This is a genomic window from Salinarimonas soli (genome assembly GCF_008386575.1).
Lineage (GTDB): Bacteria > Pseudomonadota > Alphaproteobacteria > Rhizobiales > Beijerinckiaceae > Salinarimonas_A > Salinarimonas_A soli.
Genome location: NZ_VUOA01000029.1, coordinates 1 through 53,183 on the forward strand (window position 1 = coordinate 1; position 53,183 = coordinate 53,183).

Annotated in this window: 57 protein-coding genes and 1 tRNA gene (1 of these 58 running past the window's edge); 33 read left to right on the top strand and 25 right to left on the bottom strand. The window is 72.7% G+C overall.

From position 1 onward, the window contains the following. Positions 1 to 34 precede the first annotated feature (34 nt). From F0L46_RS16635 to F0L46_RS16645, 3 genes are all read right to left on the bottom strand, one after another. Positions 35 to 907: a branched-chain amino acid ABC transporter permease gene (locus F0L46_RS16635; protein ID WP_149819578.1), complete on the bottom strand. Its 873-nt coding sequence runs from the start codon at positions 905 to 907 to the stop codon at positions 35 to 37. 77 nt (positions 908 to 984) lie between these two features. Further along, positions 985 to 2,205, bottom strand: coding sequence for an ABC transporter substrate-binding protein (locus F0L46_RS16640; protein WP_149819580.1), 1,221 nt, complete (start codon positions 2,203 to 2,205; stop codon positions 985 to 987). Next, positions 2,202 to 3,029: a GntR family transcriptional regulator gene (locus F0L46_RS16645; RefSeq protein WP_149819582.1), complete on the bottom strand. Its 828-nt coding sequence runs from the start codon at positions 3,027 to 3,029 to the stop codon at positions 2,202 to 2,204. Before F0L46_RS16645 ends, F0L46_RS16640 begins: the two co-directional genes overlap by 4 nt. Positions 3,030 to 3,408: 379 nt before the next feature. Between F0L46_RS16645 and leuC the strand changes: the two genes are divergently transcribed. Then, entirely contained in the window at positions 3,409 to 4,812 is a 1,404-nt protein-coding gene (gene leuC / locus F0L46_RS16650) for a 3-isopropylmalate dehydratase large subunit (protein WP_149819584.1), read from the top strand. Beyond that, positions 4,812 to 5,429 (top strand): 3-isopropylmalate dehydratase small subunit, encoded by a 618-nt coding sequence (gene leuD, locus F0L46_RS16655; RefSeq protein WP_149819586.1) that lies wholly within the window; start codon positions 4,812 to 4,814, stop codon positions 5,427 to 5,429. Before leuC ends, leuD begins: the two co-directional genes overlap by 1 nt. A gap of 153 nt (positions 5,430 to 5,582) precedes the next feature. On the opposite strand, the gene F0L46_RS16660 is transcribed toward leuD, so the two are convergent. From F0L46_RS16660 to F0L46_RS16670, 3 genes are read right to left on the bottom strand one after another with little or no spacing between them, the layout of a single operon-like run. Beyond that, complete coding sequence (locus tag F0L46_RS16660; RefSeq protein WP_149819588.1) at positions 5,583 to 5,948, bottom strand: response regulator; 366 nt, start codon at positions 5,946 to 5,948, stop codon at positions 5,583 to 5,585. Between the two features lie 4 nt (positions 5,949 to 5,952). Further along, entirely contained in the window at positions 5,953 to 6,516 is a 564-nt protein-coding gene (gene hpt, locus F0L46_RS16665) for a hypoxanthine phosphoribosyltransferase (protein WP_149819590.1), read from the bottom strand. Positions 6,517 to 6,535: 19 nt separating this feature from the next. Beyond that, a complete protein-coding gene (locus tag F0L46_RS16670) occupies positions 6,536 to 7,291 on the bottom strand; it encodes a zinc-ribbon domain-containing protein (RefSeq protein ID WP_149819591.1) in 756 nt (251 codons plus the stop codon). Between the two features lie 76 nt (positions 7,292 to 7,367). Here F0L46_RS16670 and ftsE point away from each other — a divergent pair, with 76 nt between their 5' ends. From ftsE to F0L46_RS16690, 4 genes are all read left to right on the top strand, one after another. After that, on the top strand, positions 7,368 to 8,069 hold the full coding sequence (ftsE, locus tag F0L46_RS16675) for a cell division ATP-binding protein FtsE (protein WP_240540031.1): 702 nt from the start codon (positions 7,368 to 7,370) through the stop codon (positions 8,067 to 8,069). Further along, a complete protein-coding gene (locus tag F0L46_RS16680) occupies positions 8,062 to 9,030 on the top strand; it encodes a cell division protein FtsX (RefSeq protein ID WP_149819593.1) in 969 nt (322 codons plus the stop codon). Before ftsE ends, F0L46_RS16680 begins: the two co-directional genes overlap by 8 nt. Positions 9,031 to 9,129: 99 nt before the next feature. After that, positions 9,130 to 10,275, top strand: a complete 1,146-nt coding sequence (locus F0L46_RS16685; protein ID WP_149819595.1) for a phosphatase PAP2 family protein — start codon at positions 9,130 to 9,132, stop codon at positions 10,273 to 10,275. Positions 10,276 to 10,484: 209 nt separating this feature from the next. Beyond that, on the top strand, positions 10,485 to 11,150 hold the full coding sequence (locus F0L46_RS16690) for a YdcF family protein (RefSeq protein ID WP_240540032.1): 666 nt from the start codon (positions 10,485 to 10,487) through the stop codon (positions 11,148 to 11,150). Here the strand turns inward: F0L46_RS16690 and F0L46_RS16695 are convergent. Further along, positions 11,147 to 11,971: a class I SAM-dependent methyltransferase gene (locus F0L46_RS16695; protein ID WP_210247651.1), complete on the bottom strand. Its 825-nt coding sequence runs from the start codon at positions 11,969 to 11,971 to the stop codon at positions 11,147 to 11,149. The two genes, F0L46_RS16690 and F0L46_RS16695, sit on opposite strands and share 4 nt — an antisense overlap. Before the next feature lie 102 nt (positions 11,972 to 12,073). Between F0L46_RS16695 and F0L46_RS16700 the strand changes: the two genes are divergently transcribed. The 9 genes from F0L46_RS16700 (at position 12,074) to F0L46_RS16740 (ending at position 17,671) form a co-directional block, all read left to right on the top strand. Next, positions 12,074 to 12,817, top strand: a complete 744-nt coding sequence (locus F0L46_RS16700) for a lysophospholipid acyltransferase family protein (protein ID WP_149819599.1) — start codon at positions 12,074 to 12,076, stop codon at positions 12,815 to 12,817. A gap of 55 nt (positions 12,818 to 12,872) precedes the next feature. Then, a complete protein-coding gene (locus F0L46_RS16705) occupies positions 12,873 to 13,295 on the top strand; it encodes a hypothetical protein (protein WP_240540033.1) in 423 nt (140 codons plus the stop codon). Between the two features lie 231 nt (positions 13,296 to 13,526). Then, positions 13,527 to 14,498, top strand: coding sequence for a transaldolase (gene tal, locus F0L46_RS16710; RefSeq protein WP_149819601.1), 972 nt, complete (start codon positions 13,527 to 13,529; stop codon positions 14,496 to 14,498). A gap of 288 nt (positions 14,499 to 14,786) precedes the next feature. Beyond that, complete coding sequence (locus F0L46_RS16715; RefSeq protein ID WP_149819603.1) at positions 14,787 to 15,131, top strand: hypothetical protein; 345 nt, start codon at positions 14,787 to 14,789, stop codon at positions 15,129 to 15,131. Positions 15,132 to 15,201: 70 nt separating this feature from the next. After that, positions 15,202 to 15,873: a DsbA family protein gene (locus F0L46_RS16720; protein WP_149819605.1), complete on the top strand. Its 672-nt coding sequence runs from the start codon at positions 15,202 to 15,204 to the stop codon at positions 15,871 to 15,873. A 62-nt stretch (positions 15,874 to 15,935) separates the two neighbouring features. Then, positions 15,936 to 16,011: transfer RNA gene (locus F0L46_RS16725), tRNA-Ala, on the top strand. A 259-nt stretch (positions 16,012 to 16,270) separates the two neighbouring features. After that, a complete protein-coding gene (locus F0L46_RS16730) occupies positions 16,271 to 16,492 on the top strand; it encodes a hypothetical protein (RefSeq protein ID WP_149819607.1) in 222 nt (73 codons plus the stop codon). After that, a complete protein-coding gene (locus F0L46_RS16735) occupies positions 16,489 to 17,067 on the top strand; it encodes a Crp/Fnr family transcriptional regulator (protein ID WP_149819608.1) in 579 nt (192 codons plus the stop codon). The genes F0L46_RS16730 and F0L46_RS16735 overlap by 4 nt, the downstream gene beginning before the upstream one ends. Positions 17,068 to 17,125: 58 nt before the next feature. Then, positions 17,126 to 17,671, top strand: a complete 546-nt coding sequence (locus tag F0L46_RS16740; protein WP_149819610.1) for a periplasmic heavy metal sensor — start codon at positions 17,126 to 17,128, stop codon at positions 17,669 to 17,671. On the opposite strand, the gene F0L46_RS16745 is transcribed toward F0L46_RS16740, so the two are convergent. Then, a complete protein-coding gene (locus tag F0L46_RS16745) occupies positions 17,668 to 18,111 on the bottom strand; it encodes a MarR family winged helix-turn-helix transcriptional regulator (RefSeq protein ID WP_149819612.1) in 444 nt (147 codons plus the stop codon). The genes F0L46_RS16740 and F0L46_RS16745 overlap by 4 nt on opposite strands. Positions 18,112 to 18,251: 140 nt before the next feature. Between F0L46_RS16745 and F0L46_RS16750 the strand changes: the two genes are divergently transcribed. Further along, on the top strand, positions 18,252 to 18,941 hold the full coding sequence (locus tag F0L46_RS16750; protein WP_149819614.1) for a glutathione S-transferase family protein: 690 nt from the start codon (positions 18,252 to 18,254) through the stop codon (positions 18,939 to 18,941). Between the two features lie 46 nt (positions 18,942 to 18,987). Here F0L46_RS16750 and F0L46_RS16755 read toward each other — a convergent pair whose 3' ends face one another. The 4 genes from F0L46_RS16755 to F0L46_RS16770 all read right to left on the bottom strand — a co-directional run bounded on the left by F0L46_RS16755 (position 18,988) and on the right by F0L46_RS16770 (position 22,557). Next, positions 18,988 to 19,992, bottom strand: coding sequence for a coiled-coil domain-containing protein (locus F0L46_RS16755; RefSeq protein WP_149819616.1), 1,005 nt, complete (start codon positions 19,990 to 19,992; stop codon positions 18,988 to 18,990). A 309-nt stretch (positions 19,993 to 20,301) separates the two neighbouring features. Continuing rightward, the gene (locus tag F0L46_RS16760) at positions 20,302 to 21,249 is read right to left on the bottom strand and encodes an aldo/keto reductase (RefSeq protein ID WP_149819618.1); all 948 of its coding nucleotides are present in this window, start codon (positions 21,247 to 21,249) and stop codon (positions 20,302 to 20,304) included. An 80-nt stretch (positions 21,250 to 21,329) separates the two neighbouring features. Further along, the gene (locus F0L46_RS16765; RefSeq protein WP_149819620.1) at positions 21,330 to 21,539 is read right to left on the bottom strand and encodes a hypervirulence associated TUDOR domain-containing protein; all 210 of its coding nucleotides are present in this window, start codon (positions 21,537 to 21,539) and stop codon (positions 21,330 to 21,332) included. Positions 21,540 to 21,744: 205 nt separating this feature from the next. After that, entirely contained in the window at positions 21,745 to 22,557 is an 813-nt protein-coding gene (locus F0L46_RS16770; protein ID WP_149819622.1) for a hypothetical protein, read from the bottom strand. 507 nt (positions 22,558 to 23,064) lie between these two features. Here F0L46_RS16770 and F0L46_RS16775 point away from each other — a divergent pair. The 5 genes from F0L46_RS16775 (at position 23,065) to F0L46_RS16795 (ending at position 25,664) form a co-directional block, all read left to right on the top strand. Then, positions 23,065 to 23,460: a VOC family protein gene (locus F0L46_RS16775; RefSeq protein WP_149819624.1), complete on the top strand. Its 396-nt coding sequence runs from the start codon at positions 23,065 to 23,067 to the stop codon at positions 23,458 to 23,460. A gap of 79 nt (positions 23,461 to 23,539) precedes the next feature. Continuing rightward, positions 23,540 to 23,815, top strand: a complete 276-nt coding sequence (locus F0L46_RS16780) for a hypothetical protein (RefSeq protein ID WP_149819626.1) — start codon at positions 23,540 to 23,542, stop codon at positions 23,813 to 23,815. Between the two features lie 7 nt (positions 23,816 to 23,822). Next, complete coding sequence (locus F0L46_RS16785; RefSeq protein ID WP_149819628.1) at positions 23,823 to 24,227, top strand: dihydrofolate reductase family protein; 405 nt, start codon at positions 23,823 to 23,825, stop codon at positions 24,225 to 24,227. A gap of 25 nt (positions 24,228 to 24,252) precedes the next feature. Further along, entirely contained in the window at positions 24,253 to 24,879 is a 627-nt protein-coding gene (locus tag F0L46_RS16790; RefSeq protein WP_149819630.1) for an LbetaH domain-containing protein, read from the top strand. Further along, positions 24,876 to 25,664 (top strand): aldo/keto reductase, encoded by a 789-nt coding sequence (locus tag F0L46_RS16795; RefSeq protein WP_149819632.1) that lies wholly within the window; start codon positions 24,876 to 24,878, stop codon positions 25,662 to 25,664. Before F0L46_RS16790 ends, F0L46_RS16795 begins: the two co-directional genes overlap by 4 nt. Before the next feature lie 138 nt (positions 25,665 to 25,802). Here the strand turns inward: F0L46_RS16795 and F0L46_RS16800 are convergent, their stop codons facing one another. Then, a complete protein-coding gene (locus tag F0L46_RS16800; RefSeq protein ID WP_149819634.1) occupies positions 25,803 to 27,551 on the bottom strand; it encodes a putative bifunctional diguanylate cyclase/phosphodiesterase in 1,749 nt (582 codons plus the stop codon). Between the two features lie 180 nt (positions 27,552 to 27,731). Here F0L46_RS16800 and F0L46_RS27160 point away from each other — a divergent pair, with 180 nt between their 5' ends. The 3 genes from F0L46_RS27160 (at position 27,732) to F0L46_RS16815 (ending at position 28,799) form a co-directional block, all read left to right on the top strand. Next, complete coding sequence (locus tag F0L46_RS27160; RefSeq protein WP_306461777.1) at positions 27,732 to 28,103, top strand: hypothetical protein; 372 nt, start codon at positions 27,732 to 27,734, stop codon at positions 28,101 to 28,103. A 106-nt stretch (positions 28,104 to 28,209) separates the two neighbouring features. Further along, positions 28,210 to 28,443, top strand: a complete 234-nt coding sequence (locus F0L46_RS16810; RefSeq protein ID WP_149819636.1) for a CsbD family protein — start codon at positions 28,210 to 28,212, stop codon at positions 28,441 to 28,443. Between the two features lie 29 nt (positions 28,444 to 28,472). Beyond that, positions 28,473 to 28,799, top strand: coding sequence for a hypothetical protein (locus F0L46_RS16815; RefSeq protein ID WP_149819638.1), 327 nt, complete (start codon positions 28,473 to 28,475; stop codon positions 28,797 to 28,799). A 155-nt stretch (positions 28,800 to 28,954) separates the two neighbouring features. On the opposite strand, the gene F0L46_RS16820 is transcribed toward F0L46_RS16815, so the two are convergent. The 3 genes from F0L46_RS16820 to F0L46_RS16830 form a co-directional block, all read right to left on the bottom strand. Then, the gene (locus F0L46_RS16820; RefSeq protein ID WP_149819640.1) at positions 28,955 to 29,389 is read right to left on the bottom strand and encodes a hypothetical protein; all 435 of its coding nucleotides are present in this window, start codon (positions 29,387 to 29,389) and stop codon (positions 28,955 to 28,957) included. Between the two features lie 273 nt (positions 29,390 to 29,662). Further along, the gene (locus F0L46_RS16825; RefSeq protein ID WP_149819642.1) at positions 29,663 to 33,967 is read right to left on the bottom strand and encodes a translocation/assembly module TamB domain-containing protein; all 4,305 of its coding nucleotides are present in this window, start codon (positions 33,965 to 33,967) and stop codon (positions 29,663 to 29,665) included. After that, positions 33,967 to 35,964 carry an autotransporter assembly complex protein TamA gene (locus F0L46_RS16830; protein ID WP_149819644.1) on the bottom strand — a complete coding sequence of 666 codons (1,998 nt, stop codon included), beginning with the start codon at positions 35,962 to 35,964 and terminating at the stop codon, positions 33,967 to 33,969. Before F0L46_RS16830 ends, F0L46_RS16825 begins: the two co-directional genes overlap by 1 nt. A gap of 183 nt (positions 35,965 to 36,147) precedes the next feature. Between F0L46_RS16830 and F0L46_RS16835 the strand changes: the two genes are divergently transcribed. The 3 genes from F0L46_RS16835 to F0L46_RS16845 all read left to right on the top strand — a co-directional run bounded on the left by F0L46_RS16835 (position 36,148) and on the right by F0L46_RS16845 (position 38,191). Further along, positions 36,148 to 36,717 carry a helix-turn-helix domain-containing protein gene (locus tag F0L46_RS16835; protein WP_149819646.1) on the top strand — a complete coding sequence of 190 codons (570 nt, stop codon included), beginning with the start codon at positions 36,148 to 36,150 and terminating at the stop codon, positions 36,715 to 36,717. Positions 36,718 to 36,726: 9 nt separating this feature from the next. Beyond that, on the top strand, positions 36,727 to 37,254 hold the full coding sequence (locus F0L46_RS16840; RefSeq protein WP_149819648.1) for a GNAT family N-acetyltransferase: 528 nt from the start codon (positions 36,727 to 36,729) through the stop codon (positions 37,252 to 37,254). A gap of 232 nt (positions 37,255 to 37,486) precedes the next feature. Next, the gene (locus F0L46_RS16845) at positions 37,487 to 38,191 is read left to right on the top strand and encodes a spermidine synthase (protein ID WP_149819650.1); all 705 of its coding nucleotides are present in this window, start codon (positions 37,487 to 37,489) and stop codon (positions 38,189 to 38,191) included. A gap of 171 nt (positions 38,192 to 38,362) precedes the next feature. Here the strand turns inward: F0L46_RS16845 and F0L46_RS16850 are convergent, their stop codons facing one another. The 4 genes from F0L46_RS16850 to F0L46_RS16865 all read right to left on the bottom strand — a co-directional run bounded on the left by F0L46_RS16850 (position 38,363) and on the right by F0L46_RS16865 (position 43,281). Continuing rightward, complete coding sequence (locus F0L46_RS16850) at positions 38,363 to 39,322, bottom strand: ABC transporter permease (protein ID WP_149819652.1); 960 nt, start codon at positions 39,320 to 39,322, stop codon at positions 38,363 to 38,365. After that, entirely contained in the window at positions 39,319 to 40,419 is a 1,101-nt protein-coding gene (locus tag F0L46_RS16855) for an ABC transporter permease (RefSeq protein WP_149819654.1), read from the bottom strand. Before F0L46_RS16855 ends, F0L46_RS16850 begins: the two co-directional genes overlap by 4 nt. Then, on the bottom strand, positions 40,412 to 41,926 hold the full coding sequence (locus tag F0L46_RS16860) for a sugar ABC transporter ATP-binding protein (protein ID WP_149819656.1): 1,515 nt from the start codon (positions 41,924 to 41,926) through the stop codon (positions 40,412 to 40,414). Before F0L46_RS16860 ends, F0L46_RS16855 begins: the two co-directional genes overlap by 8 nt. Before the next feature lie 221 nt (positions 41,927 to 42,147). Further along, positions 42,148 to 43,281: a sugar ABC transporter substrate-binding protein gene (locus F0L46_RS16865; protein ID WP_149819658.1), complete on the bottom strand. Its 1,134-nt coding sequence runs from the start codon at positions 43,279 to 43,281 to the stop codon at positions 42,148 to 42,150. Between the two features lie 218 nt (positions 43,282 to 43,499). Here F0L46_RS16865 and F0L46_RS16870 point away from each other — a divergent pair, with 218 nt between their 5' ends. From F0L46_RS16870 to F0L46_RS16880, 3 genes are read left to right on the top strand one after another with little or no spacing between them, the layout of a single operon-like run. Then, on the top strand, positions 43,500 to 44,411 hold the full coding sequence (locus F0L46_RS16870; protein WP_149819660.1) for an SMP-30/gluconolactonase/LRE family protein: 912 nt from the start codon (positions 43,500 to 43,502) through the stop codon (positions 44,409 to 44,411). A gap of 58 nt (positions 44,412 to 44,469) precedes the next feature. After that, on the top strand, positions 44,470 to 44,718 hold the full coding sequence (locus F0L46_RS16875; protein ID WP_149819662.1) for a DUF6894 family protein: 249 nt from the start codon (positions 44,470 to 44,472) through the stop codon (positions 44,716 to 44,718). 46 nt (positions 44,719 to 44,764) lie between these two features. Further along, a complete protein-coding gene (locus F0L46_RS16880; protein WP_149819664.1) occupies positions 44,765 to 45,256 on the top strand; it encodes a cupin domain-containing protein in 492 nt (163 codons plus the stop codon). Between the two features lie 232 nt (positions 45,257 to 45,488). Here the strand turns inward: F0L46_RS16880 and F0L46_RS16885 are convergent, their stop codons facing one another. Continuing rightward, the gene (locus tag F0L46_RS16885; RefSeq protein WP_149819666.1) at positions 45,489 to 46,175 is read right to left on the bottom strand and encodes a glutathione S-transferase family protein; all 687 of its coding nucleotides are present in this window, start codon (positions 46,173 to 46,175) and stop codon (positions 45,489 to 45,491) included. 92 nt (positions 46,176 to 46,267) lie between these two features. Between F0L46_RS16885 and F0L46_RS16890 the strand changes: the two genes are divergently transcribed. Further along, a complete protein-coding gene (locus tag F0L46_RS16890; RefSeq protein WP_149819668.1) occupies positions 46,268 to 47,137 on the top strand; it encodes an inositol monophosphatase family protein in 870 nt (289 codons plus the stop codon). Positions 47,138 to 47,146: 9 nt separating this feature from the next. Here the strand turns inward: F0L46_RS16890 and F0L46_RS16895 are convergent, their stop codons facing one another. The 4 genes from F0L46_RS16895 to F0L46_RS16905 form a co-directional block, all read right to left on the bottom strand. Beyond that, positions 47,147 to 47,764, bottom strand: coding sequence for a LysE family translocator (locus F0L46_RS16895; RefSeq protein ID WP_188312012.1), 618 nt, complete (start codon positions 47,762 to 47,764; stop codon positions 47,147 to 47,149). 104 nt (positions 47,765 to 47,868) lie between these two features. Beyond that, positions 47,869 to 48,147: a hypothetical protein gene (locus F0L46_RS26245; protein WP_188312013.1), complete on the bottom strand. Its 279-nt coding sequence runs from the start codon at positions 48,145 to 48,147 to the stop codon at positions 47,869 to 47,871. A gap of 310 nt (positions 48,148 to 48,457) precedes the next feature. Continuing rightward, positions 48,458 to 49,558: a helix-turn-helix transcriptional regulator gene (locus F0L46_RS16900; protein ID WP_149819671.1), complete on the bottom strand. Its 1,101-nt coding sequence runs from the start codon at positions 49,556 to 49,558 to the stop codon at positions 48,458 to 48,460. A gap of 187 nt (positions 49,559 to 49,745) precedes the next feature. Then, a complete protein-coding gene (locus tag F0L46_RS16905; protein WP_149819673.1) occupies positions 49,746 to 51,458 on the bottom strand; it encodes an L-lactate permease in 1,713 nt (570 codons plus the stop codon). Positions 51,459 to 51,688: 230 nt separating this feature from the next. On the opposite strand from F0L46_RS16905, the gene F0L46_RS16910 reads away from it, so the two are divergent. Both F0L46_RS16910 and F0L46_RS16915 read left to right on the top strand, forming a co-directional pair. Next, a complete protein-coding gene (locus F0L46_RS16910; RefSeq protein WP_149819675.1) occupies positions 51,689 to 52,135 on the top strand; it encodes a hypothetical protein in 447 nt (148 codons plus the stop codon). An 86-nt stretch (positions 52,136 to 52,221) separates the two neighbouring features. Further along, on the top strand, positions 52,222 to 53,183 hold the 5' portion of the coding sequence (locus F0L46_RS16915; RefSeq protein WP_149819677.1) for a hydrolase. 418 nt of this gene lie beyond the right edge of the window; only the first 962 of its 1,380 coding nucleotides appear in the window; the start codon lies at positions 52,222 to 52,224; its stop codon lies off the right edge, out of view.

A 53,183-nucleotide genomic window follows, 5' to 3' on the forward strand; every position in this document is an offset into this window, starting at 1 on the left:
CTCCCATCCGGGAGAGGGGGGATTTCCGCGCCCCTCATGCCTTGGCTCCGAACAGGCCCGTGGGCCGCACGAGCAGCACCAGGATGAAGATGAGGAAGATGCCGATCTGGCCGAGGCTTTCGCCCAGATACAGGCCCGACAGGCTCTCGACGACGCCGATGAACAACCCGCCGACGAGCGCGCCGGGGATCGAGCCCATGCCGCCGAGCACCACGATGGTGAAGGCGACGAGCACGAAGGCGCCGCCGACCCGGGGGTTGACGTAGAAGCTCGGCATGAGGAGGCAGGCTGCCACCGCGAGGCAGGCGGCGCCGAGCCCGAAGGTGACGGCGTAGACGTGGGGCACGTCGATGCCGACGAGCGCCGCCCCGGTCTTCTCCTTCGCCACCGCCCGGATCGCCCGGCCCGTGTCGGTGCGCGACAGGACGAGCCAGAGGAGGGCCGTGACGAGCAGCGCGCCGGCGAGCGCGATGACCTTCGCGGTGGGGAGGAAGAGCGGCCCCACCTCGATCACGGAGAAGCCGTAGGGGGTGTCGATGGAGCGGGTGTCGGAGCGAAAGCCCGCTAGCAGCGCGTTCTCGATGACGATGGACAGGCCGAGCGTCACGAGGAGGATGTTGGAATCGTCGCCATGGCTCGCCGGGCCGATGACGAAGCGCTGGAGCGCATAGCCCAAGCCGAAGAACACGGGCGTGAGGATCGGGATCGCGAGATAGGGGTCGACGCCCCCGTGCACGTTGAGCACGAGAACCGCGAACATGGCGGCGGTGAGCATGGCGCCGTGGGCGAAGTTGATGATGTGCAGCACCCCGTAGACGAGGGTGAGCCCCAGCGCGATCAGCGCGTAGACGGCCCCCGTCATGAGGCCGTTGGCGATCGCGGTGAGGAGGATCTCGGGGGAGAGCATGGGCTAATCCGTCGCCGGCACGGGCGAACCCCTCTCCCCGCGGGCGGGGAGAGGGGACGCGCGCAAGGCGTTCCCCGTCACGACTGCACCGGGAACACGGGCTTGGCGTCGGCGAAGGCGTCGGGGAAGATCACCTTGATGTCGCCGCCCTGGACCTGGGTGTTGACCGGGGCCGCGCCCTGGTTCTGGCCGTTCTCGAAGCGGGTCGGGCCGTAGGGCATGATGTGGCCCGAGAAGGTGGAGCCCGCGATGGCCTCCGTGACCTTGCCCCGGTCGGCGGAGCCGGCGCGCTCGAGGGCGTCGGCGAGCAGCTTCACGCAGGAATAGTTGAGCGCCACGTTGTAGGTGAAGAAGCGCCCCTGGGCCTCCACCACCTTGCGCAGGGCCAGCGCCTCCTCCTTGCGCGGATCGTACCAGTGGTTGCAGTCCATGATGTTGGCGGCGGCGTCCGGGAATTCCTTCACGAAGCGGAAGTTCGAGGCGGCGCCGTTGAGGACCGAGTAGATGCCCTTCGGCCGGATGCGCTGCTGCTGCATGGTGCGGGCGAGCAGGACGAACTCGTTGTAATAGTCCGAGGGGATGACGAGGTCGGGGTTCTTGGCCCGGATCTGGAGCGCCACGTTCGACATGTCGCGGGCGGGGGTGGGGTGGGCGATGGTGTCGAGCACCTCGAAGCCGCGCTTCGGCAGCTCCGTCTGCATGAGCTTGGCGAGGCCCGACCCGAACAGGCCGTCCTCGTGGACGAGCACCACGGTCTTGGCGGGCTTGCCGGCGGCGTCGTTGAGGCGGACCAGGTTGTCGAGGGCGCTCGCCGTGACGATGCCGAAGCCCGGGGCGAAGCGGAACGTGTTCTTGAGGCCGCGGGTCACGATCTGGTCCGTGACGCCCACGTCCACGATGTAGGGCAGCTCGTAGCGGGAGGCGGCCTGGGAGGCGGCAAGGCAGATCGGCGAGGCGAAGCCGCCGACGATGGCGGCGACGCCCTCGGCCTGCATGCGCTCCACCTCCTGGGTGCCGCCCTCGGGCGTCGAGCGCGCGTCGCCGAACACCATCTGGAGCCGCGCCCCGCCCATGGACTTGATGCCGCCCGCGTCGTTGATCGCCTTGATGGCGAGCTCGGCGCCGAGCTGGCCGAGCTGGCCGTCCTGGGCGAGCGCGCCCGTCACGGGCTGGAGGATGCCGATCTTCACGGCGGGCGCGCCTTGGGCCCGCAGCATGGCGGGCGCGGAGACGAGGGCGGCGCCCGCGGCGGCGCCTTGCAGGAGGGTGCGGCGGGTGGGGTGGAGAAGATCGGTCATGCGCGTGGGCTCCCTGGCGACGATGACGGCCTTGAACGCCGGCCGTTGGCTTTGAAGGCGGTGGGGGCGACCGGGCTCCAGCGGCGCTCGGGGCCACGCCCGATGCGCATGAGCTCCATCTGGAAGGCGTAGCGGTCGGGGCGGTAGAGCGCCTCGAGATGTTCCACGCCGCGGTCCTCGGCGTCGAACACCGTGCGGGTGATGGAGAGGAGCGCGGAGCCCACCTCCACGGCGAGATGCTCCGCCACCTCGGGTCCCGCGAGGGTGGCGCCGATCGTCTGGCTCGCCCGCTCGGCCTTGACCCCTGAGCGCTCCAGGAGCGAAAGCAGCGGCGTCGAGGCGAGGTCCTCGTCGGAATAGGTGGCGCCGATGCCTTCGGGCACGAAGGTGACGAGGTACGAGAGGGGCACGTCGTCGATGGTGCGCACCCGGACCGAGCGCTGCACCCGCTCGCCGGGGGAGAGCCGCAGGGCCTCGGCCACGGCGGGGAGCGGCGCCTCGTAGCCGAAGGCGATGAGCCGCACCCGGGTGCGCCGCCCCATCTCGACGAGATGGGCGAGCATGTTGGCGAAATCCGCCACGATGGTCTTGGCGCCGTCGGCCCCCGTCACGAAGGTGCCCGCGCCGGGCTGGCGGCGGATCAGCCCCTCGCGCTCCAGCCCGTCGAGGGCCCGGCGCACGGTCACCCGCGAGACCCCGTGGAGCGCGGCGAGCTCCGGCTCGCTCGACAGCCGCGCCCCCGCCGGCAGGGCGCCGCCGACGATGCGCTCGCGCAGCAGGAGATAGAGCCTGCGCGTCTTCGAGGGCTCGACGCCAGCATGCACGGGGCGACCACCTCCTGGATGGGGGCGAGCTGCATCAGAAGTGATACAGCTTGCTGTGCGAAGCTAGCGGCCGTGGACGTTGCGTCAAGAGCGTCCGAGGGGTGAGCGCCTTCGGCGCGGCTCCTTGCGCTGGATCCCGGATCTGCACCTCGCTTACGCGAGGCTTGTCCGGGAAAGTGGGCGTTGGAGGGTCGGGAGAGCTCTTCTGATACCCTCCACCACTTTCCCGGACAAGAGGAGCGCAGCCGAAGGCGGAGCGGATCGCAGATCCGGGACCCAGCGCAAGAACCGGCCGCGCCAGCGGCGCCGCATCCCCGTGCAAACCTGCTATCGAAGGTCTCCCCTTGCGCTCACGGCCCGGCTGACCAAGATCACGTCCATGCCCCGCACCCTCGTCGACAAGCTCTGGGACCAGCACGCCATCCTCACCCGGGAGGACGGGGAGACGCTGATCTGGATCGACCGACATTTCGTGCACGAGGGCTCGCACCATGCCTTCGCGAAGCTGAAAAGCCGTGGCGCCCGGGTGGCGCGGCCCGATCTCACCTTCGGGGTCGCCGACCATTACGTGCCGACCCGCGGGCGGGCGGGGCCGATCCCCGACGAGGGCGTGCGCCGGATGGTGGAGCAACTCACCGAGAACACGGGCCTGCACGGCGTCCACCTCTTCGGTCTCGACGATCCGCGCCAGGGCATCGTCCACGTGGTGGGGCCGGAGCAGGGGCTGACCCTGCCGGGGCTCACGGTGGTGTGCGGCGACAGCCATACCTCCACCCACGGCGCCTTCGGGGCGCTCGCCTTCGGCATCGGAGCCTCCGAGGTGGCGCACGTGCTCACCACGCAGACCCTGTGGCAGCGCAAGCCTAAGCGCATGCGCATCTCGGTCGAGGGCCCCCTCACCCCGGGCGTGGGAGCCAAGGACATCGCGCTCACCTGGATCGCCCGCCTCGGCGCCGACGGGGCGCAGGGGCATGCGATCGAATATGCGGGCTCCGCCGTGCGGGCGCTCTCCATGGAGGGACGCCTCACCCTGTGCAACCTGTCCATCGAGGGCGGCGGGCGCTGCGGGATGGTGGCGCCCGACGAGACCACGCTCGCCTATCTGCGCGGGCGCCCCTACGCTCCCGCCGGCGAGGCCTTCGAGCGGGCGGCCGGCGACTGGCTCGCGCTCGCCGGCGACGCGGACGCCGCCTTCGACCGCGAGGTGTCCTTCCGGGGCGACGAGATCGCCCCCACGGTCACCTGGGGCACGAACCCCGGGGACGCGCTGCCCATCGACGCCGCCGTGCCCGACCCCGAGCGCATCGCCGATCCCGGCCGCGCGGCCCATGCCCGCGACGCGCTGGCCTATATGGACCTCAGGCCCGGCCAGCCCCTCACGGGGATCCGCATCGACCGGGTGTTCATCGGCTCGTGCACGAACGCGCGCATCGAGGACCTGCGGGCGGCGGCGGCCGTGCTCGCGGGGCGGACGGCGCGGGTGCCGGGGCTCGTCTCGCCGGGCTCCTCCCTCGTGAAGCGCCAGGCCGAGGAGGAGGGGCTCGACCGGATCTTCGTCGAGGCCGGCCTCGACTGGGTCGAATCCGGCTGCTCGATGTGCGTCGGCATGAACGGCGACCTCCTGAAGCCCGGCGAGCGCTCCGCCTCGACGACGAACCGCAACTTCAAGGGCCGCCAGGGGCCGGGCTCGCGCACCCACCTCATGAGCCCCGCCATGGCGGCGGCCGCCGCCGTCGCGGGCCATCTCGCGGATGCCCGCCCGATGCTCGCCGGGAGGCTGTGATGGAGCCGCTTCGCCGCCTCGACCGCGCGGTCGCCTGCCCCCTGCCGCTCGCCAACGTGGACACGGACCAGATCATCCCGGCCCGCTTCATGAAGCAGCCGCGCCAGGCGGGCTATGGCGGCTTCCTGCTGCACGACCTGCGCTTCGGCCCCGACGGCGCCGCCCTGGGCCTGTCCCTCGACGATCCCGCCCGGGCGGGGGCGGGCGTCCTCGTGGCGCGGCGCAATTTCGGCGGGGGCTCGTCGCGGGAGGCCGCCGTCTATGCGCTCGTGGATTTCGGCGTCCGCTGCGTGGTGGCGCCGAGCTTCGGCGACATCTTCGCCTCGAACGCGGTCAATAACGGGCTCCTGCCCGCCGTGGTGAGCGAGGCGGACGCCGAGCGCCTGATCGCGGCGCTGGAGGGCGGCCTCGACCGCCTGAGCGTCGACCTGGAGGCGTGCCGGATCGAGGGCCTGCCCGAGCCGGTCTCCTTCTCCGTCGACCCGGTCTGGCGCACGAAGCTCCTCAACGGCTGGGACGACCTCGACCTCACCTTGAGCCACGCCGACGCGATCCGCGCCTGGGCCGAGGCGGACGCGGAGCGCCGCCGCTGGGCGCGCCCCTCCTCGTCATGCTGAGGTGCGGAGCGTAGCGGAGCCTCGAAGCACGCAAGACGCTGCCACAGCCGTCAGGAGATCCCTGGAGCGCCCTTCGAGGTCCGCCTTCGGCGGGCGCCTCAGGACGAGGGTGAGGCGTGTGAGAGGCGGCCCATACCGGCCCGCACCCCAAACTCAAGCCGCGATCGCCTCGCGCACCTTGGAGCGCAGGTCGGCGAGGGAGAAGGGCTTGGTGAGCACGTCGGTCACGATGGCGTCGAGACCGCGGGCGCGCTCGCGCTGGTCGGCGAAGCCCGTCATGAGCAGGATCGTGAGGTCGGGAAAGTCGCGCTTGGCGGCGAGCGCCAGGGCGATGCCGTCCATGATCGGCATGCGGATGTCGGTGAGCATCAGGTCGAAGGAGCCCGCCTCCTCGTGCAGGCGCTCCAGGCCGTCGCCGCCGTCCTCGGCGGTGATCACGGCATGGCCGTCCATCTCCAGCGCGCGGCGCAAGAAGCCCCGGATGGGTTCCTCGTCGTCGACGAGCAGAATGCGCGCCATGAAACTAGCTCCTGTCGAACAGATCCGGATCGTCGTCGCCCTGCTGGATGACGCCGACGAAGGGCAATTGGCGGAAGGAATGGGCCACGTCCATGCCGTAGCCCACCACGAAGAGGTCGGGGCAGGTGAAGCCGACGAACTCGGCGTCGATATGCACGGCGCGCTTGCCGGGCTTCTCCAGGAGCACCGCCGTGAGCACCCGCTTGGCGCCGCGCGCCATGAGCAGGTCCTTGGCGAAGACGATGGTGCGCCCCGATTCCAGGATGTCGTCGATGAGGAGCACGTCGCGCCCGTCCACCGCGCTCTCCACGTCGCGCAGGATCGCGACCTGGCCCGACGACACGGTGCCGGCGCGGTAGCTCGACAGGTGGATGAACTCCACCTGCGGCTCCAGCCCCGCCCGGTGCAGCGCGCGGATGAGGTCGGCCGCGAACATGAAGCTGCCCTTGAGGACCGCCACCACGAGCAGGTTCACGGGCTTGGCGGCCGCGATCTCGCGCGCCAGCTCCTCGACGCGGCGGGCGATCCGCTCCTCGTCGTACAGGACGTGCACCTTGGGGAGAGTCATCGACGGGTCCTCGATTGGATCAGCGGGCCGCCACCGCACCGCCGATGGCCGGGGCGAACCGCACGAGCACGTCCCGTCCCTCGAGGGGCGGAGCGGCGAGCCGGGCGCGGAAACGAGTGGTTTCGCCGCCCTCCAGGCTCTTGCGCGGGGGTTCGCTCGTCCACGTGTACAGCGCTTGCCCGTCCCCGGCCAGAAGGGCGATGAGAAGCTGGGGCACATCCACCGCGCGCGCCGAGGGGTTGGCGATCTCCCCCTCCACGGTGAGGACCAGCTCGCTCCCGGTGCCCGTGACCTGCGAGGCGACGGCGCGCAGCTCCAGGCCGCGCAGGTTCACAGGCAGCCCGATCGCGGCGTAAAGACGCGCCGTCGCGGGCACGAGGCGCACCACCGCCATGCGCTGGGCGAGGAGCCCCGTCACGATGGCCGCGAGGGCGAGGGCGAGGACGAGGGACGCGGGGACGCGGCGCAAGGGGGAGGCGAGCCGGGCCGCGAGGCCCGCGGCGGAGGGCAGGCGGCGCGTGCCCTTGGGCTTGGGCGCCGGGGGCGGCGCCTCGCGCGCGGCGCTCGCGTCCACCGAGAGCGCGCCGGCGGCCGGCGGCACGCCCGCCTCGTCGAGAAGGCGCGACCAGTCGTCGGGGCTGAGATCTGCCTCGGCCGCCGGCTCGACCCGGAACGTGGTCCGGCACCCGGCGCAGCGCACGGTTCGACCCTCCGGCCTGACATGGGCCGGGTCGATCGTGTATTCGCTTGCGCAGGATGGACAGACGATCAGCATGGCGAATCGGTCGAGGCCGGGGCCCGGGGGTCCGGGTCCGGCCCTCCCATTGCTCCGACGGTTTGGTTAACAGCGCGTGAAAGCCTTCGACGAGACGGACGACCCCTACGGCCCGCCGGTGGTGCACTTCGAGAATGTCGGGGTGCGCTACGGCATGGGGCCCGAGGTGCTGCGCGACGTCACCTTCTCCATCGAGCCCCGCTCGTTCCAGTTCCTCACCGGCCCGTCGGGCGCGGGCAAGACCACGCTGCTGCGCCTCATGCTCATGTCGGTGCGGGCGACGCGGGGGCTCGTGACCCTGTTCGGGCGGGAGGTGAGCCGCATCGGCGGGGACGAGCTCACCCGGGTGCGCCGGCGCATGGGGGTGGTGTTCCAGGACTTCCGGCTTCTCGACCACCTCACCGTCTACGAGAACGTGGCGCTGCCCCTACGCGTCCAGGGGCGGCTGGAGGACAGCTACCGGGGCGAGGTGGTGGAGCTCCTGCGCTGGGTGGGCCTGGGCGAGCGCATGCACGCCCTGCCTCCCGTGCTCTCGGGCGGCGAGAAGCAGCGCGCCGCCATCGCCCGCGCCCTCATCGTGCGGCCCGAGCTCCTGCTCGCCGACGAGCCCACGGGCAACGTCGACCCGAACCTCGCCCGCCGCCTCCTGCGGCTTTTCATCGAGCTCAACCGGCTCGGCACCTCGGTGGTGATCGCGACCCACGACCTCTCCCTCATGGACCAGGTGGAGGCGCGCCGCCTCGTCCTGGCCGAGGGACATCTCCTCATCGATGATTGATCCCGTGGACAGGATCCCCTCCGAGCGCGGGCACGAGGCGGCCCCGCCCCTCTCCCCCCATCTTAAGCGCGACGCGCCCCTCGTGCCGATCGATTCGGCGGCCGGGCGCTCCCTCATGGCCGTCATCGCGATCCTCACCTTCCTGGCCGCCCTGTGCGCCGGCGGAGCCGCGCTCGTGGCGAACGCCTCGACGCAATGGCGCTCGTCCATCGCCCGGGAGGTGACGATCCAGATCCGCCCGAGCGCCGGGCGCGACGGGGACGCGCTGGTGGCGCAGGCCGCCGAGATCGCCCGCATGAGCCCCGGCGTCGCGGGGGTGGAGCCCTATACCCGCGAGCAGTCCGCGCGCCTGCTGGAGCCCTGGATCGGCTCGGGGGCGGGGCTCCTCGACCTGCCCATCCCCCGGATCGTCGCCGTCACGCTCGCCGAGGACGCACGGGCCGACACGGAGGCGCTGCGCCGGCGCATCGTCGCGGAGGTGCCCGGCGCGACCCTCGACGACCACGCCCTGTGGCTGCGCCGGCTCTCCTCCATGGCCAACACCGTGGTGGGGGTGGGGATCGGCCTCGTGCTGCTCGTCCTGCTCGCCACGGGGCTCGCGGTGGCCTTCGCGACCCGGGGCGCGATGGCGGGCAACAAGGAGATCGTCGACGTGCTCCATCTCGTGGGCGGGGACGACGCCTTCATCGCCCGCGAGTTCCAGATCCGCTTCCTGCGCTTAGGCCTCAAGGGCGGCGCCCTCGGCTGCGCCGCGGCGCTCGCCTTCATCGCGCTCGCGGGCCTCGCGGCGGGATCGCTGCGGGCGAGCCCCGCGGGCGACCAGATCGAGGCCTTGTTCGGCGCCTTCGACATGGGGCTCGGCGACTACGTCCTGATCCTCCTCGTCGGCCTCGTGGTCGCCGCCGTCACGGCGGTGGTGTCGCGGGTCACGGTCCGGCGCTACCTCGCGGACCTGCGCTAGGGCTCCTCCCGGCGGCCCGTCCCGCCAGGGCGGTCTCCATAACGCTTTCGTTAAATTTTGGGGGCAGTAACGGCAGGTGCCTTCGTTCCGGAGCTGCGCATGCGCCCTGCCGAACAGCGGTCCTGGCCCCTCGCGAGCCCGCACGTCCGGAGAATCCTCGCCGAGGACGGGGTGTTCCACGGTTTGTGCGTGGGCTATTGCGCGTTCGCCTTCGTGCTCCTGTTCGCCCTGAACGCCCTCGAGCGCTTCGTTCCCTTGATGTATCTCCCGCTGTGGGCGACGGGCGCCGGGATCGCGCTCCTCGTCCACCTGCTCGCCTGCGAGTGCCTGCGCACCGTCCGGGCGGGGTCCAAGCGCCCCTTGAGCGACGCTCTCGCGGCCCTGCGCCTGAGGACCCGCGGTCGGATCGTGCAGGGCTGCCTCCTGGTGGTCAGCCTAGGCCTCCTGTTCGGGTGCTTCACCTCGGTGAAGAACGCGCTCCCGCTCCTGTCGCCGTTCCGGTTCGACAAGCCCCTGGCGGACCTGGGAACCGCGCTCCACGGCGGCGTCGCCCCGTGGCAATGGCTCCACCCGATCCTCGGCCATCAGCCGGTCACCCGGTTCATCGAGGTCACCTATTCGTCCGTGTGGATGCTCCTGCTGGTCGGGTTTCCGGTTCTGCTGTTCGTCCACCCGGAGCTGCGGGAGCTGCGGCGCCGCTATCTCCTGACGACCTTCCTCACCCTCGTCCTGCTCGGGAACGTCCTGGCGGGGCTCGGGATGTCGGCGGGCCCGGTCTATTACGGCCACGTCACGGGCGATCATGGGCGCTACGGGGAGCTCGTCCGCTACCTGGCGTTCAGCAAGGGCCTGCCCTATTCCGCCGCCGACATCCAGGAGCATCTCTGGCTTAGCCTCCAGACCGACCAGGTGGAGCTGGGAACGGGCATCTCGGCGTTCCCGAGCATCCATGTCGCGATGGCCACCCTGTTCGTGCTGGCCGCCCGCCGGATCGGCCGCCGGCTCGGCGCCGTGTTCATGGCCTATTGGGTGCTGATCCTCGCGGGATCCATCCATCTGGGCTGGCACTATTCCCTCGACGGCTACGTGTCGGCGGTGGCCGTGTGCGGGATCTGGGCCATGACGCGGCCGCGGCGGGCGGGCCGGCGCGCGGGGGCCGCCGTCCGGGATCCCGGCGCCGGGAGGGGCTTCGAACCAGCCCGGCCGGCCCCCGTGGGCCTCGCGGTGCGAACGGGCGCGGCGTGACACCCCGTCCCGCCGAGCCCCGGGCCGCCCTCCCCCCGGGTACGACCGGCGCGCCTCGCCTTGTGGCCGCCGCATTCGGCGGTCTAACTTGGCCCATGGTTTCGCGTACGCCGCGCAGCGCAATGGTCCAGGCGATCGAGGCCGCCCCCATCGGATGGGCCTGGTTGGAGGTGCCGTCGGCCGAGGCCCGTTCCCGCCACGCGGTATCCATGCGCCTGCTCGCCAAAAGCCTGATCCTTCTCGCCGTCGCCGCCGTCGCGCTGCTCGGGGCGGGCTTCCTCGGCTTCGTGGCCGGCATCGAGCGCCAGGAGCGGGCGCCCGGGGCGCGCACCGACGCCATCGTGGCCCTCACCGGCGGCGCCGAGCGCATCGGCAACGCCATCGACCTCCTGGCGCAAGGCTATGCGCGCCGCCTGCTGATCTCCGGGGTCAACGAGCGCACGAGCCGGGCCGAGATCGCCCGCCTCAACCCGGGCCAGCGCGTCCTGTTCGATTGCTGCGTGGATCTCGACTACCGGGCCCGCAACACCATCGGCAACGCCATCGAGACCCGGCGCTGGCTGCACGAGCACGGCTTCCGCTCGGTGATCGTGGTGACCTCGAACTACCACATGCCCCGCACCATGCTGGAGCTCGACAACGCCCTGCCGGGCCTCGTCAAGGTGCCCTACGCCGTGATCTCCGACACGGGCGATCCCACGGGCTGGTGGCGCAACCCCGCCGTGGCGCGCCTGCTCGCCTCCGAATACGTGAAATATCTCGCGGTGCGCCTGCGCCTCCTCGTGGAGAGCGACCCCGAGCGCTCCATCGCGGCCACCATGTTCAGCCGCGGCGGCCCGCCCGTGCGCGTGGTGGCGGCGCCGCTGGAGCGCTAACTCTGCGGTCGGCGGGCGAGCGCCCACCAGACGCGATGCGGGACCAGAAGTGGGTCCTCGGGAAAGGTCCGCTGCAACAGCGCCTTGAGTTCGATCGCGAACCGCTCGGTGGCCGCTTCGTCGAGGCTGGCCCGCACGCCGGCGCTCGCCCGGATCCGTCCGCACCACGCGTCGTGGCCGTAGGGTTGGTCGACGTCGAAGGAGGCCGTCTCGATGCCCTCGAATCCAGCCTGAGCGAGGTCGGCGAGCCACGCGGGGTAGAGACCCGAGCCGCCTCCCATGGTCCAGGCCGGATTGACGCTCAGGATCAAGGTTTCCGTCGCCTCGACCACGTTGCCAGGCAAGGGCAGCCAGTCGAAATGCGCGATAACGATGGCGCCGCCCGGCTTGAGCACGCGGAACGCCTCATGGGCCGCCCGGGCGCGATCGAACCAGTGCCAGCACTGGCCCGCGCTCACGAGGTCGAATGAGCAGTCAGGGGCGTCGAGGGCCTCGGCGCGTCCTTCCCGGTAGGCAACCGCGACACCTTCGGTCTGGTCGATCTCCATCGCCTCGCGCAGGAGCGCCGCTGCCGGATCGATGCCCGTCACCGCGAGGCCGAGGCGGGCGAGCCCGCGCGCCACCGTTCCGGTGCCTGTTCCCATGTCGAGGGCCGCCTGTCCCGGGCGGAGGTCGAGCTGTCTCGCGATCCTCTCGAAGAACGGGGAGGGAAATCCGGCCCGGTGCGCCCGGTAGTCTTGCGCCGTCCGCCCGAAGTCGACCGTCTCCCCGAAACGCCGCGTCGCGGCTATGTCCGGCCCTGTGCTCATGTTCGTCCCCATCGGTCGTGCCGACCGCCTCGCTCCGGAGCATTTTTGCACGGGCCCGTGTCCACGTGGGCTGAAAATGCTCTAAAGGGAGCCCGTCCTCTCCATGGCCCCCCGATGCTCGTCCTGCGCTCCGCCCTCTTCAACGCCCTCTACTACGTCAACCTCATCCTCTGGATGCTGGCGTTCCTGCCGCTCTTCGTGCTGCCGCGGATCTGGTTCATCCGGGTGGCGCAGGCGCAGGCGCGATCCTCGCTGTGGCTCCTGCGGGTGGTGGCGGGGGTGCGGCTCGAGGTGCGGGGGCGCGAGCGCATCCCGCCGGGGGGGCTCATCGTGGCCTCCAAGCACCAATCCCTGTGGGAGACCTTCGCCCTCTTCACCCTGTTCGACGACCCCGCCTACATCCTCAAGCGCGAGCTCATGTGGATCCCCGTCTTCGGCTGGTTCACGATCAAGGGCGGCATGGTGCCGATCAACCGCAAGGCCGGCGGCCAGGCGCTCGTGGAGATGAACGCGCGCGCCCGGGAGGAGGTCGCGCGCGGGCGCCAGATCATCATCTTCCCCGAGGGCACCCGGCGGGCGCCCGGGGCCGAGCCCGGCTACAAGTACGGCATGGCCCATCTCTACGCTTCCCTCGGCGTGCCGATCCTGCCCGTGGCGCTCAATTCCGGTCTCTATTGGCCCCGCCGGCGCTTCATCCGCCGCCCCGGCACCATCGTGATCGAGGTGGGCGAGGCGATCCCGCCGGGCCTCGACCGGGACGTGGTGTTCCGGGAGGTGCAGGCCCGGATCGAGGCCATGTCCGGGCGCCTCCTCGTCGAGGGCCGCCGCGAGCTCGGTCTCGACCGCTCCCCCGCCTGAGCGCCCTGAACGGTTCCGCTTGACGGCGGAGCCGTTCCTCCCGTACCTAGAACAAATGCAGAACACACACATCATCGACGGACGAGTCGCCATGCGGGATGGGCGGGGCGAGCGCGCGCGCCGGGCGGCGGTGCGCGAGGAGCGGCTGCGGGTCACGGCGGGGGTGTCGGTCCCGCTGCGCCTCTCGGCCTGGCGCGGGCGCTCGGGCCAGCGCTACGTGGTGGGCGTGCACGCGCTCGCGGAAGCGGACCTCAGCGACGTGACCGAGGCCGTCCTCATCGCGGTGTGCCGCGAGGGCGACGGCACGGCCCGGGTGGTGGACGTGGCGGCGGCGGGCGCCCTGCCCCGGGAACGCTTGGCCTCGAGCTGGATGTCGGCCGTGCGGGCCTGCGGCGCCACCGAGATGCATGTGCATCGCTTGGCCCGCGACGAGGCCGAGCGCAGCGCCGTGATCGCCGACCTCCAGGACGACATCTGAGGGCCTGCCCCTCCCCCCTCTTGCTGAGGAGCGCTCGACGAGCGCGTCTCGAAGCACGCAGGACGCTTGCCACAGACGTCCGGAGAGCTCTGGAACGTCCTTCGAGGCTCGCTCCGCTCGCGCCTCAGGACGAGGTTGGAGGGTGGGGCCCATTCCGGGCCAACCTCCCAGGCTTCACGGCGGCGCCCGCGCGCCTTACATGGAGGGCTCCAAGGTGAACGGGAGCCAGAGATGGCCAGCAAGCTCGAGCAATTGCGCGCGATGACCGTGGTGGTCGCCGACACGGGCGACATCGAGGCGGTGCGCCGCCTCAAGCCCCAGGACTGCACCACGAACCCGACCCTGATCCTGAAAGCGGTGCAGGACCCAGCCTCGGGCCCGATCCTGGAGGAGGCCCTGGCCTGGGCGCGCCGGCAGTCCGGCCCGCGCGAGGCGCTCGTGGCCCGGGTCTGCGACCGGCTCTCCGTCGCCTTCGGGGCGGAGCTCACCCGCATCGTGCCCGGCCGGGTCTCCACGGAGGTGGACGCCGACCTCTCCTTCGACACGGGCGCCACGGTGGCCAAGGCCCGCGAGATCGTCGCCCTCTACGAGGCCCAGGGTATCCAGCGCGAGCGCATCCTCATCAAGATCGCCTCGACCTGGGAGGGCATCCAGGCGGCCGCCGTGCTCCAGCGCGAGGGCATCGACTGCAACCTCACGCTCCTGTTCCACCTCGTCCAGGCGGCGGCCTGCGCGGATGCGGGCGCGTTCCTGATCTCGCCCTTCGTGGGCCGCATCCTCGACTGGCACGTGAAGGCGGGCGGCGGGCCCTACACCCCCGACACGGATCCGGGCGTCGAATCGGTGCGGGGCATCTACGCCTATTACAAGGCGCACGGCATTCCCACCGTGGTCATGGGCGCCTCCTTCCGCAACGCGGGCGAGATCGAGGCGCTGGCGGGCTGCGACCGCCTCACCATCTCGCCGGCCCTGCTGGACGAGCTCGCCGCCGCTGACGGCCCCCTCCCCCGCCGCCTCTCACCCGGCGGCGGGGCCCCCGCCCCGGCCCGCCTCGCCCTCGACGAGGCGGCCTTCCGCTTCCAGCTCAACGAGGATCCCATGGCCGGCGAGAAGCTCGCCGAGGGCATCCGTGGCTTCGTGAAGGACCTGCGCACGCTGCGGGGGCTCGTGGGCAAGCGGCTGGCCGAGGCGCAGGCGGCCTGAGGGGCCGGCTCGTAAGTACGGCCTACCCTCCACCCTCGTCCTGAGGTGCCCGCCGCAGGCGGGCCTCGAAGGGCGCTCCAGTGGGCTCAGGAAGGCTGTGGCAGACGTTTCGCGTGTTTCGAGACGCCCGCTCGCGCGGGCTCCTCAGCATGAGGGGGTTGGAGAGCCATTGTTCCGGGCCGGACCCTGACGCCCCGCCCGCAGGGTTAACGCTTCGTTCACGCCGCCGGGGTCTCCTCGCCCCTAAGCTGTCCCGAATCGGGCGGGACCTGCGGCTCCGGGGGGATCATGGACGACGTGCTGGCTTGGTGGGACTGGATCCAGGCCCGGGGCGGCCCGGCCCTTGCCGCCGCGTGGCGCTGGACCGAGGCCCACGCGCTCGCCCTGCACGGCGCCCTGAAAGCGGCGCCCTACGGGCTGGAGGCGGCCCTCGCCGTGGCCCTGGCCGGCTGGATCGCGGCCCTCCTGCTGTGGCGGACGCGCTCGGACCTCCGGCGGCGCCTCGACGAGAGCGGCGCGGCGCTCCGCGCCAGCGAGGAGCGCCTGGCCGGCGAGCGCCGCTGGCGCGAGGCGACGGCGCGCGTGGACCAGAAGGCCGCGACCGCAGCCGCGGCCGTGGCGCCCTCGGCCTGAGGGGTCGGCTCACGGAATCGTGGCCTGCCGCCGCCGTGGGTTTGCCGCAGGCCGCGCCCACAAGGGGCCGATGCCGGCCCCGGCCGAGCGCCGTTCCCACCGCGAGACCATGATCCACCTGCCCCGCCGCACCGTCCTCATCGGCCTGTCGGCCGCCCTCGCGGCGCCGGCCCTCGGCGAGGGCGAGGCCTCCCGTCCCGAGCCGCAGACCGTGCCCATCGAGCTCGTCGAGGAGGCCCTGGAGCTCGACGCAGGGATCCGCGTCGGCGCGCCGGGCGGCGACGTCACGATGATCGAGTTCTTCGACTACAACTGCCCCTCCTGCCGGCGCGCCGCGCGCGACCTGCCGGCGATGCTCGCCGACGGCGACCTCACCTACGTGCTCATGAACTACGCGGTGCTCGGCATGCCCTCCGTGGAGGCGGCGCGGGTGGCCCTCGCAACCTTCTCCCTCGGGGGGCCGGAAGCGGCGCTCGCCCTGCACGGGCGGCTTCTGGCCCTGCGCGGGCCGGTGGGGGCCGAGCGGGCGCTCAACGAGGCCCTGGGGCTCGGGGCGGATGCGGGCGCCCTCGCGCGCGCCGCCGACTCGGAGGCCGTGACCCGCCGCCTGCGCGCCGTGCTCCGGATCGGCGAATCCCTCGGCCTCTCCGCCACCCCGTCCTACGTGATCGGCCCCGAGGCCTATGCGGGCGACCTGACGCTCGCCCACAAGCGCGCCCTCGTGGCCCGCGCCCGGGCCTGAGCGCCGGCACAAGCCGATTGACAGGGGCGGCCCGCCCGCCCTACAAGGCGCGGCCTGGTGCCGGGGCTGTAGCTCAGATGGGAGAGCGCTGCAATCGCACTGCAGAGGTCAGGGGTTCGAATCCCCTCAGCTCCACCAGGTTCCTCCTTTCTCGACAATTCGGAACGTCCCCAGGCGCTTGGCCGTGACGCGGCGTGATCCGCGCTCCGGGAGCGCGGGCGCGTCCTTCGCTCCGGGGCGCTCCGCCGGGCGCGACGCGCAGCATCAGGGGCACGGCCTGGGGGCAGGCAGGTCCGGCTCCGTGGCTCCAGGCCCTGACCCGACCGCCCTCGACCCGACCTGACGTTCGCCGCCCGCGGCGCTACGCTGTCGCGCCCTCGATTCCCGGACCCCTCCGATGCCACGCACGATCGCCCGGATGCGGACCCTCGGTCCCGTGATGGAGCGCCGCCTGCGGGCGATGGGTGCCGTGGAGGGCTATCGCCGCCCGCGTTTCGTGTTCGGGCGCGCGGTGAGCGCCGTCGCGGCCCGCGCGATGGAGGCCGCCCTTCTCGATTGCGACGGGCGGCGGCTCCCGCCGGAGGTGAGGGCCCGCCTCGCCCACGAGGGACGGACGTGATCGGGGCGGTCGCGCCGGCACGCGTCAAGACCCTGGCCCGCGGCGACGCCCTCTTTCGCCAGGGCGACCCTGCGACCGCGATCTTCAGGGTCGTGGCCGGGCGGTTGCGCCTGGAGCGACGCACCTCCGACGGCCGTCCGGTCGTCCTCCATACCGCCCGCGCCGGGGAGCTCTTCGCCGAGGCGTCCCTCTTCGCCGACGCCTACCATTGCGACGCGGTGGCGGTGACCGACGCGGTCGTAGGCCTCTACGACAAGGCGGCCCTGCTCGCGAGCCTCGGCGCCGGCGCCCAGGCTGGCGGCCTGATCGCAACCATGGCCCGCCAGCTTCAGGAGTGCCGAGGCCGCCTGGAACTGCGCAACGTGCGCTCGGCCCGGGAGCGCGTCCTCCTCTGGCTCGACCTGCGAGGGGGCCCGGCGGGAATCGTCGCCGTCGAGGGCGAGCTCCAGGACATCGCCGCCGAGCTCGGGCTCACGCGCGAGGCGTTCTACCGGACGCTGGCCGCCCTGGAGCGGGACGGCCTGATCAGCCGCGACGGCACGCGGATCACGCTTCGGCGCCGCGTCTCCCCATGACCACGATCATATGGCGGGCCGCGTTCGCATCGTAGGAAGGGGGCACCAGGAGATCGCCATGACCCTCGTTCCCGCTCTCGCCGCCTCTCTCATGCTCGTCGCCGGCCCCGCCCTCGCGCAACACGCAGGTCACCACGGCCATGCCGGCGGGGCGCCCGGCTCCTCCTATGCCGGCCTGGAGACACGGGCCGTGAAGGCGCTGTCCGATACGCAGGTGGCCGATCTCAAGGCTGGACGGGGCATGGGCCTGGCGGTCCCGGCCGAGCTCAACGGCTATCCGGGGCCCTCGCACGTGCTGGAGCTGGCGGAGGCGCTCGCGCTCGCCCCCGGCCAGCGCGCGCGGTTGCAGGGCTTGTTCGACGCCATGCAGGCCGAGGCCGTCCCGCTCGGGGAGCGGGTGATCGCCGGGGAGACCGAGCTCGACCGGCTCTTCGCCGAGAGGCGGGCCGCCCCGGCGAACGTGGCCGCGGCCACGGCCGCGATCGGCGTGGCGCAGGGCGAGCTGCGGGCCGCGCATCTTCGCTATCACCTCGCCACGGCGGAGGTGCTCACGCCGCCGCAGGTGGATCACTACTCGCGGCTCAGGGGCTACGCGGCGCGCTAGAACCGGCCGCCCAGGAGCCCGCCCAGGATCGCCGCGAGACACCGTGCCTCGCCATCGCCGAGCCTGGCGCCGACATGCCGCTGGACCGCCTCGGCATAGACCGGCCACATCCGCTCGCGCAGGGCACGGCCCCGCTCGGTGATCTCGACGAACTGGCGCCGCCTGTCGCCCGGGTGCGGCACGCGGGCGACGAGGCCGTCGGCCTCCAGCCGGTCGAGCAGGCGGGAGAGATTGTACTGCTCCAGCAGCAGGGCGCCTTCGAGATCGCGCGGGGCGAGACGCCCGTCGGGGGCCTGCACGAGGCTCCAGAGCACGTCGTACCAGGACAAAGGCGGCTCGCCCGCCCGCTTCAGGTCCGCCTCGACGGCGCCCATGACGGCCCGCTGCGCCCGAACTAGCCGCACCCAGGCGGCGACCACGTCGTCCGTCGGCCCTTGCATGCCGGCAAGCCTCGATCCGCTCCGATGCCGTTACAGCAGGCTTGCAGGGTTCATGCAACTGCATCCATATCGATGCATATGCATGGGATTGCGGACCGTCGGTCCCGTGCTCCGCAACGCATCGCCGAAGGACCGCCGCCATGCCCCGCCTCGAGCTCGTCAGCCACCACCTGTGCCCCTATGTCCAGCGCGCCGCGGTCGTCCTCGACGAGAAGGGCGTCGCCTTCGAGCGCACCTATATCGACCTTGCCCGCAAGCCCGACTGGTTCCGTGACCTCTCGCCGCTCGGCAAGGTGCCCCTCCTGCGGGTCGGCGGGGAGGTGCTCTTCGAGTCCGCTGTGATCTGCGACTACCTCGACGAGACCCATGCCCCGCGCCTGCACCCGGACGATCCGCTGGAGCGGGCCCGTCACCGGGCGTGGGTGGAGGTCGGCTCGTCCATCCTGGCCGACATCGCCGGCTTCTACGCGGCGCCGGACGCGACAGCCCTCGATGCCAGGCGCGACGCGATCCGCGCCAAGGTCGAGCGCCTGGAGGGGGTGGTCGCGGGTCCCTATTTCGTGGGCGAGCGCTTCAGCATCGTCGACGCCGCGTTCGGGCCGGTGTTCCGCTATTTCGACGCCTTCGACACCATCGCCGATTTCGGGATCCTCGACGGCCTGGAGCGGGTGGGCGCCTGGCGCGCGGGGCTCGCCCGGCGCCCGAGCGTACGCCGGGCCGTGACGGAGGACTATCCGGAGCGGCTGATGGCCTTCCTGCGGGCCCGCGACTCGCATCTGGGCGCCCGCGCCCGGCACAAAGCCGCCGCGCCGGCGGGAGCCCGACCATGACGCCGGACGCCTTCGCGCGGCCGGCTGCATCGGCTCCGGCGCTCCGTCATTGAGGGGCAGGAGCCGGCGCGGGGGCAGGCGCGGGGGCCGGCGCAGGGGCCGGCTGCGGGGGGGTGGGCGTCTCCATCAATCTCTGACGCGCCTCCGCCACGCTGCCCTGCACCTCGGCGAGCTCGCGGCGGGTGGTCTGGAGGCGCTCCTCGAGGGTTGCGATCTCCTTGTTCCGGGCGGACAGCTCCTCCGTCGCCCCGGCGAGCTGTCCCTGGATCTCCTTCTGGCGGCGCTCGGCCTCGTCCGCCGCCGTCAGGGTCTTCTCGCGGTCCGTCGTCAGGCGCGCGATCTCGGCCTCGATCTGGGTTTTCTGCGTCGCGAGCGTCTCGTTCTCGGATCGGGCCGATGCCAGGGTGCGCTGCGTGGCCGCTTCCGCCTCGCGGGCCTGCTGGACACGCTGCTCCGCCGTCGCCGCCTCGGCGCTCTTCGCCGCCGCCTCCTGGGAGATGCGCGTCATGTCCTCGCGCAGCTTGGCCTCCTGCTGGCGCGCCTCCTCGAGCCGGCGTCCCACCTCGGCCAGCTCCTGGGCGCGGGCGTTGACCGTCTGCTCGCCCTGGGCGATCTCGCCGCGCAGGGCCGCGGCGCGCTGGTCCGCCTGCTGCACCTGCCCCTGCAGCTCGGCGAGCCGCTGCGTCTCGGCGTCCGCCGCCTTCGTGGCGCCCGCGAGCCTCTGCTGAGCGGTCTCCAGCTCCTGGCGTGCCGCCGTGGCCTGGGACTGGGCCTGGTCGCGGGCCTGGTCGAGCTGCGCGCTCTGCGCCTGGGACGCCGCGATCCTGGCCTGAAGGTCCGCCAGGGTGCCGGAGGCGGTGCGCTGCTGCTGGAGCTCCGTGCGCAAGGCCTGCTCGTTCGTGGTCAGGGACGCGATCCGCGCCTCCGCCTCGCGCCTCTGGCTCGATTGGTTGAGCAGCACCAGGAGGACCACCAGCCAGCCGACGACGGCCGCGGCGGCGAGCGCGAGGGTGACCGGCCGTTTCCATTCAGCGCTGACGTGAACTGCCATCTCGATCTCCTCGGCCCCATGCCCGTATCCCGAACCGCGCGCACGCGCCGCCGACGGGCCGCATGCTCCCAACGCGCCCGGGCGCTTCGGGATGCGTTCCGAACGCCCGATCCGCCGGCGGGCGGAGCCCGCCTGGACCGTCGATTCGCCATGCTACGTCCTCGCGACACCGCGCGCTACGCCAGCCCGACGCCGGGCGGGCTGAGCGTGCTGCGACGCCGGCATCCGGCCGTGGCCCCGTCGCGCAGGGTTCGAGACGCCCGCGGCCTTGAGGGAGAGAGCGGGACCGCCATGCCGAATCGGCTGCCCTCACGCGCTCGCCGCGTCGAGGCGGGCGATGGCGCCGGGGGCGAGGGTGAGGCGCGTCGCGGCCGCGAGGTCGTGCACCTGGTCGAGGCTCGTAGCGCTCGCGATGGGCGCCGTGACGCCCGGGCGGGCCATGAGCCAGGCGAGCGCGATCTGAGCGGGCGTCGCGCCCTCCTCCGCCGCCGCATCGTCGAGGGCGGCGAGGATCCGGCGGCCGCGCTCGTTGAGGTACTTCGCCATGCCCTCCCCGCGCGCGCTCTTGCCGAAATCGGCCTCCGACCGGTACTTGCCCGTCAAGAAGCCGCTCGCCAGCGAGAAATAGCCGATCACGCCCAGCCCCTCGGCCCGGCAGAGCGGCTCGAGCTCCGCCTCGAACGCGGCCCGCTGGTAGAGATTGTATTCGGGCTGCAGGCTCTCGTAGCGCGGCAGGCCCGTTCGGGCGCTGACGTCGAGGGCCTCGCGCAGCCGCGCGGCCTCGTAGTTGGACGCGCCGACGACCCGCACCTTGCCGGCGCGGATCAGGCCGTCATAGGCCTCCAGCGTCTCCTCGAGCGGCGTGTCGGGATCGTCCCAATGCGACTGGTAGAGGTCGATATAGTCGGTCCCGAGGCGCCGCAGCGCCGCCTCCGCGGCCTCACGGATATAGAGCTTGGACAGGCACTTGCGGCCAAGCCCCATGTCGCTGCCCACCTTGGTCGCGATCACGAGGTGCTCCCGGCCGCCCCGGCTCTTGAGCCAGTTGCCGATGATCGTCTCGGACTCGCCGCCCTGGTTGCCGGGCTTCCAGCGCGAGTAGACGTCCGCGGTGTCGATGAAGGTGAGGCCCGCCGCGACCATGGCGTCGAGGAGCGCGAACGACGCGGCCTCGTCCACGGTCCAGCCGAACACGTTGCCGCCGATGCAGAGCGGCGGAACCCGCAGGGGGCTTCGTCCAAGCTGGCGCAACGTCATGGGCCTCTCCTGTTGCGGCTCCCGCGGCCGGCGTCTCTCGTCCCAGGCGCGAGCCTTGAGGCCGGCGCGATCGAACGCGCTCAGGCCTTCTTCAGCTCGGTGGCCTTGTGGGCGGCCTGCTTGCCGGACTTGTCGCTCTTGACGATGTATTGCGGATCGTCCTTCGAGGCGGCGACCTTGTGCCCCTTGATCTTGGTGGGCGTGGTCTGCTTCTTCACGACGTGGCCGACGCTGTGGCCGCCCGACGAATCCCAGGCGACCTTGTCGCCGCTCTTCAACGCTTTTACCATCGCCGTCTCCTGCCGGTGACGCGGTGCCGTCGGACCGCTCCACCTTCGCAACCCCACCTCGCCGCCCCCGTTCCGCGCCGCGTCAGACTGCCGCTCGCCGGCCCCGCACCGCCCGCTGATGAGCGAGCGAGGCGGCGCCCGAACCGGCAGGCGGTGCCGCTCCGGCCCATGAGGGGTTGGAGGGGTCGGTCGCCGGGCCGGCCCGTCAGGCGACCTCCCGGAGCGCGGGCTCCTCGACGAGACCGCCCTCGCCGAACAGGCGGGCGGCCGAGTCCCCCAGGGCCTGCCGCGCCGCGTCGAGGCCGCCCTCCGCGCCCCGGGCCCAGGCCTGGATCCTCGAAAGGGGCAGGTCGGTGAGAAGGCGCAGGAGGCGGGGCACGTCGTCGGCGAGCGCCTGCGCCCAGGGGCCGGGCTCGCGGCCGAGGCTGAGGGCGCGGCTCGTCCCATCGGCGACGCGCAGGCGGCTGTCGCCCGCGAGCACCGCCGTGAAGCTCGCGACGGGCCCGGCGCCGAGGCGCGCGGCCTGGATCCCTCCCGCCTCCAGGGCGTCCGCCTCGTCGAGGGCTCCCACCCGCACCACGGGGCCGAACCGCCGGCCGACCTCGATCACGTCGAGGGCCTCCGCGAGCGCGGCGTCGGGACCGGACCAGGCGGCGCGCTCGCGCAAGCCGTCACGCCAGCGCCCGGTGTCGATCACGGCCGCGTCGCCCGGGCCCTCGCCCGTGCGCAGGCACCGGGAGAGGCGGGCCGCCCAGCGCGCCTCGCGGGCGGGGCCTGAGCGCTCGCCCGCATCCGCCCCGGGCCTCAGCAGGACGACGGGCCGGTGACCCGCCTGCTGCATCCAGCGCAGGGCCATGAGCCCGGGCAGGCTGCCGAGCCCCAGATCGGGCCGATCCAGGCGCACGGCAACGGCGGCGGGCCCCGCGCGCAGGGCGGCGTCGAGCCCGTCCCGGTCGGGACAGCGGTAGAGGATGCCGCGCTCCAGGAGGACGGCGAGGGCGGGGGACGGGGTGGGCATCGTGGGTCTCCGTGGCGTGGGCCGCGGGCCGGAGACCGTCTGGAGAGACAAGAAAGCCGCCGGAACGCGGCGGCTTGTCGGTGTCAGGTTTGCATGACCGGACCGGTGCCGCCCTATGGGGACGGCGTAAAATACATCGCGGTGGGGCGGCGCTCGGTCATGGGCGGACCCTAGACGGGCGGGCGCCGGCGCGTCAAGCCTGAGGGGCGCGGGGCGGGCCGGGTGAGGCGCGAGAGCCACAGGGAGCCGGGCGCCTCCGGCGCGCCGCCCGCCGGTTGACGGGGCACGGGGCCGCCCCCACACTTCGCCCCCTGGAAACCTGGAGGTCGCCCATGCCGGCAAAGCCCTGCGGTCCCTCGCGCCCCTACGCCAAGCCGCGGCCCGCGCGGCCCCTGGGGACGGGCCGCCGGACCTGACCCGGCCGCGGCGCGATCTCCGGCCGGGCGCCCGGGGCGGCGCCCAAGGCCCGCTCGCATTCCCTTTCACGACGGCGCAGGGGGCACCGCCATGGCCAAGCCGATCCATTCGATGATCCGCGTTCTCGACGAGGAGCGCTCGGTCGCGTTCTACGCGCGGGCGTTCGATCTCACGATCGCGGACCGCTTTCCCTTCGAGACCTTCACGCTCGTCTACCTGCGGGCGCCGGAGAGCAGCTTCGAGGTGGAGCTCACCGTCAATCACGGGCGCACCGAGCCCTACGCGCTGGGCGACGGCTACGGCCATCTCGCGGTGGTGGTGGACGACTTGGAGGCGGAGCACGCGCGCTTCGCCTCGCTCGGGCTCGATCCCACCCCCGTGAAGGCCTTCGAGCGGGAGGGCGCGCTCATGGCCCGCTTCTTCTTCGTGCAGGACCCCGACGGCTACAGAATCGAGGTCCTGCAGCGGCACGGCCGCTACGGCTAGCGGGCCCCTGCGCCCCGGGCCTCGCGCGGCGCGCCCCGGATCGGCTATCATCGGCGAAGCCTCACGGGGACGCGCATCCATGATCGATATCGTGAAGAGCCTGCGCGAGCAGCACCCGGATCTCGGCCCCTACATCGTCGCCCTGCGGGCCGATTCGGCCGTGGTGGCGGGGGTGGAGCCGCCGGAGCTCACGGGCGAGGCCCGCGCCTGGATGGACGCGCATGCCCCGCAGGGGCGGCTCGTGCGGCGCATGGTGCGGCTCCACGGGAGCGCCGGGGCGGAGGAGCGGGCGATCCTCGTCGCGGCCTTCCCCGACGCCCGCGCCCTCTCCGCCTTCGCCCTCGCCTGGACCTGAGGCTCCGATGCCCGACATCCGCGCCATGTGCGCCATCGGCACGAGGGGCCAGCTCGGCCTGCGCGGGCGCCTGCCCTGGGAGGGCGCGACCGGGCCCGCCTTCGTGGCCGACGTGGAGCGCTTCTTCGAGGTGACCCGGGGCCATGTCCTCATCGCAGGACCCCGCACCGCCGAATCCGTGCCCGACTTCGCCCGCGCCGACCGGACCGTCGTGGCGATCCGCTCGGGCGAGGCGCCCGAGGAGGTGATCGCGCGCTACCCCGGGCGGGTGATCTATGTCGGGGGCGGGCCGGCGGTCTGGACGGCCTATGCCCCCCTCATCCGGCACTGGGACGTCACGCGCCTGCCCTATGACGGCGAGGCGGACCGCTGGTTCGACCCCGCCTGGCTGGTGGCGGGCGGCGCGGCCTGAGCGGAACCGGAGCCGGAGGACGCCCATGACGCCCGATCTCATCGCCACCGTCGATCGCATGCGCCGGTCGCAAGGGTTCCTCGGGATCGAGGAGACCCTGGGGCTCGCAGAGGGCGGCACCGCGATCCTCGATCCGTTCTCGATCCTGATCAGCCCCGGCGTCCGCCTCGGGGAGGGCAACGTGCTCCATCCCGGCGTCACGCTGTTCTGCGCGCCCGGCGCTGAGCTCTCGGTCGGGAGGGGCAACGTCTTCCACGGGGGCACGCTGATGGCGGCCGACACGGGCCAGATCCGCATCGGGGACGACAACCAGTTCGGGGAGGGCGGCTTCGTGGCGCGCGCCAACCGGGCGGGGGCGCGGATCGCGATCGGCACCGGCGGGCGTTATCTCGGCGGCGCGGCGGTGTACGGCGAGACGGAGCTCGGCTCGGGCAGCCAGCTCCTCGGCATGATCTCGGTGACCGATTGCCGGCTCGGCGCGGGCGCCACCCACCGGGATCCGGACCCGGACCGGCGCGGCGGCCTCCTCAAGGGCTTCGGGACGGCCCGCAACCTCGCCGTGGGTGCGGGCGAGGTCATCGCCGGCGAGGGCACGTTCTCGGCCGGTGCCCTCAAGCGGCAGTCGTTCTTCCACCCGAAGGCAAAGCCGTGAGCGCACACGCCTCCCTGAACGGACCCGTCGGGCTCGGGCTGGGCCTCATCTCCATCGGCCGCACCTGGGGGCACGGGCAGGAGCCCCCGCCGCCGGAGGCGGAGGCGCGACGCCTGCTCGAGGAGGCCCTCGCCCTCGGGATCCGCTTCCTCGACACGGCGCCAGCCTATGGCGCGAGCGAGCGGATCCTCGGGGCGTTCCTGGCCGGGCTCGGGACGCGGCCGGACGACCTCGTCGTCGCGACGAAGATGGGCGAGCACTGGGACGAGGCCGCAGGCTCCGGCTACGCCGACCACGGCTACGACGCGCTGCGCCGCAGCCTCGACGTCAGCCTCGCGCGGCTCGGGCGCATCGACCTCCTCCAGATCCACAAGGCGACGGCCCGCGCCCTCGAATCCGACGGCGTCGGGCGGGCGCTCGAGGATGCGAGACGCGCAGGCGTGACGGCGTTCGGCGCGAGCGTGAGCGACCTGGAGGCGGCGCATGCGGCAAGCCGGGCCGGGATCTACGCCTGGCTCCAGTTCCCCTTCAACGCGCTCGACCCCAGACTCCAGCCGATCTTCGGGCTCGCGGCCCGCGACGGGACGAAGATCCTCGTGAACCGGCCGTTCGGCATGGGCCGGATCGTGCACGAGGGCACGGGCGACCCGGCGGCCATCCGGACGAGGGCCCTGCGCTTCGTGCTGCAACAGGGCTTTTCGGGCCGCATCCTCACGGGGACGAAGTCGGTCGAGCACCTGAGGGAGAACGTGCGCGCCTTCCAGGAGGCCGTCGGGCCCGGCTGAGCGCGGCTGGGGGCGGGTGCTCCGTCGGTCCAGCGGTCTCAGGAAGGCTGTGGCCCCGTGCTGCGTGCTTCGAGACGCCCGCTGGCGCGGGCTCCTCAGCATGAGGAGGAGGGGAGCAAGCCTTTCCGGGCCACCTCCTCAGGCGATCGCGCCCGCCGCCACGGGGCGGGACATGAGGTAGCCCTGGCCCTCGTCGCAGCCCCAGGCCGTCAGGAGGTCGCGGGCGCCTTCCGTCTCGATGCCCTCGGCCACCACCTCGTAGCCGAGATCGTGGGCCATGGTGATCATGGTCTGGACGAGGGTGCGGCTCTTGGTCGAGGCCTCCAGGTCGAGGACGAAGCTGCGGTCGATCTTGATCGACGAGACGGGCAGGCTCTGGATGTAGGACAGGTTGCTGTAGCCCGTGCCGAAATCGTCGATGGCGATCCGCACGCCGGCCGCCCGCAGCGCCGTCATCTGGGCGACGACCTGGGCGTGGTCCTCGGCGAGCGCGCTCTCGGTGAACTCCACCTCGATGCGGGCGGGGTCGACCCCCGCCTCGGCCGCGCGGTCGAGGAGGCGGCGGGCGAAGTCGTCCTCGTCGAGGTTGCGCGCCGAGGCGTTGACGGAGACCGCGAGGTCGAGGCCGGCCCGCTGCCAGTCCCGCGCCTGGCGGAAGGCGGCGCGCGCCACCCAGTCCATCAGGGGGCGGGCCATGGCGGTCTGCTCCACGAGGGGGATGAACTCGGCGGGCGAGACGGGGCCGAGGGTGGGATGGGTCCAGCGCAGCAACGCCTCGACGCCGATCCGGCGGCCCGTCGCGAGGCCGTAGCGGGGCTGGTAGACGAGGGCGAGCTGATCCCGCGCTTCGAGCGCCGCCGCGAAGTCGTTGAGGAGCGTGAAGCGGCGCGTCGCGGAGGCCTCCAGGCGCGCGTCGTAGCGGGCGCGCCGGCTCGTGCCCACGCGGGCATCCGCCACGGCGATGAGAAGGCGGCGCAGCACGTCGCGCGGGTCGACCTCCCCGGCCGCGAACTCGTAGGCGCCCACCGCCGGATCGAGGGAGACGGGCAGGCCGCCGCAGGGGATCGGCATGGCGAGCGCCCGGCGCAGAGCATCCGGCAGGGCCGCCCGGCGCTCGTCGAGCATGCCCTCGAGGAGGACGGCACAGCGCTGCGGGCCGACATGGTAGATCCGCGCCGCGTTGCCGACCGCGCCGCGCACCACCGGCATCGCGCCGGTGACGATCTCCTCCACCTGCGAGGCGCCGAGCACGCGGGCCATGTGGCCGGCCTGGACGGGGGACATCAGCTCCAGGAGCACGAGAGCGGCGGCCTCGCCCGGCATCGCCCGGCCGAGATCCTCAAGGTCCTCGAAGAGCTGGTACTGGTTGGGCAGGCCCGAGGCGGGATCGACGCGCCCGATCATGTTCTGGAGCTCGATCTGGCTCATGACCATGCCGCCGAGATCCCGCAGGACGCGCTTTTGCGCGTCGTCGAGATCGCGCGGCTTGTCGTCCACCACGCAGATCGTCCCCACCCCATAGCCCGCGCGGGTGAAGAGCGGCGCGCCCGCATAGAAGCGGATGCCGGCCTCCACCAGGGGCGAGCCCCGGAAGCGGTCGTCGGCGGCGAGGTCCGGCACCACGAAGATGTCCTCGCCCTCGATGGCGTAGGAGCACGGCGCCTGCTCGCGGGGGATCTCGGTGATGTCGACGCCCACCTTCGACTTGAACCATTGCCGGTCGCCGTCGGTGAGCGAGATCGTGGAGACGGGCGCCCCGAGAAGCTGGCTCGCGAGCCGCGTCAGGCGGTCGAAGGCGTCGCTCGGCGGCGTGTCGAGCAGGCGCAGGTCCCGCAGGGCGTTGAGCCGTGCCGCTTCGTTCTTGGTGTGCTGGTGCAGGTAGGCCATGCTGTCCCTCGGGTGATGCCGGGACGGTAATTCACACCTTTGAGATGTGTCTTAACGCAGCGACATGCAATCTGCCCGTCTGCCGTCATGGTGTCCGAGCGGTAAGCGCGACCGCCCGCCCGGACGGGGATCAGGGGCCTGATTCGCGAGATTGCTTGCATCCGCCGGACGATCGGGCGCATGGTGGAGCTCCGGCCCGTGTCGCGCGCCCCATCCGCCGCGACGGCGGACCCGGCCGAGATCACCCATCCAGTCTACGCCGCCCGACAAGGCGCCCCGGCGCGGACCGCCCTTCGCCCAGCCGCACGCCTGGCTGCCCCGCGCCTCACCGACGAGGAAACGATGTCCCACAAGTACAAGCTCAACCAGTTGGTCCGGCTCACGCGGCGCGTCTTCGCCGACCGCGCGCTGAGCACCACCGACGTCTTCGAGATCACCCGCCTCATGCCCGCCGACCAGACGGGCGAGTTCTCCTACCACATCAAGTCCGCCGCGATCGGCGAGCGGGTGGTGCGCGAGAGCGACCTCGTGGCCCTCGGCAACGACCGCTAGGGCGCCCGGGGCCGATCGTCCCGGCCCGCATTGCAATTTCGCCCGGCGCTCCCCTTGTCTAAGGGCGCATGGCTCGTCCCGAGCGCTTGCGAGCCGGGAGAGCCCCATGCCTGCATCGATCGAAGCGCATGCCTGCGACATCCTCAACGTCGCCGACGGGCACATGAGGGCGGCGCAGGCCAAGTGGGACCGGCTCACGGCGAGCGACCTCTCGGGCATTCGCACCAAGGCGGATCTCGTGGCGCGGGTCGCGGACCGCTACAGCCTGCCCCAGGAGCAGGCCCGGGGCGACGTGGAGCTCTGGGCCGCCGACAAGCGCTTCGCCCAGTGGTCTCTTTGACGACGACCGGCAGGCGCCGGGGAGGACCGATGACCGACGACCCCATCAAGCTCGACCAGCATCGCGGCATGGCGGCCCAGAAGGCGACGGAGCTGCGCCGCCTGCGCCTCGAGGTCCAGAACGACCACGACGCCCTCAAGGAGCGCCAGGACGCCCTGGAGAAGATGCTCATGGCCCTGCCCGCCGAGGGCTGGCCGGAGGCCATCGAGAAGACGCGCTACCTGCTCGGCCTGTTCGCCCAGACCCCGGAGGCGCGCGACCCGCGCCGCCAGCGGCTCATCGCGGAGGTGCTGGAGGATTTCACCCGTCTGCTCGGCGAGACCCCCGACGGGGACGGCGAGGGCTCCCCGGGCTAGCATTACAGTTGCGTTGCAAATCGGGGGCGAATTCCATGCCGTTGTGCAACCCCGCGACTTCTGAGATCGACCGGGGCTGAAGAGAGCGAAATCAATCTCTGATCCTTCGGAAAGCGACCCGATTTCCGACCTCAAATCGGTGTGCAACTGTAGTGCTAGGCCGCGGGCGCATCCCGCAGGCGGGCGACGACGTCCGGCCGGGCGATCACGTAATGGGCGGTGGAGCCCGGCCACCACCACGATTCGGCGAAGCGGTCCTGGACGACGAGGCCGAGCGGCGCCGCCCAGGCCCGCATCACGTCGAGGGAGGCGAGGTCGTTCTCGGCGTTGTAGGGCTGCGTGGTGAGCACGTAGTCGCCCCGGCCGGCGTCGAACAGGAACGGCCGGTCGAAGAGGCGCTGGGCCAGGCGGTGGCGGCGGTTGAAATGCTCCATCCGGTCGTGCCCGTGCCCCTGAAAGACCAGGGTCGCGTCGGCGGGGCTGGGCTTGAGGCCGTGGCGCCGGCACCAGAAGGCCCGGCGCCGCCAATGAGCGCCCTCCACCAGCAGCTTGGCCGGATAAAAGCCGGCGACGTCTCGCATCGTGTGCATGACGGCTCTTGAAGCGCCCATCCGCTCGGGTTCGCCGGCGCGTCCGCTGGCGCCGGGCAGACCCATCATTCTTGTTCTGCAGTCGCGTCTCACGGGGGACCGGCAATTCCTCCCCCGCGCCGTTCCCGGAGGCTGCCCCGGGGCGCCGCCTCTTGCAAGGCCGATCGACAAGCTTTGCGGCGGGGTTCCGCTACCACCGAAGGACCGGTTCCGCCACTCTGGAGGGCCACGGATGTGCGGCTTCTGAACCGGCGGTTCAGGAGCGGTTCAGGCCTAATATTCCCACTCGGCCGCGATGCCCACCGAGCCGCTGCCGTCGGCGCCCGCCTCGCCCTGGAGCTTCAGGCGGCGGGTGATGTCGACATCCACCGTGACGCCCGTCTCCTCCGGGCGCGTCCCTGCCCGCACTCCGACCCGCAGCCGGTCCGAGATGTAGCGCGAGGCGCCGATCGCCGGTCCGCCGCCGGCGCCCGTGGTGATGTCGAGGCTGTCGACGCCGAGCGAGCGGCGCAGCTGCTCGAAGGCGCCCCCGCCGCCGCCCGACAGGGTCGCGACGGCCTGGGCGAGCTGGAGCGCCTGGCCCGGGGTGAGGCCGCCCGCCGCGCGGCGGAACAGGAGGCGGGAGAGCACCTCGTCCTGGGGCAGGTCCGGGTCGGAGGTGATGGCGAAGTCGGGCCGGGAGGCGGGACCCGTGACGGCGATGCGGGCGGTGATGTCGGCGGCCTGGGTCTCGGCCACGAAATCGAGGGATGGGGTGAGGTCGCCCGTGAAGTCGAGGCGCCCACGGGTGAAGGAGAGGCGCTGGCCCAGGATGTCGAGGCGCCCGCGCCGCAGATCGAAGGCGCCCACCGCCGCCACGTCCCGGGTGGTGCCGGTGAGGCGCAGCTCGCCGCCGAGCTCCGCCTCGATGCCGCGCCCGCGCACGAAGATGCGGTTTTGCGCCACGATGGTGAGGTCGAGGGCGGCGGCGAAGGGCGCGGCCCCCTTGCCACCCGCTGCGTCCCGGCGCCGGCGCTCCAGCTTCAGGCGCGCCGCGGCCTGCGGCGGGGGCGCGACGTGGCGGGTGCCCGGCAGGGGGCGTTGCGTGGTGGGCAGGCGGTCGGGCACCGAGAGGTCGAGGGTCACGAGGTCGATGCGCCCGGCGATGCGGGGGCTGCGGGCCAGGGGACCGCCGAGCGTGAGGTCGAGATCCGCCACGGCGGTGGCCTCCGGGCCGGAGGCGAGCTGCGCGCGCCGCCCCGTGATCGCGATCTCGCCGGGGAAGCCTGCGCCGGGATCGAGGGTGACGCGGCCCGAGGCGGCAAGGGTGCCCCCGTTCGGCGTCGCGGCCTCCACGCCCTCCAGGACGAGGTTGTCGCCGCGCGCCGCGAGGCGGCCTCGGATGCCCGTGATCCGGATCCCGCGCAACGGATCGTCGAAGGCCGCGCCCTCCAGGGTGACGGCACCCGTGACGTCGGGCCGCGCGGCGTCGCCTCGGATCGCGAGATCGACCGCGGCGTTGCCCGCAAGCCGCTGGCCCGTGGCGCCCAGCGCCGCGTTCGCCACCGCGAGATCGATGCGCCCGCGCGCCGCGAGATCGAGGTTGCCCGTGGCCGCGAGCGGCACGCTGCCGGTGACCTCGAGGCGCCCGGCCCGGGGCGCGTCGATGGAGGCCTGCACGCTCGCGCGCTCGTCGAGAAGCCGCCCCTCGGCGCGAACAGTCAGCGGGCCGAGGCCCGCCTCGCGCAGCTGCGGCGCCACGAGGCCCTGGATCGCGAGCTGGTAGGTGCCCGTGGGGCTCGCGGCGGTGCCCGTCACCCGGGCGGTGCCGTCGAGGGTGCCGGAGAGGCCGAGGCCGGGGCTCACGATCTCGGCCGCGGCGAGGGGCACCCGCACGGCCCGCACGTCGAGATCGAGCGCCGCGCCCGCGGTGCCCGCGACCGTGAGCCGGCCCGAGCCCAGCGCGAGGGTGAGGTCGGCGATGCGGACGGAGCCGCGATCGAGAACGAGGCTCGCCGGATTGGCGAGGCTGAGGCGCTGGGCGCCGCGCCGGGCCTGGAAGGCGGCGAGATCGACCCGGTTGCCGGTGCCGGCGGGGGTGAGCGTGCCGCGCGCCTCCAGGTCGAAGCCCTGCGCCGCGCCGGTCACGTCGAAGGCGGTCGAGGCGCCGCGCGACTGCGCCTCCAGACGCACGCGGCTGAAGGTCTGGCCCGCCACGGCAAGGCTCTCGGCGGCGATCCGCCCGTCGATGCGGGGTTGCCCTAAGGGATCGCGGGCCTCGACGTCGGCCGTCAGCGCGCGAAGCTCCGTGGTGCCCAGGCGAAGGCGCGCGCCCTTGGCGTCGATGCGGGCCACCTGGACGCCCTCGCGCACGCTCAAGGCCACGGCGGCGTCGATGCTGCCGGCGAGCCGGGTCAGCACGAGGGGGCTCAGGTCGTCGAGATTGCCCGCCTTGAGGGCGACCTGGCCCGTGGCAAGCCCGTCTGGGCCGACCCCCACGCCGCCGCGCAGGGTGACGGAGCCGATGGCGAGGTCGAGATCGTCGAGGCGCAGGGGACCGCTGGGGGAGGGCCGCGCGATCGCGAGCCGTCCCGCCGCCCGCTTGCCCGAGACCTCGCCGTCGAGGGACACGCGGGCCGAGAGCGCGCCCGTGAGGTCGGTGCCGCGCACCTCCAGGTCGAGGCGGGGGATCGGCCGGTCGAGGGCGCGCACGTTTTGGAGCCGGGCGGTCGCCGTCACGTCGGGGCGGTCGAGCCCGCCCGTGAGGCGCGCCTCGACCCGGGCGCGGCCGGCCTGGATCGCGGGATCGAGGCGCGCGAGGTCGGGGATGGAGAGGCGCAGGCCGAGATCGGCGTCGGCGGCCGTGGCGCGCCCGTCGAGGACGGCCTCCACGTTGGCCCCGTTCACGCGAAGCCCCTCCACGGCGAAGCCGTCGGGGAGGCGGCGCACGAGGCCCGCGAGGGTCACGGAGCGGCCGACGAGGCCGTCGAGGGCGGGCCTGCGGCTGGAGAAGCCGTCGAGCTCGCCATCGACCCGGGCCGCGACCCGGGAGGGGGAGCCCGTGAGGCCGACGGTGAGGCGGGCCGAGCCGCGCAAGGGGCTGCCCGCGAGGCCCGACAGGGGCTCCAGCGAGGGCAGGCGGGCCCGCACGGTACCGGCGAGGACGCCCGTGCCGACGCGGCCCTCGAAATCGGCCTCCCCGGTCGGGGTCTCGATCCGGGCGCTCTCCACCGACGCGACGCCTTCAAGGTCCACGGTCCCGCGCGCCTTCAGGCTCGCGCGGAGGCCGACGGCGCGGCCGAGGTCCCGGTCCTTGAGGGCCAGGCCGCGGGCGTCGGCCGTGACCTCGAAGCGGAAGCGGTCGGGCGTGGCGGCATTGCCCTCCGGCGAGGAGGCGAGTCGCGCGTCGAGCCGGTCGAGGGAGAGGTCAGGCAGGCGGACCCCGCCGGCCACGATCGTGCCGTCGACGCGCGGCGCGAGCGGCGGGCCGCGCAGCGCAAGATCGAGGGAGAGCTCGGCGAGCGCCACCTCGCCCGGCCGGACGGCATTCGCCGCCTCGGGCAGGGCGCGCCCCGCGACCCGCAGGTCCAGGGTTCGGTCGGGGGCGACCGTGCCGTTGACGTCGAGGGTGGCGAGCGAGGAGGCGAGGCCGATGCCCTCCAGCCGGACGCTGCCGTCGTCGCCGAAGGCCGCCCCGCCGTCGAGGCGGGTGGTGCCCGCGAAGACCGGCGCCACGGCGGGGGGCACGAGGCCCGCGATCTGGGCGGCGAGCCCCAGGGTCGCCCGGTAGGCGGTGCCGGCCCGCGCGATGCGGGCCTCGCCCTGCGCCCCGATGGTGGGCCCCGCCGTGAAGTCGAGGCGGGCCGCGAAGGCGCCGAGCGGCCCCTCCCCGCTCGCCTTGAGGGCGACGGGGGGCAGGCCCGGCAGGTCGAGGAGGCGGGCCGCGAGCCCGCCCGCGGGCTCGTCGTGAACGAGGTCGAGGCGCAGGCGCGCCGTCTGCGGCACGTAGGCGAGCTCGATGGAGAGCCGGCCCGGGGCGTCGCGGCGGGTGGCGGCGAAGACGAGGTCGAGCCCCTCGGAGGGCGCGCCGAGCGTGGCCCGCCCCTGCGCCTGGAGGCGGGCGGGGGTGCCGAGCACGGGCGCGCCGAGCGCGAGCTCGCCCAGGGCGAAGCGCTCCACCACCACCTTCACGGGGAGCTCGGGCAGGATCGGATCGCCGGACGGGGGCGGCTCGCCTTCGGCGGGCAAGGGCCGGCGCGGCAGGTCGATGCGGTCGATCTCCAGGGCGTCCACCTGGAGGCGCCCGCGCAGGAGCGCCGTGCGGCTCCAGTTGAGGCGGGCGCGGTCGACGGACAGCCAGACGCCGTCGCGGTCGCTGATGCGGATGTCGCGGATGACGGCATTGGAGGAGAGCACGCCCTCCACCGCCCCGATGCTGACCCGGGTCGCGGGGGTCGAGAGGAGGCGCGAGATGAGGCCCGCCAGGACGCCCTGATCGGTCTGGGCGCGCCCGGGCTGGACCGTGACGACCACGACGGCGAGCGCCAGGAGGGCGACCGCGCCGGCGAGGACGGGGCGGAGGAGACGGGGGAGCCGCATCAGAACGCCTGTCCGAAGCCGATATAGATCGCGACCGGGCGGTCGCCGCGCTCGCGGCCGACGGGGGTCGCGACGTCGAGGCGGATGGGGCCGATCCCCGTGTAGTAGCGCAGGCCCAGGCCCGCCGCGACCCGCAGGCGCTGCGAGCCGTCGGGCAGGCTGGAGGCGAAGGCGGTGCCCGCGTCGACGAAGGGCACGATGCCGATGGTGTCGGTGACCTTGATCCGGGCCTCGACCGATCCCTCCAGGAGGCTTCGCCCACCGATGGGCTCGCCCAGGAAGCGGGGGCCGAGGCTGCGATAGCGGAAGCCCCGCACGGAGCCGCCGCCGCCCGCGAAGAAGCGCCGGTTCGCCGGGATGTCCTCCAGGTCCGCGCCCACGATGGTGCCGAGCCCGAGGCGCCCGGCGAGCACCACGCGGGCCGCCTCGTCGAGGGCGAGATAGGCCGAGGCGTTCACCTGGGCGACGGCGAGGCCCACGGACGAGCCGAGGAAGGTGGGATAGCCCGCCACCCGGGCGGTGGCGCGCACGCCCTCGGTGGGGTCGAGGGGCCGGTCGGTGGAATCGTAGGTGACCGAGGCCGGGATGCCCACCAGGGTGTAGTCGATCTCGCCCAGCACATCGCGGGCCTGGCCGACCTCCGCCTCGACGCCGATCTGCGCCGAGACGCGCTCGGCGAAGCGGTGGCGGATGCCGGCGCTCACGTTGGCGAACCGGCTCACATAGCCCTCGGTGCGCTCGCGGGCCACGTTCGCGTCGAGCAGCAGGTCGTTGCGGGTGCCGTAGAGCGCGGGCTTGAGGAAGCTCACGGTGAAGCGCCCGCCGAGGTCGTTCAGGCGCTCCCCGATGCCGTCCTTGCGGTCGCCCGAGCGGACGGCGTCCGGGCCGCGCGCCGTCAGATAGGACAGGACCCCCTCGATGCGCAGGCGCTCGGCGCCGCCGAACAGGTTGCGGTGGATCCAGTAGGCCCGCAGCGCCGGGCCGTCCGTGGTCGAGTAGCGGGCCGAGGCGCCCACCACCCGGGGCGCCCGGTCCGACACGTCGACGAACAGGGGCAGGTTGCCGTTGGCGTCGAGGCCCGATTCGTCCTCGGGCGTCCGCACCCGCACCGAGGAGAGCGCCTCGATCTGGCCCACCGAGCGGCGGATGGAGGCGAGCGCCTCGGGGGAATAGGGGTCGCCGGGCCGGGAATAGATGAAAGAGCGGATCACGGCGTGGTCGACGGCCGTGGTGCCGCCGATCGTCGCCTCGCCCAGCGCGATGACGGGTCCGGGCTCGACCACGAGGGTGAGGTCGAGGGCCGCCTCCGGGTGGACCACCACGGGATCGGCCCGGGCGATGCGCACGAAGGGGCGCGAGCCCGCCCGGAAATGATCGACGATGCGGGCCTGCGCGGCGAGGATGTCGGCGGTGCGGGCCGGGGCGCCGGTCTCGAGGGCGACGATGCGCGGCGGCAGGGCCTCGGGCGGAAGCGGCACGCCGCCGGGGCCCAGGACCGCCAGCGAGCGCACGCGAAAGAGCGGCCCGGGATCGGCGACGATGCGCACGGGCACCTGCGCGACGGCGCGATAGGCCGAGGCCGCCGCGGCGGCCGCCGCCGTGCGGTCGACGCCGAGCCGCAGGGGCACGCCCGCCACCTCGACGGCGACGGTGGCGTTGTAATGGCCCGCGCCCCAGAGCGCGTCGACGAGGCGGGGCAGGTCGGCCTGGGCGCGGCGCACGAGGGCGTCGGCGTCGGGGGGCGCGTCGCCGCGCAGGCCGTAGAGGGTGGAGGCGGCTTCGAGCGCGTTCACGAGGGCGCGCTCGCCGCCCGCGACCTCCACGGTGACGGCATAGGGGAGCGCGTCGGCGCTCGGCGCGGGCGCGCGCTCGCGGTTCCCGAACAGGCCGAACGGGTCGAGATCGAGGGCCGGGGCGGACCCGGCCCCGAGCACCAAGGCGACCGCCGTGGCGAACCGCAATCCGCGGCGGGCCCAGGGCCCGCGTTCCGCTCTCATCCGCCCTCCGCCTTGCCCCGCCGGCGGGGTCGTCCCCGCGGCTCGCACGCCCTGGCCTGCCATGACCGGACGGTCCCGACGAGCCGCGGCAGCAAACACGATCCGGGCCGGAGCGGCAACCCCTGGGCGGCGGGGCGCGACGATCCCGCTTGACGTCCCCTATCTCAGATTTATTCTCATATCATGGATCAGACGGACGGCATGACGCTGGCAAGGCGCATCAAGGCGGCGCGGGGCGCCCGGGGATGGACCCTGGAGGCGCTCGCCGAGGCGTCCGGGGTGAGCCGCGCCATGATCTCCAAGATCGAGCGCGGCGAGGCAAGCCCCACGGCGGCGGTGCTGGTGCGGCTCGCGGGCGGGCTCGGGGTCACCCTGGCCTCCCTCTTCGCCGACGAGGGCGCGGACGGCTCGCCCCTGGCGCGCGCCGCCGACCAGCCTGTCTGGACCGATCCCGCGACGGGGTACCGGCGGCGCACCGTGTCGCCGACGGGCGCGCGCGGCGCGGCCGAGATCACGGACGTCACGGTTCCGGCGGGCGGGCGCGTGGTGCTCGACAACGCGGTGGGCTGGCGCGGCCTCGGGCAGCAGGTCTGGGTGCTGGCCGGATCCATCGAGATGAGCGTCGGGCCGCAGACCACCCGGCTCGATCCCGGCGACTGCCTGTTCATGCGGGTCGACCAGCCCCTCGTCTTCCACAATCCCGGCAGCGAGCCCGCGCGCTACGCGGTCGTGCTGTCGCGTCTCGAGCCTTGAGGTGACCCGATGACCCAGCCCCCGATCCGTGCCCTCACCGCCGGCGAGGCCCGCGCCCGGGCGGGCGAGCTCGCCGACATCCTCCTCGATTGCGTGGCGGGCGGGGCCTCGGTGTCGTTCATGGCGGGGCTGACCCGCGACGAGGCGCTCGCCTTCTGGAGCCGGGTGGCGGACGGGGTCGAGCGGGGCGAGCGCATCCTCCTCGCCGCCGAGGAGGCCGGGCGGCTTGTGGGGACCGTGCAGGTGGTGGCCTCGGGCATCCCCAACCAGCCCCACCGCTCCGACCTGTCGAAGATGCTCGTCCACCGGGACGGGCGCGGGCGGGGGCTCGGCGCCGCGCTCCTGCGCGAGGCGGAGGCGCGCTCCCGGGCGGCCGGATGGTGGCTCATGGTGCTCGACACGGTGGTGGGCAGCGAGGGCGACCGGCTCTATACACGCGGCGGCTGGACGCCCGTCGGCATCATCCCGAACTTCGCCCTCTACCCGGACGGATCCCTGTGCGGCACGCGCTATTTCTACAAGGACCTCAGAGGCTGACCCTTGGGCGGTGCCCACCCTCCGCCCTCGTCCTGAGGCGCCCCGCAACGCGGGGCCTCGAAGGGCGCTCCATGGATCTCAGGACGGCTGTGGAGGCGTGGCGCGTGCTTCGAGATGTCTGCTGGCGCAGGCTCCTCAGCATGAGGGGGACAGGAGCGGGTCCGTCCGGGTCAGCCTCTCAGGCCCGCCGGAGCGACGTAAGGCTCCCGAATCTTATGGCGGCGGGGCAGGCATGATCCCTTGGGTTCTCATCGACACGGCGGCGATCCCCGGCGGGGGCGAGCTGCGCCTCAAGCGGCGGGGCGCCGAGTTCTCGATCATGCTGGGCACCAACGAGCTCATGAACAGCCGGCTCAGCGGCTCTGAGGAGGCGCTGGGCGCCCTCCCCTGCTCGCGGCTTGCCGGCCGGCCGCGTCCGGCGGTGCTTATCGGCGGCCTGGGCATGGGCTTCACCTTGCGGGCGGCGCTGGGCGTGCTCGGGCTCGAGGCCCGGGTCACGGTGGCGGAGCTCGTGCCCGCGGTGGTGGCGTGGGCGCGCGGGCCGATGGCGGAATTGTTCGCGGGCAGCCTCGACGATCCCCGGGTGGCGGTGCGCGAGGGCGACGTGGGGGCGCTGATCGCCCGCGGGCGGGAGGCCTACGACGCGATCCTCCTCGACGTCGACAACGGCCCGGACGGGATCACCACGGAAGGCAACGACCGCCTCTACGGCCCGGCGGGGCTCGGCGCGGCGCGTAGCGCGCTTCGCCCCGGCGGGATCCTGGCGGTGTGGTCGGCCAACCCGGACCGGGCCTTCGAGGCGCGCCTGCGGCGGGCGGGGTTCGCGGTCGCGGTCGAGAAGGTGCGCGCGCATGCGGGACGCAGCGGCGCGCGGCACGTGATCTGGCTTGCCACCCGCCCGGGCGGAGCGGGGGCTCAGAACCTAGCCCAGACATAGGGCCCACCCTCCGACCTCGTCCTGAGGTGCCCTGCGAAGCGGGGCGTCGAAGTGCGCTCCAGGGCTCTCCCTCCGGCTCACGAGCGTGCTGCGTGCTTCGGGACGCTTGCTGGCGCAGGCTCCTCAGCATGAGGGGGGGGTGGAGAGGCGGGACGGTCGCGGGTAAGCCTCTCACGAGGTCGCGCGCTCGCCCCGGCCGTAGACCAGCAGCATGACGATGATCACGCCGCCATAGATCACCTGGCGGCCCGCCTCGGGCATCTGCATGATCGAGAGCACGGAATTGAGCAGCACGATGAGGATCACCCCCACCACCGTGCCCATGTAGCGGCCCCGTCCGCCGAGGATGTGCGTGCCGCCGATCACCACCGCGGCGATGGCGGGCAGCACGTAGGCGTCGCCCATGCCCTGGAAAGCCTTGGTCGAGTAGCCCGCCAGCATCACGCCCGCGAGCGCCGCGAACAGCGAGCACAGGACGAAGGCGAGGCAGGTGACGCGCCGGGTCGGGATGCCCGACAGGTACGCCGCCGCCTCCCGGTTGCCGATGGCGTAGAGCGAGCGCCCGAAGGCCGTGCGGGTGAGGATCACGCCGATGGCAAGCGACACCGCGACCCAGACCACGAGCGCCACGGGCACCCCCGACACCCGCTCGGCGCCGATGAAGCGCATGGCGTCGGTGGCGGCGGTCTGGGGGGCGAAGCCGCCCGTCTGGGCCACCATGAGCCCCCGCAGCACCGCGTTGACGCCGAGGGTGAAGATCATGGACGGCACGCGCAGGTAGGCCACGCCGATCCCGTTGAGGAGGCCCACCGCGAGGCCGACGCCGAGCCCCGCGGGGATCGCCCACGGGCCTCCCACCGCCGTGGCGGTCATGGCGGCGGCGGTGAGCGTCCAGGCCACCGACAGGTCGATGTGGCCGATCAGGATCACGAGCATCATCCCGGCCGCGACGAGGCCCAGGAAGGCGCCCGTCTGGAGCTGCTGGATGAGGTAGGCCGGCGAGAGCAGCGTCGCGGCGCCTTGCGTCGCGAGCGTGTAGATCGTCCCCACCCCGAGGATGACGAGGATGAACCCCGCCGCGATGAGGATCGGCTTGGTGTCGGGACGGATCTGGACCGTCAGGGCGTTCATCGAAACAGCTCCAGGCGGTTCTTGGCCCGCAGGGCGCGCAGGGCCCCGAGGCTCACGGCGGCCAGCAGCACCAGGCCCTCGACGAGGGGCTGGAGCAGGGGCGGCACGTCGAAGATGCGGAAGTTGAAGGAGATGGCGCGCAGCACGAGCGCCCCCACCACCGAGGCGATCGCCCCGCCGGTGCCGCCGAGCAGGGACGTGCCGCCGATCACCACCGCCGCGATGGAGTTGAGCGTGTAGGTGCTCGCCTGGGGGATGTCGGCGTTGCCCGTGGAGGTCTGGATCGCGAGGAACAGCCCGCCGGCGCCCGCGAAGAAGCCCGCCAGGGTGAAGGCCGCGAGCTTCGCCCGGGCGATGGGCAGGCCCGACATGTAGGCCGCGCCCTCCGCCGAGCCGATGGCGTAGATCGTGCGCCCGGTGAGGGTCCGCCGGAACGGCACCCAGACGAGGAGCGCGAAGGCGGAGAGCACGAGGAGCGGCACGGGGATCCAGGCGACGGGCTGGAACCAGGCCGCCTTGCCGTCCTCGAACAGGCCGTAGGTCTCGGCGAAGTCGGACAGGGCATTGGTCATGGCCCAGGACAGGTCCGCGTCGATCTTGCCGCCGGGCTTGGGGCGCAGGAAGAGCGCGAGCCCCATGGCGATCGCGCCCGAGGCGAGCGTCGCGATAATGGGCTGGATGCGGCCATAGACCACGATGCAGCCGTTGACGAAGCCGAAGGCGGCGCCCGCCCCGAGGCAGGCCGCGATCCCTAAGGCGATCTGGGCGGGCGAGCCCGCGACGAGGTGGCTCGCGAGGCAGTTCACGAGGGTCATCACGGCGCCCACCGACAGGTCGAGGCCGCCCAGGAGGACGGGCACGGTCTGGGCCATGGCGAGCAGCGAGAGGGTCAGGATCTCGTTGGCGTTCTGGATCAGCACCTGGGTGCTGAAGCCGCGCGGGTGGTAGAGGTTGTAGAGCCCGTAGAACAGCACGAAGAGCGCCACGGCGCCGAGAAGCCCCGCGTTCTGGCGCAGGCGAAGGCGCAGGTCGCCCGACCCCGCGGGGCGGGCGCTCGCGCGGGCGGGGGCGGTGTCGGCGGTGATCGCGTCAGCCATGGGCGGGGTCGGCCTCCTGCTCGATGTTGAGGGCGCTCGCCACGATGGCCCGCTCGGTGATCGCGTCGCCCTGGAGCTCGCGCACGATCCGCCCGTCATACATCACGGCAACGCGGTCACAGCAGCCGATGAGCTCATCGTAATCGGTCGAATAGAAAAGGATCGCCGCCCCGGCATCCGCCAATTCGCGCAGGAGCCGGTAGATCTCCTGCTTCGTGCCGACGTCGATGCCCCGCGTGGGATCGTTGAGCAGGATCAGGCGCGGCTGCGTCATGAGCCACTTGGCGATGACGACCTTTTGCTGGTTGCCGCCCGACAGGGTCGAGACCGGATCGCCGGGATCGCCCACCTTGATCTGCAGGCGGCGGATCGCCTCGTCGATCGCCCGGCGCTGCCGGTCGGCGTCGATGAAGGGGCCCGCCGCGATGCGGTCGAAGGAGGCGGCGACGAGGTTGTCGCCCACCGACATGGGCAGCATCAGCCCCTCGGTCTTGCGGTCCTCCGGGATGAGGGCGAGCGCGGCGCGGCGCGCGTCCGCCGGCGAGCCCGGCCGGTGGGGACGGCCCTCGACGCTCACCGTGCCCGTGACGCCCTTGAGCACGCCGAAGAGGGCGAGCAGCACCTCCTTCTGGCCCTGCCCGTCGAGGCCGCCCAGCCCCAGGATCTCGCCGGGGCCGACCGAGAAGGTGAGGTCCTTCAGCCGCCCGGCCCAGCCCAGATCCGTCACCTCCAGGGAGGGCGGCGGGCGGGGCCGCTCGGGCTTCGGCGGGTACTGGGCCGCGATGTCGCGGCCGATCATCGCCTCGACGATCTGGCGGTTGGTGCGCTGTCCCTTGGCGAAGGTCTCCACGTGGCGGCCGTTGCGGAACACGGAGAGGGTGTCGGCGAGCGCCTCGATCTCGTGCATGCGGTGGGAGATGTAGAGGATGGCGGTGCCCTCCTCCTTGAGCCGCGCCAGCATGCGGTAGACCTGCTCGACGTCGGCCGCGGTGAGCGCCGAGGTGGCCTCGTCGAGGATGAGGAGGCGGGGATCCTTGCCCAAAGCCTTGGCGATCTCGACCATCTGGCGGCGCGAGAGGGGCAGGTCGCGCACGCGGATCTGCGGGTTCACGTCCTCGCAGCCCAGGCGCGCCAACAGGGCTTCCGCGCGGCGGCGCTGGGCGCGGGCGTCGATGAGGCCGAGGCGGCGGGGCGGGTCGCTGATGGAGATGTTGTCCGCGACCGTGAGGTCGGGCATCAGCGACAGCTCCTGGAAGATGCAGACCACCCCGGCCCGGTTGGCGGCGGCGGGGGTGGGGAAGCGCACGGGCGCCCCGTCGAGGGTCATGGCGCCCGTGTCGGGCTGGACGACGCCGCTCACGATCTTGATGAGCGTGGACTTGCCCGCGCCGTTCTCGCCCAGCACCGCATGGATCGAGCCCGGCGCGCAGGCGAAGTCCACGTTCTCCAGCGCGCGCACGCCGCCATAGCGCTTGGAGATGCCGGACAGGGCGAGGAAGGGGGACATCGGGGCTCCGGGGGAGTGCAACGCCTCTCCCCGCGTGCGGGGAGAGGGCCGAAGCCCCCTTGACCGGGGGCTGAGGCGAGCGCGGCAGCGCGACGGTGAGGGGCCTCGCAGGTGGAGGCTCCCGCGGATGGGCCCCCTCACCCTCGCGGCCTCGCCGCTTGCGACGCCCGCCGGTCCGCGGGCGTCGCCCTCTCCCCGCAGGGCGGGGAGAGGGGATGGGCTCACTGCGTGTTCTTGGCGTCCTTGCCCATGATCTCGGGCGCCGAGATGTTCACGCCGCAGGCCGGGAAGGCGTTGGCGGCGAAGAAGTTGTCGGTGAGGTCGGGCCAGAAGTTCTCGCCCGCCTTCAGCGTCGTGTAGTCGACCACGGGGATCGGCACGGAGATGAGCTGGGGCATGGCGTTGCCCTCCAGCGCCGAGAGCGCCGCCTTCATGGAGATCGCCACGAGGCCCGGCGATTGGCCGTAGGAGAGACCCTTCAGGCCATCATTCGCGTGCTTGGCGATGAGCTTGCGGTAGCCGTTCTCCGCCTCGCCCGCCATGGGGACGAAGGGGTGCTTGGCATCCATCATGGCGCGCACCGTGCCCGTGGAGCCGCCCTGCGTGAACACGGCTTCGAATTTGCCGTGGACGGCGAGCGCGTCGGCGGTGGCCTTCTGGGCCGTGCCGTCGTCCCAGTTGCCCACGATCTCGACGATCTGCATCTTGGCGGCTTCCTTGCCCATCACCTCGCGGAAGCCGAGGTGCCGGTCGCGGTCGACGGAGTTGCCGGGCAGGCCGCGCACCTCGAGGACCTTGCCCTCGCGCTTGGAGCCGAGCTCCTTGAGGATGTGGCGGGCGGAGAGGCGGCCGATCTCGAGCTGGTCCTCGTTGACCTGCATCACCTTGTCGGTGTCGAGCACGTTGTCGAAGGGCACCACGACGACGTTGTTGCGGTCGGCGAGCCGGATGACGCGGTCGAAGCCGTCGGGGGCCACCGCGATGGTGATGATGGCGTCGTAGCCCTGGTTGATGAAGTCCTCCATCGCGCCGAGCTGGGCCGCGACGTCGGTGCCCGTGGAGACGACCTTCAGCTCCTTGATCTTCTCCTTCATGCCGGCCTGCTCGGCATAGGCCTTGGCGGTCTGGATCATCTGGATGCGCCAGGTGTTGCCCACGAAGCCGTTGACGATGGCGATCCGGTAGGGTCCGGGCTTCTTCGCCCACTGCATGTGCTTGGTCTCGCCGCTCCAGGGCTTGAAGCAGCCGGGCTCGGCGCCCGGCCCGGAGACGACCTTGGGCGCCGCGAGCGCCAGCGCCGTGGTGGAGAGGAAGCCGGCCAGTGCGAGGCCGATCAGCCGCGGGGTGTTCTTCATCGGTGGTGATCCTTCCCTGACATCCGTTAGGAAGCCCGTCTTGAGCAGGCTTGCGGCGAGTGTTGCAGCGCCCCCGGGCGGCAGGCAAGCGCGAAGTTTGTGCGCCGGCTTAGGCTTGCGCCTCTCTGCACAGCCCGTTGACACCGCCCCGGCTCCGGTCTTGTGATGGCGGGGCCGCCGGCGCAGGCTCCCAGCGAATCCGGCGAGGAGGGACGGCCATGGACCCGGTGCGCGAGATCCTCGACGAGCGTTTCACCCGCCTCGTCAACTCGAACGCGCGCCTCGACCTCTTGCACACGGGCTGCCGATGGGCGGAGGGGCCCGTCTACGTCCCGGCCTGGCGCTCGCTCATCTGGAGCGACATCCCCAACGACCGCATGCTGCGCTACGACGAGGCGACGGGAGCCGTGGGCGTGTTCCGGGAGCCCGCGGGCCATTCCAACGGCAACACCCTCGACCGCCAGGGCCGCCTCGTCTCCTGCGAGCACGGCAACCGGCGGGTGTCGCGCACGGAGCCCGACGGCTCCATCACGGTGCTCGCCGACCGCTTCGAGGGACGGCGCCTCAACAGCCCCAACGACGTGGTGGTGCGCTCCGACGGCACCATCTTCTTCACCGACCCCGCCTACGGCATCGACAGCGACTACGAGGGCCACAAGGCGGAGAGCGAGATCGGCGCCTGCCACCTCTACCGGATCGATCCCCGCTCGGGGGCTTTGTCGATCGCGGCGGACGACTTCGTGCGCCCCAACGGGCTGGCCTTCTCCCCCGACGAGCGCATCCTCTACGTCGCCGACACGGGCGCCACCCACGTGACCGACGGCCCGCGCCATATCCGCCGCTTCGCGGTGGCCGAGGACGGGCGGCTTAACGGAGGCGAGGTCTTCGCGGTCTGCACGGCGGGGCTGTTCGACGGCTTTCGCCTCGACACGGACGGGCGGATCTGGACCAGCGCCGGCGACGGGGTGCATTGCTACGATCCCGACGGCACCCTCATCGGCAAGGTGCTCGTGCCGGAGGTGGTGGCGAACGTGGCGTTCGGCGGCCCGAAGCGCCACCGGCTCTACATTTGCGCCACGACGTCGCTCTACGCGATCTATCTCACGGTGAACGGCGTCAAGACCGTGTGAGCCGCCAGGGGGCGGGACCGCCCGACCGTTCGGGCGAGGCAGAAGGCTATGAGGCGCGATGCCCCGCTATTTCTTTCATCTGGATTGCAACGGCACCGCCGTGCCCGACGGCACGGGCATGGAGTTCCAGGACGCGGACCAGGCCTGGGAGGCGACGCAGAAGACCGCGCGCGAGCTCATGCTCACCGAGCCCGAGCCCGGCGTGAACTGGCTCACCTGCGCCTTCGTGGTGATGGACGAGGCGGGGGAGACCGTGTTCGAGTTCCCCTTCAGCGAGGCGATCGAGGTGCCGCCCCGGCCCAATTGAGGGCGCGCCTCGCATCGGCGGACCGGCGGCAGGAGGACCAAGGCGCATGAGCGGGCACGACCACGACCATCACGGGGAAGACCACTGGCGCCACCACGGCGTCCAGGTGGTGAAGGGCGACCGGCTCGACCCGAACACGGCCCAGACCCCGGGCATGTTCCGCCAGGCCGCCATCAACCATGCCCGGGTCGGGGCGCAGAAGATCTGGGCCGGCACGGTCTCGATCCAGCCCGACGCCAAGACCGGCGTCCACCATCACGGCGAGCTGGAGAGCGTGATCTACGTGGTGCGCGGCCGGGCTCGGATGCGCTGGGGCGAGCGGCTCGAATATGTCGCCGAGGCGGGGCCCGGGGACTTCATCTACGTGCCGCCCTTCGTGCCCCACCAGGAGATCAACGCGAGCCCCGACGAGCCCCTCGAATGCGTCCTCGTGCGCTCCGACAACGAGGCGGTGGTGGTCAACATCACCGATGTCGACCCCGTCGAGGCGCCCAGCGAGGTCTACTGGATCGACCCGATCCATCGGAAGCCGGGCTGATACCGTAGGAGCTCGGAGGCAGGCTCGGAACCCCGGTCCCAACCCTCCCCTCATGCTGAGGAGGCCTACGTGGCAGGCCGTCTCGAAGCACGCAGGACGCTTCCACAGCCGTCGGGAGATCCCTGGAGCGCCCTTCGAGGCCCCGCGTTGCGGGGTACCTCAGAGCCTGCCCCCGCGAAGGCGGGGGACGAGGGGGGATGGTGGGAGAAAGGCCCTCTTCGGCGCCGGCCTCTCAGGCGGCTCCGCCGGCGAGGTGGCCGAACATGATGCGCCGGGCCTCGTCGTCCCAGTCGGCCTTGAAGGTATAGCGCTCCTTCAGGGCGCCGGCGCGCGCGGCGGCCGGGCGGGCGTTCACCTCGTCGAGCATGCGCCTCACGTTGGGGAAGGCCGACCAGGCGTCGTCGCCCATGACGAAGGGCACCATGCGGGCCCAGCCCCACACCGCCATGTCGACGATGGTGTAGGTGTCGCCGAGCACGAAGCGCCGCTCCGCGAGGCGCGCGTCGAGCACCCCGTAATGGCGCCGCGCCTCGTAGGCGTAGCGGTTCTGGGCATAAGGCACGGGCTCGGGGGCGAAATGCCGGAAGTGGACGGCCTGCCCCGAGAAGGGGCCGATGCCTGTCGCCACGAACATGAGCCAGGACAGGAGCTCGCCGCGCGCGGCGTCGCCGGCGGGGGGCAGGAAGCGGCCGGTCTTCTCGGCGAGATAGAGCAGGATGGCGTTCGAATCGAACACGACCGCGTCCCCGTCGACGATAGCGGGCACCTTGCCGTTGGGGTTGAGGGCGAGGAAATCGGGGGAGAACTGCTCGCCGCGCCGGGTATCGACCGGGTGGGCCTCGTAGGCGATCTCCGCCTCCTCGAGAAAAAGCGCCACCTTCATCGGATTGGGCGAGAGATTGAAGTAGAACCGGATCATGAGCGCGCTCCGCCAGGGGAGCGCCATATGGACGAGCGGGGCGGCGCAAGGCAAGGCCGGCCCTCGCCGAAGGACAGAATCGAGGAGCCCGCATGCCGTTCACGAGGAAGGACGCCGCAACCCTGGTGGAGCTCATGCGGGAGGCGGCACGCACCGAGATCATGCCCCGCTTCCGCAATCTCGACGCCGGGTCGATCCGCGAGAAGACCTCGGGGCTCGATCTCGTCACGGACGCGGACGAGGGGGCGGAGCGGGCCATGGAGGCGGGCCTGCGGCGCGCCTTCCCGGGCTGCCTCGTGGTGGGCGAGGAGGGCGTGAGCGCCGATCCCGGGCGCCTGCGCGGCCTGGGCGACGCGGATCTCGCCTTCATCCTCGACCCCGTGGACGGGACGCTCAACTTCGCCTCGGGGCTTCCCTTGTTCGGGGTGATGGCGGCGGCGCTGATCCGCGGCGAGATCGTGGGCGGGGTGATCCTCGACCCCGTCATGGACGACTGGGTGATGGCGGTGAGGGGCGAGGGGGCGTGGAGCGAGCGCCCGGACGGGCGCACGCGGGACCTGCGCGTGCGGGAGGCCGGCCCCGCGGGCGATCTCACGGGCAACGTCTCCTGGCGCTACCTGCCCGAGGCGGTGCGCGCGCCCGTCACGGGAGCCTATCCGGCCTTCGCGATGGTGACGGATTTCCGCTGCTCGGCCCACACCTACCGCCTGCTCGCGGCGGGGCACCTGCATTTCGGGTTCTCGTCGAGCGTGAAGCCCTGGGACCATGCGCCGGGATGGCTCATCCACCGGGAGGCGGGCGGCTACACGGCGCATTTCGACGGCACGCCCTACCGCCCGGTCCACGAGGGCGGCGGCCTCATCAGCGCGCCCGACGAGGCGACATTCCGGACGGTGCGCGACGTGCTCCTCGGGGGCGCGCCGCAGGAGGCGATCCCCCGGCCGGTCGAGCCGGGCGCCTGAGCGCGCCGCTCAGCTCAAGGCGTTGGCGAGCATGAGGCTGCCGAGGACCGCGAGCATCAGGCCCGCGGCCTTGTTGACGAGGTTCAGGGCCCGCCCCGACACGCGCCCGCGCAGGACCGCCACGGCGGTGCTGAGGGCCAGGTACCAGCCCGCCACCCCGGTGAAGACGCCCCCGACGAGGAGAGGCGCCTCGACGAGGTCCTCCGCGGAGGTCAGGGCGGGGAAGGCGGCGAAGAACAGGACCACGGTGAGCGGGTTGGCGAAGCCGAAGGTCAGGGCGTCGCGGTAGGACCGGGTCGGACGGGCGGGGCCGCATGCGGCGGGACCGGCGAGGGTCACGTCCCGCCGAATCGCCCGGTAGGCGAACCAGAACAGGAGCACCGCCGACACCACGGCGAGCGCGCTCATCGCGGCGCCGCCGATCGCCGCGGGGCCGAAGCCCAGCACGGCGATGAGGCCGTAGGTCATCTGGACGGTGGCCGCCGCGAGCCCCGTGGCAAGCCCCGCCGCGAGGCCGAACGCGAGCGTCTGCTGGATGCACAGGATCCCCATGGGACCGATCGGGACCGCGACGGCGAGGCCGACCCCGATGCCGGCCAGGAACGTCGCGAGGGACACGTGAGTCATGGGGGAGCCTTGGGCAGCCGGCCGGGAGCCCCTGCCCGGGAGGTGCCCGCGCAGAGGAGGTTCGAGCGTCGACGGCGCGGGCGCCGTCGCGGGGAAGCGCGGGGCTAGCGCGCGGCGGCGGGCTGCATGTAGCCCAGGGTGCTCTTCTCGGCGTCGCTCGACGTCACGCCCACGGGGCGGGGGTCGCCGCGCGCCTCGCCGGCGATCGAGGCCGTCTGCGAGACCTCCACCGTCGCGCATCGCAAGCCGACGCTGTCCTTCTCGGCGGCGCCGCTGACGGCGCCGACCTGCGCGATCCGGGCATCGGCGCACTCGGCGAGGGCGGGCCCGCCCATGGCGAGAACGAGGGCGGTGGCGGCCAGAACGGCGGTGACGGGGCGCATGGTTCTTCTCCCTCGGGCTGTTTTATCGGTCAATGCAAGATCAGGATGCGGTCGACAGGACGCAAACAAGGTTCCGAAGACCCGGCGCACGGCGCGCGGAGGCTTCAGGCCCAATAGACAGGACGCGGACGCGTGTCTTGAACCGACACACGACAGCATGGGACCGCACCCGCATCGGTCTCGTTGCGATTCGATGCGATGGCGGCGCCAGCCGACGATCGAGAATGCTCGCCTCTGCCTGATCCGTCCTCCGCCATTTGGCGGGGGCGTTTCAAATTTTGATGGTCGGATGCGCTGACGGCGCGCGCGATCACGTCAGGGGCGAGGCGAGCCCCATGACGACCTGCACCAGCTCGGCCTGCTTGTTGGTGTTCGTCTTGCGGTAGATCGCGTCGAGGTGGCTCTTGGCGGTGGAGCGGGCGACGCCCAGGACGCCCGCCGCCTCCGTGAGGGAGAGGCCCTGGAGCACCTGCGCCAGAACCTGGGTCTCGCCCGTCGTGAGATGGAAGAGGCTGTGGGCGGCCGCGAGCGGGGTGCGCAGCTCCGCGTCCCGCGCCCGCAGAAGCAGGAGGATCGGGCTGCCGATCTCGTCGCCGACCGCCTCGAGGCTCGCCCAGGTCGCGTGGAGGGCTCGCCCAAGGGGATCCGTGAGGATCGCGTCGCGGCCGCGCTGCCGGCGGGGGCCGCCGGGACCGGCGATCTCCCCCAGGAGGCGCAGCGCCTCGGGCGTCTGGCCGACGAGCCGCCCTTTCATCTCCCGGACGAGGCCGCCCGCCTCCAGCTCGCGCTGGGCGGCGGCGTTCGCGAAGCGGATGCGCCCCGCCGGATCGAGGATGAAGGCGGCCGCCGAGAGTGCGTCGAGCGCCGCCCGCAACGCGCCCGCCTCGATGCGCCGGTAGCCGAGCAGCCCCGAGATCCCGATGGCGCGGCGGATATGCGGGGAGAGCAGGCGGGCGAGATCGAGATCCTCGTCCTGGAAGGCCCTCCTCTCCTCGCCGCCCATCACGCCCCAGACGGCCGCCCGCGACATGTCCCGGGTGAGGCCCGTGACGAGGTAGTCGTAATAGCCGCGGCCGGCGAAGCACAGCTGCCAATAGCGGCTGTTGTGGAACGCCTCGATGTCGAACTCCCGCGAGGTGCACAGGGGCTCCATCAGGGGCGCCGTGAGCAGGGAGGAGGCGGCGGGGCTGATGGCGAAGTTCGCGAGCGCGCGCTCGCGCAGATCGTCGGGCCAGTTGTGGCAGGCCGTGAAGTGCCCCGTGCCCTTGAGCGGATCGAACACGCTGATGTCGGCCATGCGCCCGTTCACCGCCGCGGTGATCTCGCCCAGCGCCTCGGGCCAGAGGGCGTTGTCGAGGGCGCAATCGTAGATGCGGCCGATCAGGCCGGAAAATGCCTCGTCAGCCTTCATCACGTCTCCCGTCCCGCGCGGCCACGCGAATGACCCTACGGAACGTCGCGCGGCGGGGGTGGAGCTTCACGGCGAAGCCCCGGCCCGGCATCCACCAAATGGGGGATGCCGGGCCGGGCGGGGCGCGCCCCGCCGTCGCAGGGCGGCGGGTGACGCGGCCCGCCGCCGCTCCTCGTGCGCCTGCGCCTCAGGGGTGCAGCACCATCTGGTTGAAGGGATGGACATAGGCCTGGAGCATCACGAGCACGCCCACGAGGCAGGCCAGCGCGATGGAGTGCCAGAACACGAAGCGCAGGATCTTGCTCTCCTGGCCGAAATAGCCCGTGGCGGTGGAGGCCACCACGATCGACTGGGCGTCGATCATCTTGCCCATCACGCCGCCCGAGGAGTTCGCCGCCGCCATGAGGATGCCCGACAGGCCGAGCTGCTCGGCGCTGATCCGCTGCAGGCCGCCGAAGAGCACGTTCGAGGCGGTGTCCGATCCCGTGAGCGCCACGCCGAGCCAGCCGAGCAGCGTCCCGAAGAAGGGATAGAGCATGCCCGTGCCCGCGAAGGCGAGGCCGAGCGTCGCGTCGACGCCCGAATAGCGGGTGAGGACGCCCAGCGCCAGCATGGCCGCGATGGTGATGAGCGAGTAGCGCAGCACCCAGATCGTCTCGACATAGGCGGTGACGAGGCGCACGGGCGAGAAGCGCATCAGGAGCCCGGAGATGATCGCGGCGAAGAGCACGCCGGTTCCGGTGTAGCTCATGTAGGTGAAGGCGAAGACCGCGCCCTCGGGCGTGGGCTTGGCCACCACGGGCGGCACCTTCATGATCATGTTGTGCAGGCCCGGGACGGGGTAGTTCCAGGTGAAGATCGGGTTCACGATCGCCTTGAACCAGCCCGTGCCCCAGATCGCCACGATCACCGAGAGGATGATCCAGGGGAGCCAGGCGAGGAACACCTCGTTGCGCGAGGCGGTGCCGGGGGTGAAGACGGGCGCCGGGCCCTCGGGAACGCCCGCGCCGAGCGCCGCGGGGCGGGGCTCGCCGTAGCCGATGGACGGGTCGTGGCCGCGCAGCGCCGGCGAGGTCCAGAGCTCGGCGGGCCGCCAGCTGCGCAGGAAGAGCACGAGGCACCCCATGGAGACCAGGGAGGCCCCGATGTCGACGATCCACGGGTTGACGTAGTTCGAGATCAGGAACTGCGACACCGCGAAGGACGCGCCGCACACCAGGATCGCGGGCCAGACCTGAATCATGCCCCGGAAGCCCGCGAAGACCGCGATGAGCCAGAACGGCACCAGCACGGAGAAGAACGGCAGCTGGCGCCCGATCATCGCGCCGAGCACGTAGGGATCGTAGCCCGTCACGGAGGCGAGCCCCTGGACCGGTGCGCCGAGCGCCCCGTAGGCCACCGGCGCCGTGTTGGCGATGAGGGAGAGGCCCGAGGCCGCGAGCGGCGAGAAGCCGAGCCCGATGAGGATCGCGCCCGTCACCGCGACGGGCGTCCCGAAGCCGCCCGCGCCCTCGAAGAAGGCGCCGAAGGCGAAGGCGACGAGAAGGAGCTGGAGCCGCCGGTCCGCCGTGATGCCCGCCACCGATTGCTGGAGGATGGCGAAATAGCCCCGCTCCACGGTGAGCCGGTAGAGGAAGATCACGTTGAGGATGATCCAGCCGATGGGGAAGAAGCCCGTCACCATGCCGAGCAGGGTGGCGCGCGTGGCGAGCCCCGCCGGCATGCCGAAGCCGATCACCGCCACCGAGAAGGCGATGACGAGGGCGATGAGGGCCGCGATGTGGGCCTTGATCTTGCCGCTCGCGATCATGCCGAGCAGGGCGATGACGGGCAGCGAGGCCGCGATGGTCGACAGCCACGCGTTTCCGAACGGATCGTAGTTCTGGTTCCAGGTTTCCATGGCGCTCGGCTCCGGCGGACGAGAGTTGTTCCGTCCCGCGTTGAAACGTCCATCATGGACCCGGATTTCCCGAAAGACACAACAATGTCCTGTGGATAGCGGCCGCCGTTCGATCACGGCCGCGTTATCGGGACCGCCGCGGCGGCGAGACGGGCCGATACGCGCCCGCCCTCATGGGCTATCAAGGGAGGCCGGGCCGAACCCGGCCCGTCCCGGAGGTGCCCTCCCCCATGCTTCGCTCCACCAGCCCCGCCCGTCGCGCCGTCCTCGGCTTCCTGGCCGGCGTCCTGTCCGTGCTCCTCGTCCACCAGGTGGTGATCCTCGCCCTGTCGTCCGCAGGCCTGATCCAGGCCATGCCCTATTCCATGCGCCCGATCCCGCCGCTGGGTGTGCCCACGGTCGTCAACGGCGCGTTCTGGGGCGGGCTGTGGGGCGTCCTGTTCGCCTTCGTCGCCGACCGCCTGCCCCTGCCCGGCCTTTGGCTCAAGGGCCTCGTGTTCGGGCTCCTGGGGCCGCTCCTCGTGAACTGGTTCGTGGTGGCGCCCCTCAAGGGCCAGCCCATGGCGGGGGGCTTCGTGCCGGCGCGGATGTGGCCAGGCGTCGTCATCCTCGGCGCGTTCGGGATCGGGATCGCGTTGATCTACCGGCTCCTCCAGAGCCGGGTGGGCTCCCGGTAGCGGGGGCCCGCGGGCTTGAGCCCCGCGCCCGGGTGGCGCACGCTCGGGGCCACGAGTCGAGACCGATGCGAGAGCAGGACAGACCCATGCGCTTCTCCCGCCGCCACCTCCTGCAAGCCGCGGCCCTGGCGCCCTTCCTGAACGCGCCGCTTCCGCGCCCGGCCGGCGCCCAGGAGGCTCGCGCTGGGGAGGCCCGGGGCGGGCCCCTGCCGCCGATCTTGTTCCTGCACGGCAACGGGGATCATGCGGCGCTCTGGCTCACCACCCTGTGGCGGTTCGAGTCGAACGGCGTCCCGCGCGACCGGCTCACCGCCCTCAACTTCACCGATCCGCTCGCCCGCACCACGGATGCCGAGCCTCAGGCGGGGCGCTCGTCCACGGAGGACCAGGCGCGCGAGCTCGCCGAGGCGATCCGGGCGGTGCGGGAGCGGACGGGGGCGGCCCGGGTGGCGCTCGTGGGCAATTCCCGCGGGGGCTATCCCATCCGCAACCACGTCTCGCTGAAGGGAGGCGCGGCGGAGGTGAGCCACGCGGTCCTGTGCGGCACGCCCAACCGGGGCGTCTATGCCTGGGAGCAGAACCCGGGCGGCGAGTTCAACGGGCGCGGGCCCTTCCTCGCCCGGCTCAACGGCGGCGACACGGACGTGGTGCCCGGCACCGCCTTCCTCACCCTGCGCAGCGAGCGCAACGACAAGTTCGCGCAGCCCGACGGGCGCCTCCTCGGCCGCGCCGGCGTGCCCACCGGCATCTCGTTCGACGGGCCGGAGCTCCGGGGCGCCACGAACCTCGTCCTCGGCGAGCTCGACCACCGCGAGGCGGCCTACCACCCCCGCGCCTTCCGGGAGATGTTCCGCTTCATCGCCGGCCGGGAGCCCGACCGCCTCGACATCGTGCCGGAGGAGACCGTCACCCTCGACGGGCTCGTGACGGGGGTCGCGGGGGGCGTACCGAGCAACCGGCCGGTGGCCGACGCGTCGGTCGAGGTCCACCGCGTCGATCCCGCGACGGGCGAGCGCATCGGCGAGGCGGTCCACCGCCGCACGACGGG

What these genes read in the sequence shown, in the direction of transcription:
- F0L46_RS16635 (WP_149819578.1), bottom strand. Translation starts at nt 907, where the DNA reads ATGCTCTCCCCCGAGATCCTCCTCACCGCGATCGCCAACGGCCTCATG.
- F0L46_RS16640 (WP_149819580.1), bottom strand. Translation starts at nt 2,205, where the DNA reads ATGACCGATCTTCTCCACCCCACCCGCCGCACCCTCCTGCAAGGCGCC.
- leuC (WP_149819584.1), top strand. Translation starts at nt 3,409, where the DNA reads ATGCCCCGCACCCTCGTCGACAAGCTCTGGGACCAGCACGCCATCCTC.
- leuD (WP_149819586.1), top strand. Translation starts at nt 4,812, where the DNA reads ATGGAGCCGCTTCGCCGCCTCGACCGCGCGGTCGCCTGCCCCCTGCCG.
- F0L46_RS16660 (WP_149819588.1), bottom strand. Translation starts at nt 5,948, where the DNA reads ATGGCGCGCATTCTGCTCGTCGACGACGAGGAACCCATCCGGGGCTTC.
- hpt (WP_149819590.1), bottom strand. Translation starts at nt 6,516, where the DNA reads ATGACTCTCCCCAAGGTGCACGTCCTGTACGACGAGGAGCGGATCGCC.
- F0L46_RS16670 (WP_149819591.1), bottom strand. Translation starts at nt 7,291, where the DNA reads ATGCTGATCGTCTGTCCATCCTGCGCAAGCGAATACACGATCGACCCG.
- F0L46_RS16680 (WP_149819593.1), top strand. Translation starts at nt 8,062, where the DNA reads ATGATTGATCCCGTGGACAGGATCCCCTCCGAGCGCGGGCACGAGGCG.
- F0L46_RS16685 (WP_149819595.1), top strand. Translation starts at nt 9,130, where the DNA reads ATGCGCCCTGCCGAACAGCGGTCCTGGCCCCTCGCGAGCCCGCACGTC.
- F0L46_RS16690 (WP_240540032.1), top strand. Translation starts at nt 10,485, where the DNA reads ATGCGCCTGCTCGCCAAAAGCCTGATCCTTCTCGCCGTCGCCGCCGTC.
- F0L46_RS16695 (WP_210247651.1), bottom strand. Translation starts at nt 11,971, where the DNA reads ATGGGGACGAACATGAGCACAGGGCCGGACATAGCCGCGACGCGGCGT.
- F0L46_RS16700 (WP_149819599.1), top strand. Translation starts at nt 12,074, where the DNA reads ATGCTCGTCCTGCGCTCCGCCCTCTTCAACGCCCTCTACTACGTCAAC.
- F0L46_RS16705 (WP_240540033.1), top strand. Translation starts at nt 12,873, where the DNA reads ATGCAGAACACACACATCATCGACGGACGAGTCGCCATGCGGGATGGG.
- tal (WP_149819601.1), top strand. Translation starts at nt 13,527, where the DNA reads ATGGCCAGCAAGCTCGAGCAATTGCGCGCGATGACCGTGGTGGTCGCC.
- F0L46_RS16715 (WP_149819603.1), top strand. Translation starts at nt 14,787, where the DNA reads ATGGACGACGTGCTGGCTTGGTGGGACTGGATCCAGGCCCGGGGCGGC.
- F0L46_RS16720 (WP_149819605.1), top strand. Translation starts at nt 15,202, where the DNA reads ATGCCGGCCCCGGCCGAGCGCCGTTCCCACCGCGAGACCATGATCCAC.
- F0L46_RS16730 (WP_149819607.1), top strand. Translation starts at nt 16,271, where the DNA reads ATGCCACGCACGATCGCCCGGATGCGGACCCTCGGTCCCGTGATGGAG.
- F0L46_RS16740 (WP_149819610.1), top strand. Translation starts at nt 17,126, where the DNA reads ATGACCCTCGTTCCCGCTCTCGCCGCCTCTCTCATGCTCGTCGCCGGC.
- F0L46_RS16745 (WP_149819612.1), bottom strand. Translation starts at nt 18,111, where the DNA reads ATGCAAGGGCCGACGGACGACGTGGTCGCCGCCTGGGTGCGGCTAGTT.
- F0L46_RS16750 (WP_149819614.1), top strand. Translation starts at nt 18,252, where the DNA reads ATGCCCCGCCTCGAGCTCGTCAGCCACCACCTGTGCCCCTATGTCCAG.
- F0L46_RS16755 (WP_149819616.1), bottom strand. Translation starts at nt 19,992, where the DNA reads ATGGCAGTTCACGTCAGCGCTGAATGGAAACGGCCGGTCACCCTCGCG.
- F0L46_RS16760 (WP_149819618.1), bottom strand. Translation starts at nt 21,249, where the DNA reads ATGACGTTGCGCCAGCTTGGACGAAGCCCCCTGCGGGTTCCGCCGCTC.
- F0L46_RS16765 (WP_149819620.1), bottom strand. Translation starts at nt 21,539, where the DNA reads ATGGTAAAAGCGTTGAAGAGCGGCGACAAGGTCGCCTGGGATTCGTCG.
- F0L46_RS16770 (WP_149819622.1), bottom strand. Translation starts at nt 22,557, where the DNA reads ATGCCCACCCCGTCCCCCGCCCTCGCCGTCCTCCTGGAGCGCGGCATC.
- F0L46_RS16775 (WP_149819624.1), top strand. Translation starts at nt 23,065, where the DNA reads ATGGCCAAGCCGATCCATTCGATGATCCGCGTTCTCGACGAGGAGCGC.
- F0L46_RS16780 (WP_149819626.1), top strand. Translation starts at nt 23,540, where the DNA reads ATGATCGATATCGTGAAGAGCCTGCGCGAGCAGCACCCGGATCTCGGC.
- F0L46_RS16785 (WP_149819628.1), top strand. Translation starts at nt 23,823, where the DNA reads ATGCCCGACATCCGCGCCATGTGCGCCATCGGCACGAGGGGCCAGCTC.
- F0L46_RS16790 (WP_149819630.1), top strand. Translation starts at nt 24,253, where the DNA reads ATGACGCCCGATCTCATCGCCACCGTCGATCGCATGCGCCGGTCGCAA.
- F0L46_RS16800 (WP_149819634.1), bottom strand. Translation starts at nt 27,551, where the DNA reads ATGGCCTACCTGCACCAGCACACCAAGAACGAAGCGGCACGGCTCAAC.
- F0L46_RS27160 (WP_306461777.1), top strand. Translation starts at nt 27,732, where the DNA reads ATGGTGGAGCTCCGGCCCGTGTCGCGCGCCCCATCCGCCGCGACGGCG.
- F0L46_RS16810 (WP_149819636.1), top strand. Translation starts at nt 28,210, where the DNA reads ATGCCTGCATCGATCGAAGCGCATGCCTGCGACATCCTCAACGTCGCC.
- F0L46_RS16815 (WP_149819638.1), top strand. Translation starts at nt 28,473, where the DNA reads ATGACCGACGACCCCATCAAGCTCGACCAGCATCGCGGCATGGCGGCC.
- F0L46_RS16820 (WP_149819640.1), bottom strand. Translation starts at nt 29,389, where the DNA reads ATGCACACGATGCGAGACGTCGCCGGCTTTTATCCGGCCAAGCTGCTG.
- F0L46_RS16825 (WP_149819642.1), bottom strand. Translation starts at nt 33,967, where the DNA reads ATGCGGCTCCCCCGTCTCCTCCGCCCCGTCCTCGCCGGCGCGGTCGCC.
- F0L46_RS16830 (WP_149819644.1), bottom strand. Translation starts at nt 35,964, where the DNA reads ATGAGAGCGGAACGCGGGCCCTGGGCCCGCCGCGGATTGCGGTTCGCC.
- F0L46_RS16835 (WP_149819646.1), top strand. Translation starts at nt 36,148, where the DNA reads ATGGATCAGACGGACGGCATGACGCTGGCAAGGCGCATCAAGGCGGCG.
- F0L46_RS16840 (WP_149819648.1), top strand. Translation starts at nt 36,727, where the DNA reads ATGACCCAGCCCCCGATCCGTGCCCTCACCGCCGGCGAGGCCCGCGCC.
- F0L46_RS16845 (WP_149819650.1), top strand. Translation starts at nt 37,487, where the DNA reads ATGATCCCTTGGGTTCTCATCGACACGGCGGCGATCCCCGGCGGGGGC.
- F0L46_RS16850 (WP_149819652.1), bottom strand. Translation starts at nt 39,322, where the DNA reads ATGAACGCCCTGACGGTCCAGATCCGTCCCGACACCAAGCCGATCCTC.
- F0L46_RS16855 (WP_149819654.1), bottom strand. Translation starts at nt 40,419, where the DNA reads ATGGCTGACGCGATCACCGCCGACACCGCCCCCGCCCGCGCGAGCGCC.
- F0L46_RS16860 (WP_149819656.1), bottom strand. Translation starts at nt 41,926, where the DNA reads ATGTCCCCCTTCCTCGCCCTGTCCGGCATCTCCAAGCGCTATGGCGGC.
- F0L46_RS16865 (WP_149819658.1), bottom strand. Translation starts at nt 43,281, where the DNA reads ATGAAGAACACCCCGCGGCTGATCGGCCTCGCACTGGCCGGCTTCCTC.
- F0L46_RS16870 (WP_149819660.1), top strand. Translation starts at nt 43,500, where the DNA reads ATGGACCCGGTGCGCGAGATCCTCGACGAGCGTTTCACCCGCCTCGTC.
- F0L46_RS16875 (WP_149819662.1), top strand. Translation starts at nt 44,470, where the DNA reads ATGCCCCGCTATTTCTTTCATCTGGATTGCAACGGCACCGCCGTGCCC.
- F0L46_RS16880 (WP_149819664.1), top strand. Translation starts at nt 44,765, where the DNA reads ATGAGCGGGCACGACCACGACCATCACGGGGAAGACCACTGGCGCCAC.
- F0L46_RS16885 (WP_149819666.1), bottom strand. Translation starts at nt 46,175, where the DNA reads ATGATCCGGTTCTACTTCAATCTCTCGCCCAATCCGATGAAGGTGGCG.
- F0L46_RS16890 (WP_149819668.1), top strand. Translation starts at nt 46,268, where the DNA reads ATGCCGTTCACGAGGAAGGACGCCGCAACCCTGGTGGAGCTCATGCGG.
- F0L46_RS16895 (WP_188312012.1), bottom strand. Translation starts at nt 47,764, where the DNA reads ATGACTCACGTGTCCCTCGCGACGTTCCTGGCCGGCATCGGGGTCGGC.
- F0L46_RS26245 (WP_188312013.1), bottom strand. Translation starts at nt 48,147, where the DNA reads ATGCGCCCCGTCACCGCCGTTCTGGCCGCCACCGCCCTCGTTCTCGCC.
- F0L46_RS16900 (WP_149819671.1), bottom strand. Translation starts at nt 49,558, where the DNA reads ATGAAGGCTGACGAGGCATTTTCCGGCCTGATCGGCCGCATCTACGAT.
- F0L46_RS16905 (WP_149819673.1), bottom strand. Translation starts at nt 51,458, where the DNA reads ATGGAAACCTGGAACCAGAACTACGATCCGTTCGGAAACGCGTGGCTG.
- F0L46_RS16910 (WP_149819675.1), top strand. Translation starts at nt 51,689, where the DNA reads ATGCTTCGCTCCACCAGCCCCGCCCGTCGCGCCGTCCTCGGCTTCCTG.